Source organism: Flammeovirga sp. SubArs3 (assembly GCF_947387565.1).
Lineage (GTDB): Bacteria > Bacteroidota > Bacteroidia > Cytophagales > Flammeovirgaceae > Flammeovirga > Flammeovirga agarivorans.
In genome coordinates this window covers 57,672-115,342 of sequence record NZ_CANDOA010000011.1, presented here as the reverse complement: position 1 = coordinate 115,342, position 57,671 = coordinate 57,672, and the positions used below count along the sequence as shown (strand labels likewise).

Here is a 57,671-nt window from a genome sequence, read left to right as displayed (position 1 = left end):
GAATATTCTGCATATAGCCCTGCCTTTAATGTGATTTCATTGGTTAACTTTCTTGCAAAATCTGTTCTTGCCGAATATGTGTTTTCTTTTAGTTGTGAAGCATAACGAGAACCTGCATCTGCTTTCGATGAACGAGGAATTAATAAATAAAAATCTCCGGTAGTTCCCATTAATCGTTGTGCTCCAGATATTCGGTAATCTGGTTCATTTCTAGTGGTATGGGAATATCCTAAAGCCCATTTTACTGAGGTTTTTTCATCCACACCAAGTAAATGTTGACCATTGATTCTACCCATGTAAACGGAACTTGTAATATAATCTGTAGCATACATTAACCTTTCATATTGATCATCATATTCTAACCCATGTCTTAGAGAAAACATATTGTTTGCATGATGTAAAAAGTAATTGGATACAGAAATCGTTGATTTAGGGTTAAATTCAAAGTTCCAATTAGAAACCATGTTTAGTTGCGTATTCTGTTGATAAATATGGTCGTTATTATAATATTTTGTTCTACTTCCAACAACAGTACCTGATGCATCCGTTTCATAACCTGAATAACCATATCGATCGGAATAAGCCGTTTTAGATGATTTATCGAAGGAAAATCCATTGACTGTAGATACTTTCACTCTACTGCCTCCGAGATCTCTGCCCATATAATAGGACATTCCCATATTAGGCAATGCTGTTGTTTTGTTTATTCCCCAAACATTTTCCAATTGAGCAGCTTGAGCAGCAGATTCATTTCTACTCATATTTTGCAATTGATCTGGAGAGGCTATATCATTTGAAAAGTTTCTTTTGTCTACACCAAACCCAAAAAAATCCGCTGCACCTCCATAATTTATCGGTTGATAGAAATCTTGTCCCGTTGTTTGAGGTAGATACCCTAATTTTACTGAAAATATGTTGAAGTTTTTAGAGACTTTATTTTTTGAATGCATCGCTATTGCAGCTCCACCAAACTCTCCACTTATACCAGCTGCTCCAGTAGTATAAATATCCATTTCTGATATTGCAGAGGATGGAATCATTTTGAAAGAAAATGCTTTGGTACTTGTTTCAGTACTAGGTGCTAGGATTCCATCAAGATAGACCGCATTATACCCTGGAGATAGTCCCCTAAAAGAAAGTTGAGACTTACCATTTAATTGAGCTCCGGGAGTCATCACTAAAGCACCAACAGGACCTCCCAAAGTACCTAATTGTTGTTGATTTAGTTGGTATCCAACCACAATATTGGTAGGTTCTGTAGTTGAAACGGATGCTATTGAATCATTTATAGTTTGAGCAGATAATGGCCCCCCAAACAATATCATAAAGAACAATGAGCTATTATAAAAACTCTTCAAGTTCATATTTGTATGCAGTTCGTCGTTGTTATTTAATTATCACGACTCAAAAGTATACATTGTTATTTGTATGAATTTGAACTGTTTATTATCAATCATATATCTAATATTACCTTTGTGTTAACTTAAATAATTTTTAAAAATCAGTAAATTAATTTAACACTATTTTTTAGTAATATTATTTATCAATGGTATTAATTTATAGAATTAGTTAAGTATAGTTTTACTATTACAGCTGCTAAAAACAAGTAGGATTTCAATTAGGAACGAAAAAATATAGTTTCACATCAACCATAAAAAACCTCACCTCTCAAAAAAATAATTCTAAAAGAGATGAGGTTGCTTTATTTATTTCAATTCGACTTTCATAGTACCACCGATTCCGTTAAAAATCAGGTTACCTTCTTCATCGTATTGAATCAGTGCATATGCACCATTACCATAAGATGTTTTTCCAAAATTCACTTCATGAACTTGCATTCCTGTATTCCAATCAAAACCTAAAATCTCCCATCCTTTTTCTGGGTCATAAGTATTAACCAATACAATATTTGAAGTGGAACTTACTGATGGGACCATACTTGTTGATGCAATGGTAGCATTCGACCATTGACTTGTCCATTTGTTTTCTTTAGTATCCCACTCAAATTTCTCGATACCTTTACCCGCTTCTACAATCGGACCAACAGCCAGTACGTTAAAGATCAAATCATTTACTCTATTTATTGGATCAAAATCTCTTAATCCACCTGCATTAGGAGCAATGTTATTTACAACGAAAGCACCATACCCCAAAGTTGCTACAGACTGTTCCGACTGAATAAACTCAGGAGATGATTCTCCATAGCCACAATTCACTTCAATAGCATCTGCCAATTGTTTTCCATTGTCCTGGCGTTCTCTCCAAAAAGCAGTTAGATTCATTTTATTTGCTCCATCCGTAATTACAACCAGTTGATCTTCATCCTCACCAAATCCCATTAAAGTCGGTGTTGATCCAGTACCTGTTCCATATTTTATCGTCGGTGTCAACTCTCCTGTTTTATAAGGAACAGACCATGCTCCGTCTTCTGACCTAGTTGAGAATGAATCACCGTTCCAAATAATTTTGTTCATCATCACTCCACTTGCCAAGTAAATAGCATTTTCTTCATCCATAGCAAATGAGTTAGAGATAAACTCAGGACTTGTATTGCCTTTTGGAGGATAAGTACTATAAAAAGCCTCAATTGGTAAAGCTAAATTATCTTTTACTTCAGTAAGATTATTGTCTAGTGCAATTAAACCGAAAATAGTACCCACAATGACTGTTCCGTCATAAGCAATTTGGGCTCCGGTAATTCCACCTGGTACCAATTTCATATCTATATATTTTGCCAGTTCCTGAGGTATAGCCATTTGGTCTTTTACATTCATAACACTTACTTCATCTACTGTCTCTCCTGTAAATCTAAGTTTATGAATGTGCCCAGATGCTGTAAAATATAGGTTACCATCTTTGTCGACGAAGGCATAAATACTATTGCCCGTAAGCATTCTTAATGTTGGGTTCTGAAGCTTTGTTGGTGCCCAATTTTTATCATAGTCTTTCGCTAATGATGCACTATCAGAATATGATCTACCAATCACAGCTTCCAATTTTTCATCACTAATCTCAGGAACTTTTGGTAGTTGATATGCCGCTACTTTCTTCCAATCGCCCTTACGACCATCGATATAAATGATTTTATCAGTTGACAAAGCCCACCAAAAACCATCCTCTTTCGCCTTTAATGTGATAATATTCACAGGACCTGCTGTTATACTTTTTGCAGTTAAAGGATCCACTTTAAAAACGCCTTTTTTTATTGGTGCTTCAAAGTTGTCAGATTGTGCCATATCAAAATGAGTCGTAGCCATCTTATCTGATACTAACCATGGATTTATTTTGGGTTGAGAAACCTCTTTATTTTCGGAATAATGCCTGTCTATCTGTTTTTGTTTACTTGCATTTGTTGTTTTACATGCTGTAAAAGCAGCACATCCTAAAGCCGTAATTATAATTCGGTAGATCTTATATTTCATTTGTTGAATAGTCTGTTTTTCTATTGATATCAGAGAAAACGTTGAGGATGATCTACTGACTATCAAAATCCTGTAACAGTTTTTTAAATTCTGCTTATTGATGACATAAATGCATCTTAAGACAAATCGTGGTGTAATTCCTATCGAATTTATAGTTAAATGAAAATAAAAATCCATTTCACTTGCATTTTGCAAGCGTTGTTTATTACATTTGTTTACTTGCATTTTGCAAGTGTATGAAATTACTCTAAAATTTATAACTTATGGAAACTCTTCAAATCAACTTAGATCACTTAAAAAAAGAGCATTGGTCCAACAAAGAACTTGAGAATGCTACTATTGTCGTTGACTTTATTCAGAATATCATGAATAACCATGACTTTGACTATGTCAGAAAAACCTATGGAGGTAACCCGTATAAACAACACAACCAAAGTATGACAGATGGACTAGACGGTGTATTGGATGTTGTCTCAGATTTTGCTAAACAATATCCAGATTATCAATACGACGTTAAGCATATCTATGTAGATGGTGATCATGTTACGGTTCATTCTCATGCTACCAACAACAAAAAACATAGAGGAAACCCCAAGAAAGGGTTAAATATCATTGATGTGTGGAAAGTTCAAAATGGGAAAATTGTAGAACATTGGGATGCTGTTCAGCCCATCAACGGGTTCCTCCGTTTTCTCTTTTGGATGATTGGAGGAAAGTTCAGAAATGCCAATACTTATTTTTAAAGTAGGATACTTCTTACAAAGCTTTTAGATTGCAAGCATTAATTCATTTCAAAATAGAACAATATATGAGGTCTGAATGTCCTATAAGTTTTGCGTTAGATTTTTTTGGTGATAAATGGACTTTATTGATCATAAGAGATATGATTTTTGATCAAAAAAGATTCTATAAAGACTTTCAAAATTCAGGTGAGAAAATCGCTACCAATATTCTTTCTGATCGATTAAAGAAGTTGGAACAAAATGGTGTGATCCGCTCTGAAGTTTATGCACTGAAGAAAACCCAGAAAGAATATTTTCTAACGGAAAAAGGAAAAAGTCTGCTGCCCGTTCTATTAGATATGATGGTTTGGTCTTTTGACTACAATAATGAGTTAAATGTTACAGCAGAGTTTATTCAAAAAGTAAAAAATAGTCGCGAGGAAGTAATTCAATATTTTGAAGAAAAATTTAGTGAATAAATTCATTATTTATCCACTCAAATTTATTGAAGAAATAGGTTAAAAAGGTTATATTCAAAACATATTGATAACATCCAAAACTTAACTTATGACTATTCAAGAAATTGCTAACCGCTTGGTAGAACTTTGTAGAAAAGGCGACTTCGAAACGGCTCATGCTGAGCTATTTGCTGATGACTGTGTAAGCATTGAACCCGATGGTGCTCCCGTAAAAGAAGTAAGAGGAAAAGAAGGCCTCGCAGCAAAAGGAAAACAATTTATGGAGATGATGGAACCTCACAGTTATGAAATATCTGATCCAGTAGTTGCCGATGATTACTTCTCTTGTTCAGTAATGATGGATGCGACATTTAAGCCTACAGGTCAACGCTCTCAAAGTAGCGAAATCGCATTATATGAAGTAAAAAATGGAAAGATTGTCCGAGAGGAATTCTTCTATATCCCCAATCAAGGATAATATTATTTATCAATACGCTATACATTATACCTGTATAGCGTTTTCACTTTAACCAAAAACTAAGAATGAAAAAAGGAAGAATTGTCACAATAATACTAGCCATTACGGTTATCATCGGACAACTTACTGTTGTCGATTACTCCAATTTAAGTTGGGAAAATAATATGGGTAGCTTCCTAGGTATCCTTTCTATGATCCTCCTAATTTTAAGTACATTTTTTTCGATATACAAGACGCAAAACAAGCAAGAAACACTTAACTCTTAAATCAATTAAAAAATAATATGGACTCTGCACAACTTTTATTAGAAGAGATCATTAACTCAGATATATGTAAAGGTTGTTCCCCTCCAGATGCTAAACCTCTATTAAATTTTTCATCAAAGTCTAAGATATTAATTATTGGACAAGCTCCTGGAATTAAAGCCATAGAATCGGGTATTCCATGGAATGATGCAAGTGGAAGAAGACTTAGAGAATGGATGGAAATTTCTGATAAAGACTTTTATGATAAAGAGAAAGTGGCAATTGTTCCAATGGATTTTTGTTTTCCCGGAAAAGGAAAATCCGGTGATCTGCCCCCACGACCTATTTGTGCCAAACAATGGATGGGGAAGATCATGAAAGAATTACAAAATATTGAACTGACACTTTTAATTGGCCAATATGCACAAAAGTATTTCTTAGCTGAGCGAAGACAAGAAACCTTGACATCAACTGTCAAAAATTGGAAAAGTTACTATCCACATTATTTTGTTATGCCACACCCCTCGCCCAGAAATAATATATGGCTTAAGAAGAACGACTGGTTTGAAATAGAATTACTTCCTGTATTAAAAAGTGAAGTGAAAAGAATATGCAAGTGACGATTATTTATTGTAATACTTATATAAGTATATAGCATCAAACTCTTTTATTTAAATAAGAGTTTGAGTAATAACTAAAACTATAAATACATTTTTTTCATTTTATTGTTGAAATTTTTACTGACCATAACTTTTGCATAAATGCTGTATTGGTCAACATCAGTCTTTGATTCTCTTCTGTAATAATGGTGGTAAAGAATAATCCTATATCTGTTATTGCTCCTTGGATACCATTACCTTCGTAGATATGGATTTGATCACCTATCTTTAATGGGCTTGTTAAAAATATAATTATACATGCCGTTACATTGGATAGGTGCGACCATTGTGCAAAAAATGCAACCCCTATAATTGTAAAAATAGAGGTCAAATATATAGCCAAATCTTCAGAATTCACTTCCCATACTCCTAATATCATTAATATTGAAATTACGATGATTGCTACATTAATCACTTTAGAAATGACTACTTTTCTTCTTGTCTGAAAAGTAGAAGTCATTACTGTTTTATTTAATAATCTTCGAAACGAGAATTTTAAGGTTAGGGCAACACCTATAATCAAGAATGATGATAAGATATTGCCTATATTAATAGTGATATTTTCAAAAACATGTGTCATAAATCTCATTATTAGAAGGTGAAAATCAACCCCATTGTGTACGTTTTGATAGGGAGTAAACTATTCTCTGTACTAAAAACTGAATAGGTTCTTATTCCAGCATAAATATCAAAATTTAAAGGATTAATTTTTTGTTGAGTATATACTCCTAAGCTTTCTATTTTATCGTTACTATTACCAATTGAAAATCCTTCGGAATAATCTAAGACAAAAGATGTTGAACCATATTTCCACCAATTTCTCTCTATTCCTAACCTAACTATATATCCGTTAGAATTATTCATATCATCCATTTTACTTGCTGTTGAGAATAAAGATGAAATACTCAACCCCGTAGCATGGTGTTTTCCTGATATTCCCAATACCGTTCTTCCTGAAAAAGTAGGTGAAGGCTGATGTTCATAAGATATATAAGACCTGAAATCCCATTGTTCGTAGTTCTTAAAATAATTGATGGCTGCATCCCATTGAGCAGATGTACTTATACTTGCTTGTACTTCAAGACCATTAAAAAAGACGGGACTTCTATAACGTACTCTATCTGTAATCAGCATTCTTTCTGGAGTATAAAAATAATCTCTAATTTGAGTATCACTCAGTTCCTCTGTTTCTCGATCTCTAAAATACAACCCTTGTGAGGCCAATCCTAAAATCAAGATATTACCATTTGCTATACCACTTAAATCACTATGCAGAAACATTGTGGAAGAAGTTAAACCTATTCCTACATCTATAAAGCCAAACTTTTCATGCCCAAAAGTTAACTCACTTGCTAGCATTCGAATCACAGAACCAGGGTTTGCTTGCTCTTGTGTAATATGAGAGGGCCTTCTACTCTGCATAGCCACTTCTACATTAGCTCCAACATAAAAAGGCAATGATTTTTCACTTTGAACAACTAGTTTTAACCGTGAAGGTGCTTGGTCAGAGTCCATCACATAAGGCCCTACCAATGTACCACCTCCATCGTCCACCAACATTAATGATTTATGAATTCTACCTGCGAAATTATAAGTAAACATTGGCTTTGGAATACTATCATTGATGGTGTTAGCCTCTTTTTCTTCTAGTATTTCAGAGGCATATGATTGTAGATTTCCAAAAATAAAAGTGGATAGTAGAGCAAGGAGAACTTTAGTGAATTTTTTCATCTTCAATTTGTTGAAATAGTGTACTGAGGTATTTCTACCCCAGTACTTGCTTATGTTCATTGGAAAAGGTTATTTACTAGCCATCTTATTGTATTTCAATATTGGAGACTTAGCATCAAACCAATCAAATTGTTCTAATAACCAGTGTGCCTCTATTTTATTAGTACTTACAGACACATTACTATTAAATAATAATTTCTCTGCGTTAATTTTCCCTGTATAATAATTGGCAAATAATGCTCTAGGTACCTTAATGACTACATTTTGCATTTTGTAGTAGGTATCAGGATTTTCAATAAATTCAGCCACTCCTTTTCTGATATGTAATCCAAATTGAGGACTATTTTCCACATCCGTAAATTCAAAAACAATTACTTCATTTGTAGTCTTACTTTTTTCCGGATCAATTCTTACCCTCATCAAATTCACATACGTTCCTGGTTCTGAATCCATCACTTCATCTACTTCCGGTAACATCATATGAGGAATCATCACCTTGTTTTCTAATGCTCTTGCTTGTCCCAAATACCAAGATCTAGAAATAGAAGATTCTGTGGTTTGTCCCATCTTTCTTAAAGCATCTGCTTTTTGCTGACGAACATCTTGGTCATTAGGATATACTTTATATAAGTAATCTGATAACTGTGTAGCCCATGAATATTCTTTATTTTCCATGGCAGTAGCAATGTTTTCCATCATTTTGGTTTTTCCTCCAAAACCTTCCACCATTTTTTGAGCTTCTATACTTGGCTCAACCGTATTGATTTTAGTCGCATTACCATCGTACCACCCTAAGGCATTATTGTAAATATTTTGAGGATAATGACTCATTTCGCCATATGTTAACTGGTTGGTAGGCCATTCTGCAAGGTGCTTAGGTAACTGAATACTATGACGCATTTCTTCTGGAGTAGCTCCTAATAAAGTTTGTCTTAGCGTCTGATCGTATAAGAAGGCTAAACCATCATGGTAATTTGTAACTGCTTCAACCACTTTATTCTTTCCTGAAATGGCAAATGTATGCGTACTGATTAAGTATTCAGGATTCAAATCTCTAATCTTTCTAAGTCCTTCCATCCAAGGAAGGGGATTTCTATACATAGATCCTCTTAAAGTATATTGATTTGAATAAAATGGCCAATATAAATTATTTAAGACGACATCTTTTTCAGGGAAATACACCATCAAACAATCATCAGTATCACTACCGTAATTTGTGAAAAATTGCATTTTTACACCGTCTATCGTTAATTCTTCACCATCTTCAACAGGGGTAGTTACCGGCATAAAACCTTTTTCATTTTTACCAATTGGAGAAGAAAATAGTGGAGCATCATCCCCTTCGTTTGGCGTATAAATATCAAATTGTTCATATGCTCTTGCCGTTAATACTGGTGCCAACTCTGGAACAGATGAACCAAGACCTTTACTTTCTTTTATGTTTTTATTGAGGTTTGCATGACCAATAATATTATAGGTTTGTTGCCCTTCTAGTAAAGAAGTTGTTCCCCATACATAATGAGCGTGGCTATAAATAACTGTCTTAACAGGTTTATCACTTACCTTTTTTATTTCATCTAAAAACTTTTTTCCATCAATGACATCATTTCCTGTATCGTAAACGATCAAAGAATTTTCTCCTTCAATAACGCCACAGTTAACATGAGCAAAACCTTCAATACTCCAAACTCCATCTGCTAATTTTACAACATTGGGTTGATGAGGCATTGTTTTTATAATAGATTTAGGAGCTTCTTGATTGACAATTCCTCCATTTGGAAGAACAGTTGTTTCTACTTGACTTCCCATATATTTATCATCTTGTGCTTGTAGCGTACCACACATAACTAATGAAGTAACTGCTATTGATAATATCTTATTCATTGTAATTATTGATTTGAAGTGATTGATTATTTAGAGAAAACGAAGTTGGCCATTAGCCTAAATTCTTGTGTTGGTGCAGAGTCTGGTCTGACTACATACTTGTAATATTGAGCACCGATAGCAACAGGTAAATTTCCCATAAATACTACTTTACTAAGTCCTCCTCCAACAGGTACAGTCCATTGTTGACCTTGTGCATGATCCCAGTTTGCCATAATTGTGGGGAAAGTATTGATGATCCATCCATTACCTAAACTGTAGGCAATAAGTGGTTGTAATACCATTTGGTTTACTCCTGTTCTTGTGTTATCTCCAGCAAAAGACCATGTTTGTCTGATTACACCATCAAAAGTCCATTTTCCAGTTTGATAAACAAGTACTGCAGATAAACCGCCACTCCATTGTCCTGTTCCAAAGACATCACTTGTAGCCGTTGGTAGATTGATGGAAGGTCCTATACCCCAAGCTACTTTTTTGACTGTTTTAGGAGAGAACAAAAGAGAGTAGTTGATATCTGTTAACCCCCATTGTCCATCAATTTTTCCTATCTCAGCACCCCCATCCATTCCTGGCGTATAATTGACGCCAATAACTGCTCTGTGGATGAGGTTAAAGTTATCATAACTAGTTGCATGAATTGGTTGGAATGATAAACCATAACTCACAGAATTATCGGCATTGTAACCGATGTTATTTTGGATAGGTAGTGCTGATAATTTTGATAATGGATTCTGTAATTTCTGTGCTATCTCATCAGCCCTATTCTGACTATAAGCCAGTGAACTTGCTGAGAGTAGCAATAGTAGAATGAAGTATTTCAATGTTCTTTTCATGATTGAATGATTATGTTCTTTGATTAGATTACCTTACAAAAGTCTCATTCTATCAGCTCTTATGTTAGTTAAACACCGTATGTAACGGTAACATGGAAAATGTTACATGGGGATTGATTTTGTTTTTTATTGTTAACCCATAATTCTACAAATTTTCTACGATCTGCTTTCAAACTTCCTTCTTCTTCATTTTTGTCTTGAAACAAAAACGAAGCAAAAAATTCAAGGCTTAGAAGTCAAAAGCTAAATTCCATTACTCTCGCCTAAATGATTTTAAACTCGCTGCGCTCAAACAAGAAAATCATTTTTAACGGCTCATTCCATGAAATTCTTAACGCTTTTCCCTTCAAGGCCGAAGGAGAAGCGCTACTTACTTTTACATCAAAATATCTCTTTAAAAGGTTTTCATCTTCTAGTTTAATACTTGTGTGTATAAAAGGTTCTTTCATCTTCAAAAAAGAAAAACCACCCCATTTACGAAAAATGAAAGGTGGCACTCATTGGATTAGTTTAAAAACTAAGTTAGTTGACTATGAAAAAATTAATTGGTTTCTGTTTCTTAAGTTGTCTAGTTTCCACAGTTAAATGATCTTACATCTCGAGTATCACCTACTCCATCGTATTCAGCAGCTGTAGGGTAAGGACAAAGTAATCTCGAACCTGCAAGCTTCATATCTTCATCGATAAAATACACTGTGATTTGTTCGGGGTCTTTTTCATTGGCTACCCAATTGTCTATTTCATCTACCCAGTTTACATACCATGGACCATCACCACCAGCACAGTGTAATACACCCGGCATCATGAACAATTTCACATCCTCTTGTGCTGTTTCATCAAAGTCAATCACATCTTCATAATAACCAATGGTACCTAATGAAGTAATGGCAGGATCAGACCATCCAGAGTACATCATTAACTTTCCTCCGTTGGCTCTAAATTTTGATAAATCAGGGCTTGAAGCATTCAACGTTTGACCTATAAGTAAGGCATCATCTCTGAATGTATCATAATCATAGTCTGTGTACGTCCATGCTGAATCTTGGTAGATAAAGAACTTCATGATATGTGTACCAAAGCCATATTGATAGTTTGGAGGTATTGTAAATTTTTCTTCCGATGAATTATCAATTCCTTGATGAAACGTACTTCCATCATCTACATGATTCAATCCACCAGTAATCCATTTTGCCCATCCATCTTGATGTGTCTCTCCCCCGAAAGGAAAACCATAAAATATATCTCCATTTTTATCTTGTGGTCCTTCGTAAATCGCTTTTAAGGCATCAATTTGTTCTTGTGATAAACAGTCCTCTTTATTATCCCCTTCACACAACAATGTTTCTATATCAAAATGACAAGCTCTTGGATCATTTAAAATACCATCTTTGATACCGTCCAACTCATCACACATTTCTAAATAAGCATCCTCTACTAATTTTAAATCTGATATACTTAATAATGGCTCATCTAGGTTATTAGGATCTGGAAACATTTTGCTCACATTATGTGTCATTCCCATCGCTAAACCAGAAGTCCATTCATAGGCAGGTGCTCCAGCAACTATACCATCAAAATCATCGGGGTATCTTTGTGCTTCCATCATGGCTTGACCACCACCTCTAGAACAACCCACGAAATAGCTATATTCAATTTTATTGTTGTAAAAAGCTTCAATAATCGCCTTAGAAACTACTGTTGTTCTATGCACAGCCATATGTCCAAAGTTGACAATAGCTTCCATATCACCTTCTGCCCATCGACCATCAATTGGGTTGGCACCTTCATGACCAGTATCTGTACCTACAGTTGCATAGCCTTTTTCTAAAACATTATAACTTAATGCAAGGTTGATGACCGACCCTACAAAACCTGCACCTCCACCGAAGACAAATTTTCCATTCCAATCCTCTGGAAGCAACAACTCAAACTTAATATTCTCTCCAATAATGCCTGCTACCTTATAATGAGGAGCCATAGCCTCTTCCTTTGATATAGAAGTGATATTTACATCTGCTATTTCAGGAATATTATCAGGATTTCCACCTTTTTTATTTTTATCGTATTTAGTATTGTAAGTAAAACCAACGAGAGCGGATAATGAAAAGGCAAGTATAATCACCTTTATCAGATTCATTTTTCTTTTGTTCATTTTGATTGATTTTATTGATTTGAATATGATGTCTTTTAATGAAATAGATTAACTCTTTTCGAAGCTCTCTTAAAGTATATTGATACTCCTTTATTAAATCGCTTTTCGACTCTTTATCTAGTACCCTTATTTGATACTTGCATAAGAAGTAATCCTTGGAAATGTCCATTATCATTTCAAAAGAATTAAAGAGATGATCTATGGTCTCTTTATGTAATGGGAAATCCTTTTTAAGCTCATTTTTTAAAAGATCTTCAAAAACTTCCTTCATTGTTTTTTGTTTTTTCTTGATACAAATGTGGGTAGGATAAAGCTGTGATGTTAGTTATATACCGTATGTTACGGTTAAGTCTTTTTTCATTTTACATGTCGAAAAATACACTTGTTTACGATGTTATACTTCATCAAAAGAAGATATTTAATGAGGTAAGAGAAGAAAGTAGTTTGTTATTCAGGGTTACTTTTTTTTACGACCAAACAAAGGCCCGACTTTCAAAGGGTGTATCACATGATTTATTTTAACGCGGATCAAATTTGTTTCATTTATATGCTGTCTTTCGTTTCTTTTATATCCCCTTTCATTGATATACTCTAATGTGACAAAAATATTCTTATAGGCTCTCCTTATTATCCCTACATACGTTCGATTACTCGCTATTCTTAAGTCTTTTTCATTGAGAGATACAAAGGGTTCTATTCCAAAAGTCAAATAGCCAAAAGAGGAAGAATACTTAATAGAAGGATTATATCTCAACCTCACTTTGGTTTGAGCATTATCTCCAAAAAATTGTTCCTCAAAACGAACTCTTTGAGAAAGAGTGAAAGCATTAAATCTTGTTTTAATTACGAAATCTTGATACGGACGCAGTTCTTGACGAACCTGTGTTCCATCAACAAACATTACCCCTGCCCTTACATACATATTTTCAGTAATATCATACCTTAATCCACTCCTAATTTGTCCTCTATTTCCTTCTGAGAAATATTCCCGATATCCTATGTCTGAGTCAATGCTAAACTTATAAGATAGTTTATACTGATTAAAATAATGAAGCCATAGAATATCTTGTGTGAAAGAATTATGAGGTATTATTCCTAATAAAAACAGGAATAAAATCTTGATATATCTTATCATAATTTTTCAGTATTAAATCCCAAATTTCAAAAACTTGTTATCAGATTTCTCGTTATATTCAGTAACACGAAATATTAGAAAAAATATAGTTCTATATTAGTTATTAACTGTATGTTACAGTTAATCGTAAAGTCATAAAATCTTCTAGAAATGATCGATACTCAATTGCAGGAACAACTTCAAAAAATCACATTGAGTGATGAGTTTATCAACAAACCAAAAATGAGAAAACTCTTAGAATATATTGTGACTGAATATATTGAGGGAAGAGCGGATCAATTGAAAGGCTATAATATTGGAATAGATGTTTTTGAGCAGGGAGATAGTTTCGACCCTGATCAAAATGCTTTAGTTCGTATTAATGTTGGTCGACTAAGAAGATTATTGAAATTATATTATTTAGAAGAGGGGAAAAATGATCTTCTAAAAATTGATATCCCAAAAGGGAAATACATACCTCTAGTAACGCCTATTAAAAATAGTATTGATGAAGGTGATAATACATCAAATACGCCTAATTCAACGATACAATATACTCCCTTAGAAGAAAAGGCATGTGTCACTATTCTACCTTTCAAAAACCTATCTAGTAATAAAGATTTAGAATACTTTTGCTTTGGGTTTTCTCAAGATTTATCCATTCAGTTATCAAAATATGATGATATAAAAATCATAGGTTCTACGCTTAGTTCTGAGAGTATCAATTATGACAATAAGTTTATTGAAGGATTAAAAGCACAGAACATCCGTTTTGTTATTCAGGGTGATATGAAAATAATGGGAACGCAAGCGAAATTATCCATTCATATGACTGACCTTAGTGACAATTCACATACTTGGGGAGAGCATTATAAATTCAATCTTCAAGAAGACGATCTTTTTGATATTCAAGAAAATATTACAGCCCAAATTGCCACTCATGTAGGGTCGGAAACAGGGCATATCAATGAAAAAAGATACAAAGAATTATTAGTCAGTAGACCTACCACTTATAAAGAGGATCAAGCCTTACTGATGTGGTATTTTTATCTCTCTCGCTTTACAAAAGATTCCCATCATCAGTTTTTATCCACATTAAAAGATTCTTTAAAAGAAGACCCTGATTCTGCTATTTTAAATGCATTATTAGGGAACTTGCATGGTGCTGTTTATATCAATGCAATGGGGACTGAACAGGACAAAGAAGAGTGTGAAAGGTTAATCGAAAAAGCCTATACCTTAAATCCTAAAAGTCAGATTGTACAAGTAATGATCGCTTACAAGACTTTTGTTTTCGATGAAAGAGATCGCTTTTTTCATATTGTCAACAATAGCATAAAAACAGCATCAAACACTCCGCTTCGTTTAGGTATTTTTGCTAATTTCTTGTGCTTGTATGGAGAATGGGATAAAGGAATAGAATTGTTAGACAGGATTTACCAAAACAATATTGATTTCCCTGTCTGGCTTCGCGGTGTGCAATGTTTATCACATTATAGAAAACATGATTATGAGAATGCATTAGTTGAGGCCAATAGTTATCATGTTCCTTTAGTCATTTGGGGACCTCTTCTAAGAACCGCTTGTTATGCTCAGCTTGGTCAGATAGAAGAAGCTCAAAAGCATCTTCAAGAACTCTTAAAGCTAAGGCCTGATTTTGTTCAAAATAGTCATCTATTAATACGACGATTTATTAAAGAAGAATCACTTGCAAAGCATTTAGAAAAAGGCTTAGAAAAGGCAGGTTTTACAATAGAAGTTTAGAAAAAAAGAAAAGGTTGAAGAGTAGAAAATCTTCAACCTTTTTTGTTCAACTTATTTCTATAATTTATTCCTATTCTAAAAGATTCACTTTCTTCGCTAAAAATTCCATGCTAAATGGATGTATAATGAGCGATAGTAAAACAATGAAACTAGTAATATAAAATATCATATCAGCATTGTTTACTTCCGATAAGATAGGAATTAAAGCAAAAACAATAGGCGTTGCTCCTTTTAACCCACTCCATGATATAAATATCCTTTTATTTAATGGCTCTTTTAACGGCAGGTATGAAATAAATACACCCAAAGGCCTTGCAATAAAGAATAAGAAGATTGCTGGTAAAATGGCCAAAGGAAGTATATCCCATAGTCTATCTGGAAACATCTGTAAACCTAAAATCAAAAACATAATAGATTGTGCTAACCAAGAAAAACTATTGAAGAAATGAAGCGAATTGTCTTTATTTTGATAATCTAAAGTGTTCAATAAAACTCCAAAAATATAGGCTCCAATCAAGGCATTTCCTCCCATATATTCATTCACTTTTAAGAAGACAATCAATGAACTAAATAACAAAATAGGTACTAAACCTTCTTCTTGAAAGTGGAACTTCTTGAACAAGAATTTAACGACATGGAACAATGCAAATGACAGTCCTCCGCCAATAAATATTTGCTGTACAAAAAACTGAATATTCTCTAAATAATTAATTGGTGCATAAGGAGCATTTAAAATACCTACAAAAATTAAGGTCAGTATCATGGCCATTGGATCATTGGTAGCTGATTCAAATTCTAATACTTTATCTGAGGCATATTTCAACTTCATTTTTTTTGCTTCTAACACTCCAAATACAGCAGCTGCATCTGTAGACGAAACTATTGACCCTAGTAACAAACCCTCTAATAATGATAAAGGTGTAACTAAAGAAACAAATGCCCCTAATGCCAGTGAGGTAACTAATACACCTATATTGGAGACCAGTATACCTTCTTTTATTACCTTTTTAATATCTAAAATTTTGGTATGTAACCCTCCAACAAAGATGATAAGTACCAATGCCGTTTGACTTATAAATTCAGATAACTCAGGATTGTCATATACTTCAAAGGATGATTCTCCATTACCTAAAAACAAACCTACCCCTATAAATATAAACGCTGCAGGTATCCCTAAATTTTTTGTGGGATTATAAAGTAAAATACCAATGATAATTAAGACAGCAATTAGTAGTGTCATTTCACCTCCTAACATATTTTTTTTGTTTATTGTGATTGAATTACTTGAGAGTTTGAAGTAAATGTAAACCCATTATTACCATAATGGCCTATTGTAATCGATTCAATAATTGGTAAATCTCTTAACTCATTTTTTGCACCATAAGAAACTATGAAATTTGCACCAGATCCTCCTTTTTGATCTTTAAAATCTATAATAAATTCTCTTGTTTCTAGTGGCCTAACTTTATTAGTTTTCTTTATTAATGACTCTAACTTAACACCATAAGTATCATAATAATCAACATCTCTAAGATACAAGTCTTCAGTTAAACTTGTGTTTCGGATACTCAAAATTACTGTACAGAAAATATGTATTTCTGATGTTTTGTAGTACAGATTAGAATATGCTGAAATATATCTATGCTCCTCAAATTTAAAATTTGGAATATATTCATCATCTAGTTCAAGTTGATTTAATGACTTCTCTACCTCTTCATTTCCTAAATTTACAAGCTTATTACAAGAAAAAAGACAAAATAATAATATCAAGCAACCCCACATGATGAAGACCATTCTCTTATGTTTTGGTTCTAATTGTTTTTTCATTGTATCAAATTTTATTAGTTGGTGTATCGATATTTATTCTAGCTGAATAAGCACTAATGTACCTCTATGTAAATAGAATTATTCTTGACATAAACTGATACTGTTTGTGTAATTCCTATTTATTCTATCTATCAAAATTTCTTATTTCGATAATACAAATATCCTTTATTAACCTTGTTATAATATAGTTGATACCCTAATTCAAAATAAATTAGTGTTTTACATATTCCCTAGGTGAAACACGTATGAAAAACTAATATGGCTACATTTTCACTACATTTTTCTTGTATTGAATTTTTAGAATTGGGTTAGTCTTTTTACAAGCCTCATTATTTTTTTTGATTATAAAAAATTGAGTATATGCTTTGTACTTTGTATAAGCGAAAATACTTTGGAAGCTGTCATTCAGTACAATAATAGTTTAATGTATTACATAAATATATAATCCACTCTCATTATAGAAAGTATTATCAGGCTGTATGAACAGGAAGTGATTTGTAGTGATCGGTACTGGAACTTACGGAAGCTCTTTGTATAATCAGCAAAAAAATAAAAAAGGAATGCTTTTAAATAAGGGGGGAAATATAGTTAGATTAATTTCGATAGAGGACTTGTTAAAACTGATTTATATAATCATATAAGTTCGTCCCTTTTTCTAAGTTCATTTTCTTTCTTAACCTATACCTCTTCAAGTCAACACTTTTTGGGGTAATATTAAAAATAGGTGCAAGTTCTTTTGTTGAAAGATTGATTCTGATATAGGCACATAATTTCAGATCTTCCTTCGTAAGTGCAGGGTGCGTATTTTTTAAGTCAGAAAAGAAGTTTTGATGCATTTTTCTAAAAGTGGACTCGAAAGTAAGCCAGTCTTTTTTATCATCAAACTCAGTGGTAAGAATATGATCAAGTTTACGGATTACTTGACTCTTATTGACCGAGTCAAAATGTTTGGCGTTGTCTACTTGGTGCTTTAATTGTTGGATAACGTCTTTGTTTTTAGAGCTTTGAACAAGTAACTCTGATAAACTTTCATTCTTATCTTTCAGTTCCTTTTGAAGTTCATTGGCTTGAAGGATAGCGATTCTTTTTTCGTTGAGATCTCTTTGATAGTTAAGATCTTCTCTCTTTTTCAAAAGAAGAGCCATTTTCTCTTTTCTCAACATTAAACTATAATACTTATGGAGACTCCATACCGATAATAAAAATGCTAAAACATATACTACTAGCATTAAATTGGAAAAATAGAATGGTCTATCTATTTCGAACTTATAATGGGAGATTTTATTAGAAGCAGTGTCTTTTACTTCAAAGATGAACTTACCATAAGGAAGGTTTTGGTATGCGATTTCGTTCTTTTCTCCTATCTCCACCCAATTACTGTCATAGCCTATCAGACGAACGGCGTAATTCGATTCTTCATAGTAATTCTTGGAGCTAAATTGAAATTCAACTGAGTTGTAATCAAAAGGTATTTTATCTTCTATATTACTGAGTTGTTCTTGATTTCTATGGTACCAAAAGGTGACTTTTCTAATGTCAGGTTGATACTGTTTAAAATTATAGTTTTCGATGGCTGGCGTTGAGAATAAACCTGCCCCTTGTGTAAAAGTGATCAAGAAATTATCCTTGATATTAATGATATTTTCGTAATTGTAGATTTGATTATTACCTAGTTCTGCAATTGATTTTCGTACATGAATAAAATGTTCTTCTTTGGCATCATAAAGCATCAATTGCCCATCTATTTTCATTAAGGAAACATCATCAATAGGATGAGAAATGAAAGTCAAGCCTTTTAAATCTATATTGGCAGGTAAGTTATTTTTAAAAGTGACAACGGTGTCATTAGTAGTTAAGAGTTTATTATCTCCTAAATCAAAAAGCCTGTACTTATAACTATTAGCCAATGATTTTTGTGTAGAAAGGTTTTCAATAAATTTGAGCGAACTCAGGTCTTTTGATAGTTTTATTTTATAGATATTTTTCCAAGAGTCTGTCAGTAAGAGCGTACCATCATTGAGTTCAATAATATCTCTGGTCAATGAATTGATCTTTTTTATTGTATGACTGTATTCCCACTGATCATGTCTCTTTTTCCAGATATTCAAACCATAATACGAGGTTTGAAACATAATATCTTGATGTAATCGACTTTTCAAGAAGGTATAACCTCCTCCAGTATTATATACTTTTTTGAAGGTCTCTCCCACTTCAAAAATCCCTTCATTATGTCCACAAAACAATTGATTATCTGCAACAAACAAGTTCCAAACTTGCCCTTTTGAATAAGGAAAAAGTTGAAGTTTAAGAATGGGAGCATTAATAGAGTCTGAGCTAAAATAAAGTCCTTGGTTTGTGCCTATGTATAATGTTCCTTTATGAATTACCACATCATAAACCGGCCCTATTTCCGCTAAGGGATCATTAATAAAACGGACCGGATATTTTAAGTTTACATTGGTAATTCCTTCTTCACTACCCACCCAAAGTAATCCATCGTAATAATGCAATGCATGAACTCTGTTGCTAGGTAACCCATTCTTGGAATTGATATAATAATCTATCACTCCTGTATTGATATTTCCAATAATAATCCCCTTATCCAATGTTCCGAAAGCAACCCCTCCTTTATCATCAATAGGTAGAGCAACGTTTAATCTTGCTTCTTTTAGAAAGGTTGAAATCTTATTTTCGTAAGGGATAAAGTCTTTACCATCCCATAGAAATAAACCATTTTTAAACGTTCCAATTAATAGTCCTTTCTCTACTTCATGAATAAATTTCACCATCCAATGGTTAAGTGCTGGATGAGTTATATTATCCACTTCTATCAAATCCTTTGTAATATTAATATGATTATAAAGTACCTGATAATAGAACGTAGTTTCTGTTTTTGACTTGAAAGCAAAGGAAATATTACCTTCGGTAAGACTTTTACGGGTAAGATCTTTTGTGTCGAGGTTGTAGATATAGAATGTATTAAAGGATTGAAAAACAATCTTGTTACCGATCTGAATGGCTTTCCATATTTCATCATGAAAAGATTTTTCAGGCATTAAAGACTTGAATTTGAAAACTCCATTTTTCTTTTCAAATACACCTATAGTATTCATCCCTCCTGCAAAGATTTTATCTTCGTGAATCAATAAACACCTTAATGGTTCACTAGTAGGAAAAAGATTCCAACTTTCACCATCAAATTCTAATAAACCTAAAGTATTGGCAGTATAAATCAGACCATCATCAGATTGTGTAATATTCCAATTTTGGCTTTCAGCATTATAATCTGATTTGCTATAATTGGTGATTTTTGTTGATGTAAATAACTCTATGGTTTCTTGTGTAAAACCAAATTGAGATAGAAGTAAAAAAAAGGTGAGAAGTATTTTAAATCTTAGTAGCATCATTCATAAAAAAGTACAGTGAAGTTAAGATTTTTTTAATATCAAATCCACCTTATGTCACCTTATGTAATACACACTTATGAAAAAACACTTTATATCATACCACTTTTACACTTGATGCTTTAGACGGCATTTTTTAGAAGTATTTTTTGGAAGGAAAAGTAGTTCATGGTGTACGTGAGATGTAAACTATTGTATCTTAAGTACACCATAAAACCACTTTCTTTCTTGTCTAATTCACCGAAGAGAAGGACCAGTTTAAGGTTTCAATTCCTCTTTGTATATCTTTATCCATCATAAAATACTTCCAAAGGACACCTGATCGATAGTTTTCAATCATAGTGATGATAGGACCCTGATCAATAGCTAAGTAAGATTCTGCATACCAATCACCTTGCGAAAGATTATAAGCATCTTTGAATCCATATTCTCCCCATAATTTAGGTTGTTCCTCGTAGAAATAACGCATTGCCGCCAACGATTCTTCTGGTGTATAAACAATCGAAGATAGAGCGGCAGTAGGTGTAATAGTACCATTGTCTAAATTTTGTGATGGTTCATGTGCCATATATCCTTCAAATGGATCATCACTAGCTGTTAAGCCCCATGCGTTTTCTCCGTAATAAGGGAACTTCACTTGCTGTTCAATACACCAACGGCGGTTTTCTAAGGTACGTTCTTTGAATAATTCAAAGTAACTTTTGCTTGTCGTTCCATCTGTGAAATGAGGTTCTAAACCAATGTATGAATAATGTACCCAAAATAGTGGTTTTGCTGTATCTACCGTAAGACTTTGTTCGTATCTGTGCTCTCCATTTTTAAAACATGTTTCATACGTAGAAGCAGGAACTGGATACGTTGGAGAAGCGACTGCTAAAAGGTGTGTGATTTGGGTTTCCTCAAAACCATAAAGAGGCATATTCATCTGGAAATCATATTGTGGAGACCAGTGCCAATACAATTTATCTGTTCCGTTTCTATACCACTCCCAATCTACCCCTTCCCAGAGTGCTGTGGCTAATGTCCGTAGTTTTATTTCTGTTTCATTATCACCATCAAAGTAGTTTCTTGAAGTGATAATTCCCTCAATTAAGAAGGCAGTTTCTACCAAATCACCTCCATCATCTTTTTGAGAGAAAGGCTTTACTTTACCTGTTGAACCATGGTACCAGTGTGGAAATGCTCCGTGGAATCGATCTGCATTTTCCAAAAACTCATACATTTTCACTAAGCGTTGAGCGGCTTCTGCTTTTGTAATATAACCTCTTTCAACCCCCACAATGATAGCCATAATACCAAAACCTGTTCCTCCAGTTGTTACGATTTCATCATCACCATTACTTCTCTCTCTTGATAAAGCAGATACAGGGTGTCCATAATCCCAGAAATATTTAAAGGTTGTTTCCTGCACTTTATCCATTAACTCTTCATCAGTTAATGATACTTTTTCCTCTTCATCATCATAGATTGGTAATTCAGGAGAAATTTTTACAGTTTCTGAACAACACATCAATGAAAATAGTAATAATGTTAGAATGGTTTTAAAGTTAGTATACTGCATTATAAATAAGGATTATAGTTTGATTCGTAATTATAGAATGTCTTTACTTCTTCGTCTGTCATGGCTTCTTTGAAGATTCTGAAGTCATCAATTCCTCCATTAAACGACTCTTGTATATTGGTGTTATCGTTCTCTACTTGAGCACCGATGATGAGGTTTGAGCCAACTCCTGCATTAAAATGAACAGGACCTAACGCTTCAATCTCATCTACTTTTTCACCGTTATAGTATACCTTTCTCACTAAGCCATCTACGGTTATTGTGATGTTGGTCCATTGTTCAAATTCAATTTCATCTGTAAAGAAATCAACCGCACCCCAATTTGAAGTTTCATGGAAGTACATGTTTTTAATACGGCCATCACTCTCTCTTTTCATACTGAATCCTTCCCAACGCTGCATAGAGTAAATCCATCCTACATTAGATAAATCTGTTGGGCGTACCCAAACTGAAACCGTCATATTACCTGGATTGAGGTTTTCATGATAGGAAATAATCGCTGCCGTCCCTGTTTCTATTGCATCTGAGCCATTGAAAGCACTGTTTGTATTTCCAAATCTATCGTTTGTAAAACTTGTATTGTGGTCTTCTACTTCATACAAATTGTCATCTTCCTCCACAGAGTTATTAAAGGATAAGCCCATCACTTTTCTTTCAAAAACGGATTTTAATGAAACGCTAGAAGTGGTAAATACTGATGGATTTGAAATAAGATAATTGGCTTCATCATTTCCTTTCACCAACCAGCTGTATTCTATGTTTTCTTCTAAATCAGTGATCACAAAGAAAGCATCTTGAAGGCCACTCACTAATGGTTCTTCGGGCATTTCTTCAGAAGATTTCCATAAGAATACTTCATAAGTCAGGTCTATTTTCTCTGCAGTCCAAGTTAGCTGTACTTCTTTGTCAAACGTTAGATGTGCTTGTGCATTAGAAGGGGAAACTAATTGAATACCTTCAATAGGTTCAGGCTCCACATCAGTTGTATCTTCAACTTCATCTGTTGGAGGTAAAATAGGTTCTGACTCCACATTAATCGTATCTCTTGCATCATCTGTTGGAGGTGGAGTAAGTGTTTTTACTTGATCTGGATTTAATCCACAACCAGTAGCAAAGGCTATGATCAATAAAAATAAGAAGTGCTGTTTCATAATATTTCTTTTTTGGAGCGTACACCATGCTTTGAATCATGGGAAACCATTCAGTTTCCATATTAAACTGAGGTGTTATAATTGTCTACCCATCTTTTTAACAATGGTGTACGCTAGTTTAAATATCTTTATTAGTAATTCGGATTTTGCTTCAAAATGTCGCTTCCTACAGCATTAATTTCAGCTTGTGGAATGGGATAGACCTTATTTTTAGCAACATCAAAAACGTTATCACCATTCTCAACTAACTTGCTTTTGGCGTAACCTGGAGACACATCATCCATCCTCATCAAGTCAAAATACCTATGCTGTTCCATGGCTAATTCGACACGTCTTTCATTCCAAATAGCTTCTCTTAATTGTACTTGATCAGACACTGTTACATCCGGTAAAACATTTAAACCTGCACGGGCTCTAGCTCTAACACTGTTCAAATAACCTAAGGCCTTTGACGAATTACCTAAAGCATTAGATGCTTCTGCCGCTACAAGGATTATATCTGAATATCTCAACAATCTAATGTTCATTGGGCTATTGTTATTCCCTCCATTATGTGAAGGAGAATAAACCTTATAACTGTAGAATTCGTTAATGGGGTCTGAATTATCTCCGAATATTCCATCTTCTGGTCTTGGCATTACTTCACCGTCATACAATGTTTGACCTGCTGTGATGATTGTGGCATCATAACGAGGATCATTGGCTTCAAATGCATCTCTAAGCGATTTTGATGGAATATTAAAACCCCAACCCTTATTCAATACATTCGAACGGATACCTTGAATTTCAGTGAATTGGCTACTTCCTCCACCTTGTTGGAAATCATGCGTTTGCACTTCAAAAATAGACTCCGAGCAGTTTTCACCTTCCAATCTAAAGATCTCAGCAAAGTTCGGGTACAAGCTATACTCTCCTGACTGAATTAAAGCTTCCGCCGCGTTCAATGACTTTTGGTAATCTTCATTTGAACCTGTAAATGATGCTTGGAAAAGGTATACTTTTGCCAATAATGCTTGTGCTGTACCTTTAGTCACACGACCAAGTTCAGATAAATCATATTGTGATTTTGTGGGCAGAATTTCCACTGCTTCTTCCAAATCCTTGATGATAAAAGCATATGTTTCCTCTCTGGTCGAACGTGGTACTTTATACTCTTCTGGATTTAATAAACGATCCACAATAGGCATACCTCCATACGCTCTTACTAAGTTGAAGTAGAAAAATGCTCTAAGACATTTCGCTTCAGCAATATATCTTGCTTTCAAGTTTTCATCAAACTCACCCTCAGGAACATTAATAATTACTTGATTGGTACGGTTGATCGCTTGGTAATGCTCATTGTAATACCCTTGGATGGTACCGTTGTTGGGTAAATATGAAGCATTATTCAATTCAATCATATCATAACTGTCCGTTGATGTTGATCCTTTATCGGCATCATCAGAAGCAATATCTACTAACCCTATTGGGCCCCAAGCAGTTGTATTCCAACCTCTTAAACTTTCGTAAATCGCATTTGTAGCTTTTAAGGCTCCATCTTGAGTTTTAAAATAATCCGCAGATGTTTCCTGTCCTTGAGGTGTTTTTTCTAATAGGTTTGAACAAGAACCTAAAAGCAAAAGTGTAATGGTATATAAGAATAATTTTTTCATTTCAGTACAATTAGAAGTTCACGTTAATACCTAATGTGTAAGTAGCAGTCAATGGATAAGTATTGAAATCAATTCCTGCATTAAGCGGTGAATTTGAAATGATTTCTGAACTATACGACTGATAAGGTTGGTATAAATAAATATTGGATGCGGCTGCAAAAATTCTACATTTTTCAATGAATATTTTATTGGTCACATGCTCTGGCAAAGTATACCCTAAAGTGATATTTGCTAGTTTAAGGTAAGACCCGTCTTCAATAAAGCGATCTGATACTTCATAGTTTACACCTCCATTGGTTACTCTTGGCTCGCTGTTGCTTGTGCCTTCTCCTGTCCATCTTTCTAGAAAAGACTCTTCGAAGTTAGTCGTACCCCAACGTACTGCTTTTTTTGCATTGTAGATTTGATTGCCTGATTGTCCTTGGAATAAGGCTGACAAGTCAAAGTTTTTATAAGCAACCCCTAAGTTAATACCATAAATTAAGCTTGGAATTGGACTTCCGATAAACGTTTTATCATTCTCGTCAATCACACCATCACCGTTGATATCCTGATATATAATATCACCTGGCTGTGTTCCTGGCAATGACGGCATGTTATCAATCTGTTCTTGATTTTGGAATACACCATTTGTTTTATAGCCATAGAATGAACCAATTGCCTGACCTGGAGTAGTCAAAGAAACTTGCTGACCATTACCTAAATCACCTCCATAGATAAAAGGGTTGTTAGGGTCTAATGCGATTACCTCATTGTGAATTGTAGATACATTGGCTCCGATATTATATTGTACTTTTCCGATTTTATGATTCCATTGGATACTTAAATCAATACCTTTATTCAAGATTTCACCAATATTAGAAGGCACAGCACCTTTTGATCCTACTAAACCAGGAGGAGTAATATAAACCAACATGTCTTTGGTCATTTTGTGATAGTAATCTGCATCTATCGTTAATTTATCGCCCCAAAAACCTACTTCTATACCAATATCTAATTGTTCTACAGTTTCCCAACGAAGGTTAGCATTGGCCATATTGATTACAGTACCGCCCGGTTGGAATGTTTGATCAGAACCAAAAACGGGATTTAAGTTATTATTGATTAATGAATACTTACTGTAATCCCCAATCTTGTCATTTCCGATTCTACCCCAACTCGCTCTTAGTTTCATGTTATTGATCAAATCGCTAGATTTCAAGAAGTTTTCTTCCGAAATTCTCCAACCTAAAGCCAATGATGGGAAGACACCAAATTTATTGTCTTTACCGAAACGAGAAGAACCATCCGCTCTAAATGAGGCTGTTGCAAGGTACTTATTATCGAATGTATAATTCACTCTACCAAGGAAAGACAAATAGGAGTTCGAAGCACCTTCTTGAATAATATTTCTACTGTCTACCAATCCAGTACCCAAGTACCACATATTACTGTTATTAGGCACTCCATTTTCTGAACCTTCCCACTTTTGCATTGTATTATTTTGAGTGGTAATACCCGCTACAGCATTGATACTATGCTTACCGATCTGCTTCATAAAGCTCATCGTATTTTCCCAGAGTAATGCATTGTATACGTTTTCTTCTTGCGATAATCTACTTACATCATTGAATTGCTTACCACTTACGAAGAATACAGGAGTATATCTCGTTCCTTTGTTTGTCGCTCGATCTACACCTAAGCTTGTTTTGAAAATTAAGCCTTTGGTGATTTTATAATCTAAAAAGAAGTTACCTACCAAACGGTCTCCGCTACTGAAGTCGTTTTTGTAATAAGAAGAAGCGATAGGGTTACCTATATCATTATTATTAGAAGTACCAAAGTAACCATTCTGATCGTAGACCGGCATTGTTGGGTCTGCTTTATAGGCATCTCCTAAATCCACACCTTCATTCGTACTGTTGTAAGTAGAGTAAGCGATATTATGACCTACTTTAACTTTCTTCGCTAACTTGTACGTATTGTTGATTCTTAAGTTGAAACGGTCGTAACCTGATCCTTCTACAACACCTAACTGATTGAAATACCCTGCCGTGATATTATACATCATGTTATATGATCCACCTGAAACACCCACTTGGTAATTTTGGATTGGTGCGTTTCGTGTTGCTTCATCAATCCAATTTGTACCATTGTCCATGTTCCTGATTTGTTCTTGTGTATAAATCAAGTCTGAGCCTTGGTTGTTCATGATCTCGTTTTGAAGCATAGCATACTGTTGTGCGTTTACCATATTGGGGCGTGCCGCTACTTGTTGCATACCTACATAAGAGCCCAAAGTCACTTTTGCCTTTCCTTTCGAACCTTGTTTTGTTGAGATAATGACCACACCATTGGCACCTCTTGAGCCATAAATTGCCGTTGCTGAAGCATCTTTCAAGACTTCCATTGATTCGATATCGTTAGAACTCAAGAAGTTGATATCATCCAGAAGCATTCCATCCACAACATACAGCGGGCTCGAATTACCTGTGGTGCCGACCCCCCTGATCTGTACCTTCGGTGAACTACCAGGTGTGTTACCTGAAGTAATCTGAACACCTGATACTTTACCTTGTAAAGATTGTAAAGGGTTTGAAGCTGGAATTTTCTCCACATCTTCACTCTTCACACTCGATACGGCACCTGTCAGGTCACTCTTTTTCATGACACCATAACCGATAACCACCACTTCTTCAAGTTGTTCCATGTCTTCATTCAAGACCACTTGAATAGGTGAAAAACTAGAGATTACTCTTGTCTCCGTTACATAACCAATAGAGGAGACTTGAATGGAATCGTTGAGTTGAATTCCATCGATTTTAAAATTTCCTTCGAAGTCAGTAATTGACCCTTTTTGTGTTCCAATAATTTGGATTGTAGCTCCGATTACGCCATCTCCTGTACTATTTTTCACCTTTCCAGAAAGTGTATTTTGGGCGTACAGAGATATACAAGAAATACTAAAAAATAGTGTTAGTAATAACTTTTTCATAGTCATTTTATTAAGATAATAATAGTTATTGCAGTAACTTCATTCTTGAGTTCTAACTTTACATGCAACACTTTTATAGCATATTTTCGAGAGAGAAAATTGAATCAATATGCTGATAAGATGATTTAAAACTTTCCTTGGTCTATTATTAATTTTATCTTCGACAGTTCCCTTGTAATTTTATTAATAGATTAAATTCTTGGGAAAATATTGACGTAATAGACCATTTGTATTTTCATTTGTACCTATTTGCCAACTAAATATAGAGGTCAGCAAAATAAGTATTAATCGATAAGTGGACCGGTGAGCACTTATTAGCAATGATATTTCGTTTTGATAATCCTATACCAAGATATCCTTCAGTTTTACATCTTTGTTCCAGAGAGCGTAGTTTATTCATCACGATTAAATATTGATTTGGTCGGATTTCCAATGTACAATTCTCTCTTTTTTAATACTATTTATTGTTACATTTTAACTTAGAAAGTAAGATTTAGTGTTTGAATGAAAAAATAGCTTCATTCTGAACATTTGAAGAGTTAGGGGCAATCCAAACTTTGAACTTCCCTTCTTCAGTTACTATGTTTTTGTTGATATCAAGAATTGATAGCATATCAGGAGTGATATCGAATATTACTTTTTTCGATTCTCCTTTCTTGAGTTTAATTTTTTGAAAGCCTTTCAGTTGTTTTACTGGTTGAGCAACAGATGCAAAGATGTCTTGAGTATAAAGTTGAACTACTTCTTCTCCATCATATTTGCCAGTATTTTTCACTGTAACTGATGCCTGAATTGTACCTCCTTCCTTTAATTCATCAGTTGATAATTGCATATCAACATACTCAAATGAAGTATAACTTAATCCGTAACCAAATGGATAGAGAGGAGAGTTTTCTACATCTAAATAGAATGATTTATAATCCTGAGGGTTGTTTTGGTCGAATGGCCTACCCGTATTTAAAGCATTATAGTAGATAGGCACTTGTCCTACATTTCTTGGGAACGTCATGGTCAATTTTGCTGAGGGATTGTACTTTCCTGCCAATACATTCGCAATAGCATCACCAGTTTTAATCCCCAAGTACCACGCTTCAACAATCGCGTCCACATTTTGATCTTCCCATGATAAATCCAATGGCCTTCCATTCAATAAGATCAAAACAATAGGTTTTCCCGTTTTCTTTATCGCGTGCATCAGCTCTCGTTGGGCTTTTGGAATACGAATATCCGTTCTGCTTGCCGCTTCACCAGACCAATTGAAATCTTCGCCCAAAGCCAAGAAAACAATATCACTTTTTTGGGCTACTCTCACAGCCTTCTGAATTTCTTTGGCGTCACTTCCTCCCATCAAATCAGCACCTTTAGCATAGCTAAATTTAGCATTTGAAAAAAGGTTAGTGACGCCCTCATAAACAGTCACACTTTTAGAACGGTCACCTTGAATTGCCCATTCTCCATTTAGGCTTTTTCTATCTTTGATCATTGGACCGATCAAACCAACACGTTTATTTGTATTTTCAGCTAACGGTAATAGCTCTTTTTCATTTTTCAATAATACGATAGAACGTTCCGCTCCTTTCAATGCTTCTACCAAGAACTCTTCTTTCATCGTGTTTTCCGCTTCACGCTTGGTATTCATATATCTATAAGGATCTTCAAACAATCCTAATAAGAATTTCAATTCCAGAATTCTTGCAACCGCAACATCAATTTGACCTTCCGTTACAGCACCTTCATCCACTAATTTTTTTAGGTTTTGAATATAAGCAGCTCCATTCATGTCCATATCAATCACAGCATTTAAAGCTTTCTCTGCCGCTTGCTTAAGATCTTCTGCATAACCGTGAGGTATCATTTCATTGATGGCCGTATAGTCCGTTACCACCATACCTTTAAAATCCCATTCGCCTCTCAAAATATCTTTGAACAAGTATTTGTTACCAGTGGCAGGTACTCCGCTGACTGTATTAAAAGAGGTCATAAATGTGGCTACCTTATTCTCAACTGATGTTTTAAATGGAGGTAAATACGTTTCTCTTAATACTCTATCAGAAACATCTACCGCATTATAATCTCTTCCTGCTTCTGCTGCACCATACCCAATAAAATGCTTTGCACAAGCCAACATGGTATGCATTTCACTAAAGTCCTTATAACTTTTGATACCTTGAAAACCATTGACTCTTGCTTTTGCAATTTCTTTTCCTAAGAAAACATCTTCACCGGCACCTTCCATCACTCTTCCCCAACGCGGGTCTCTAGCAATATCAATCATGGGGGCAAACGTCCAGCTGATCCCCGCCGAAGTCGCTTCAATAGCAGCAATTCTAGCACTTTTCTCCATCAAGTCTAAATCCCAGCTACAAGACTCTGCCAATGGCATTGGAAACGTTGTCTTATATCCATGCACTACATCTGCTGCAAATAAAATTGGAATTTGAAGACGAGAATGCTTCATTGCCTGCTCCTGTAGTTTACGTAACCCTTCCGCTCCAAAAACATTGAACATACTTCCTACTTGTCCCTTCTCCAAGTACTCTTTAAAGTCGTCATTGATCTGCGGTCCAGTTAGTGTTCCATGTCCAGAGAACTGTGTCATTTGTCCTATCTTCTCTTCTAAAGTCATCAAAGATAACACTGAGTCCACCTTCCCTTCAATCAATGGGTCTTGACTGTAACTTTCCCAATCGAAGTCTTTTTTCTTCTGTTCACACGATAATAAAATGGAACAGCCTAAAAGTAATAATATTGTCTTATTAATAAATTTCATACAGATAAGAGAGTAAGTTGATTTCACCAATTCAGATGATTTGCTTAGTGAAAAATAGAGTTCAGTTTTACGATTGTTTTGTGATTACAAATATGGAGGGGATTCATTATGAAAGTGTAATTTTATATATCATCAAAAAGACATCATCATTCAATTAAATATATAACTTACTGTATATCTGCATCTTGAAAATGTTAATTACCTCATTTCACTACAATGATAAGATGGGTTGATGTGATAAAATCACATCATTGAAATGGGGATATTTCAATGAAAATTAGAAAGGAAAGGGAAATGTATATGGTTTGGCAAGAATTGGTTGTTTAAAATTGAAAATACCCTTCTATATTTTTTATAATAAATATTAGAAGGGTATAAATTTATTTAGATATAAAATATAGTAACACCAATAAGTAATTAGAAAAACAAAGAATATAGTAACCTGTTTTTTATTTGTGTTACTAACTAGAAAGTTTATTGTTCGCAAATATCACTAGGAGTTTTGATCGTGAACTCCGTTTGTTCAGGCTTGAATTCAACGATAATATGATCTCCTGTATCAATCTTCAATCTATCATCAGAAATAGTCGCTTGCCTTCTCACCTCATCAATAGGAGGATTATACCTATAATATTGTTCGTCTTGTATTTGGTAATAACTTTCAGTTCTTGCATAAAAGATATGATTCAAAGAAGACGAGAAGAATATAACCAAAAATCCATTTTCAATTTCATCTTTTAATTAACTTTTTAACTTCTCCATTTTCTAAAACAAGATAATACAATCCAGCCTGTTGGCCCGAAAGATCTAGGCGATCTGAATAAGCACTTTTTATCAATATTCCTAAAGAATTATAGACATGATATTTTGCAATCAAACCATCTCCATCGATAATAAAAGTGCCGGTAGAAGGATTGGGGTATACAGTGAAATATTGTTGACTTCTGATATTATCTTTAATATTATCATCAATTGAACTAATTATCCCCTCTTTCCCAATATTTATTTCTAATGTAGTAAATACCGTTTCATCATCATATAACTTAGCTATCACATTTACTTTTCCTCTTGACTTTCCAATAATAAAACCTGTTGCTTTATTGATCACAGCAACGGATTCATCGTCTACAGACCAGATAACTCGTTGATTTAAAGAAGGAGATAATGAATAGTGCAATTGATAACCATACTCTACCTCTAATGAATCTGTTAATGCATCAATAGATAACGTAAAATCCGGATGATCATCCCAAATTGTAACCAACAAACTATCATAAACATCTTCATACCCTGTCATACTCGCTTTTACTAAACAAGTTCCTGATACAGTAGGAGTTATCATCCCTTCATTACTGATCATTGCCTCACCAGAAATATGATCTACAGACCATGATATTGCTTGATCATTAGGTGTTGCAACTGCTTCAAATTTATATGTCTCACCCACTACGAGAAGATCTTTATCTACTGTGTAATTGTACAGCATATCAACTTCCGCTTTGGTTACTTTAACGTCATCAACATCTAATGTCGCGAAGTTTTGAGTACTGATATAAGGTGTTAAAGCTAAACCTTTATTCCATTTTTCAGCATCAGGTCTCAAAGAAAGAGAGAAACTTTCCCAGCCTTCAGGAGTAAGAGAAACACTAGTATTTATTTCCGAATCAAAAGCACCATAATTTACAGTCTCTTGACACCTTAACTTTCCTTCCCAAAAATATAATTGTCCGGGTACTAAATCCTTTACTTTCATTCTAAAATTAACTTGTTCCCCTTGAGAAATACATCTAGCAAATTTGTTATTGCCTTCCTGTATTACTTCCATTTTAGTTGAAGGATCTTTTTGAGAATACCCTGACTTAGTGAGATCATAATCTAAATCGTATGCTTCAAAAAGATCATAAAAAGAATAAGGAATGTAATTAGTATTGATAAAATTGGCATGAGGAATCATTTCTTGAAGCTGTATTCGGAAACCTTGAATTTCTTCGGTATACAAAGGGTTCTCTATTTCATTCCTCCACTCATTTGGATCTTTAGTGTGGTTATAAAACTCTTCTTTACCTGATCCATAACGAATATAACGATACTTTTCACTTCTTAAAGCATAGTTTTGTTGACCTATATCGTCTGAATGTGGATTATGTACTGATTCTAAAGCAGCATTTGGCCCTTCCCAATCCATCGTATTTGGGTTTTCTAAAAATGCCCTCAAACTATGACCATCTAATTCTGCCCCACTCTCACTTTTCTTCGTATCTCCATCCATTCCTAATAAATCTTTGAAAGTAGGATAAATATCAATCAAGCTTACAGGATGCGTAACCTCTTTTCCCTTAGAAACTTCATACCCCGGCACTTTCATAATCATAGGAATACGTGTACTTTCTTCCCAAAGTGTATTTTTAGCTAAATAAAATTTCTCTCCTACATGAAAACCATGATCTGAAACCAAAACAATCATTGTATTATCTGCAAAAGAGCTATTTTCTATTTTGTTTACAACAACTCCAATTAAACTATCTGCAAACGCGGTACAGGCTAATTTACTTTGAAGATATCTTTTGATCCCCTCTTCTTCTGTGGCATATGAAGCTAAAAGTGCTTCATATTTATCAAAAGAACTATTATTGTAATGTTCCCGATATGTATCCTTTAGATCATCTTCCAAAATCTCTGGCAACATTAAAGTTTCTAATGGGAATTTATCGAAAAAGGACTGTGGGGCAACATGTGGTGTATGTGGTTTCATTCCTCCATAAAACATAAAAAAAGGTTGATCATTTCCTTCTTCTTTCATGGCTTCATGTCGGTCGATCATTTCTACAATATAATCGGCATTATTTTCATCCGCCATTTTATCTCTATCCATATCACTGATATATCTAAAAGCCGTTTTTGCATCATAATTATTTCTCCATCCTCCTTCAGGGATATCAGATAACGGAGCAAAAGTTGCATCTAACACTCCTCCAGAACTACGAAAAGGTTCAGGAATTGAAGGATGAACCATTGTATTAGTTCCATCCCACGCATGAGGTCCTTGATCCGGCTTAAACCCTGTTGTACCTATTGGATTGTCTTTAGATTTATGAAAAATTTTACCTGTTGTATACGTTTGAAATCCATTTTCAACAGCATATTCCATAAGGTACTTCGTATTATTCAATATTGGATTTTGTGAAATATCATCAAAAGCAAAGTTGCCTGTTGTTGAGGGATACAACCCAGATAAGAAACTAGCTCTCGAAGGTGCACAAATTGGAGCATTAGAATGAGCGTTAGAAAAATATACTCCTTGACTTGCCAACCGATCAATATTAGGCGTTTTTGATTGCGGATGTCCTCCCATAACACCTATATAGTCATTCAAATCATCTATGATGATAAATACTGCATTCTTATGTTGTGAATAAAGTGAAGAAGAACTAAGAAAAAGTAATAAACTAAAGAGTAAACTTCGAAAGTTTGTCATTATCATTTCGCTGCTGTTGAGTTCATTGCAATAGAAATCTACTGCCATATCATTGAAAAAGTAATATAGAACTTCAACAGCCTATTATGGATAATAAAACAGATTAATACTAACACAAAAGTAACATGGTTAAAATGGATAGATATAGCAACTTACCTTATCAAGCTTTCTATATTTAAAATTCCCATAAATACTGTTTTTTATAAATTTTGTGCAGTTTTGTTAGTGTAGTACCATCTTATAGATTCTTCTTTGAGTTTTAATAGCTCATAATGGCGAAACAAACAGCGTTTCAATGCCGACTAGCGGAATATTATTGCCAACTTCATAAATACTTTATTGCGATTTTTTATAAATGAGTTTTACTTAAAACCTCTGTTTGATTTAGATTGCTACTCTTCCACTAAATATTTATTACTAATATCAAGCATTAAATTAAATTGCCTTGATTTATAATCTTGTGTAGACACCATCACAGTATACTTAGATTCTTTTACTACACAGCAATAAAAACCATTTTCTTCATGTTTATTAAATTCAAACTTGATGTTATTGTTTGTTTCAACACTTTTTACAAAACCTGCAAATTCACAATTACTGATACTTTGTTTCTCTCCTTTAGCATTATATAGTGTAAACATTATCCTTTCTACTGTACCACCACTTAGTTTATAGGGAACTAAAAATAACTTCGAAGCCTACTACTTTTGTAAATTTCCTTGTTTTAGAGCTTACTAATGTTTTATCTCCAATAGTGACTCCTTTAAGGTTTTGACTTAACCCTATTGTTACTGATAACAAAAAAAGAGTATAAATGTAATCCGTATAAAACATATGTTTTTTTACTTTCAATAATTTTGTGATTTTTTCTTGAAACTGATTTGTACAAAATTCATATAGTATGTTATTGTGTTAACCTTTATACCCTTATGTAAAATTATTTTTTAAAACATCCTTTAAAAGCATAACCTGCTTTATGTTCTCCTGTATTTTTATCTGTATATGCTATAAAATAATAACCATGTGTCTCAGATAAAATATAAACCTCTTGTCCTCTTTTTACTAATCCTATTCTATTACTCAACTTGCTTGGAGTATGCCTTAAAACAACGTTCTTCAATACAATATGGGTAATATTTTCTTGAAAATTATTTTCAATAATAGTAATCTGATTGTATTCATTTTTTTGTTTAAAATTAGTTACAGCTTGGTTATTTGAATACATAAAAGGAAGTACAAAAGTAAGTATCCCCCAAGGACTAATTCCTAAATATTGTAATATTTGAATATATGGTTGTTGGAAAAATTTCTGAAAATCACTTATAATTTCATCTATATTTTGAGTGTCATTTTTATGGTCATTATTTAAAGGATTTAATGCCACCGAATCTAATACAGATTGGGTTATAGAAAGAGCATCGTATGAAGAAGTATCTATTCTTAAATCTGACAAAACATTAATACCCCTCATTGGTTCTGAATGTAACGTCGCAATACTCTTTGAAAATACTGATTGAGATTTCTCAATATTCTCAATAATACCCCTTATTGGTTCTGAATGTAACGTCACAATACTCTTTGAAAATACTGATTGAGATTTCTCAATATTCTCAATAATACCCCTCATTGGTTCTGAATGTAACGTCACAATACTCTTTGAAAATACTGATTGTAATTCTTTTATTTTTTCTTTATTGTTATTCATATAAAACAGTTTTAAATTATTACTTTCAATAAAGATCAATAAAAAATCTAAATGACACAATAATAAACATTGTTAATTTATTAAACATAATGAAAGTTGTATATGTATATGATCAATTAAGCAGATTATTGAAGTAAACACCTTATTTAGTTGTTAATTCAGTATACATTCTTATTAAGAAATGTTTATTATAAGTGAAAAGCATTAATGAATTTACTCTACTAATACTTTTCAATTTCTTCCAATTTAAGCCTCTTTCTAAGACCCATTAACCATTTATGGCCATTCCTTCATCCATTGATCAACTATATGCAAAGAGTGTTTCTAGTGCAGTAAGGCACCGTATGACAGTTCCTTTTCTTTCATGATTAAGATGAAAAAATGAATTCTCAATAAAAATTAAACATATTCACTCAACTACACAGAGATCATTAATCTTTTTCCTGATCAAACTTTGAATGAATGCTTTCTTCTTTATAAGATTTAAGCCAACAAACCTCTGTAGTTAATTTTATTGTTTTCATTAAGGCGGAACCCTTCCTACAGTCTTCTAGTTTAAATTATGCTCTACCTTCTGAGTATCTTTCCCCCACTTCTAAGAATAATTTCTCAACAAAATAAGAGGTAAACTGTTTATCTGTGTAGGATCATTTGTTTGATCAACTCTTAAGCATTGAATTGATTAATATACGATAGGAAATTAATGGAAGATAAGGTTTACATCATCGGAGCGGGGGTTAGTGGTCTAATTGCAGCATATGAACTAGAACAATATGGCTACCACCCCATAGTTATTGAAAAATCCTCTGAAGTTGGAGGAAGAGTGAAAACTCTCCAGGAAAATGGTTTTGCGTTAGACGTCGGTTTTCAGGTATTACTTAGTGCCTATCCTCTCGCACAGAAGTATTTGGATATGGAAAAACTGAACTTAAGAAAACTAGCATCTGGAGCTCTGATATATTCCAATGGTCAAGCTTATCGTATTGGTGATCCACTAAGAAATTGGAATATACTTTTCCCTACCTTATTGTCTGATATTGGATCTATTTATGACAAACTGAAAATTCTACAACTCAACATAAGCTTAAAGAATAAATCATTGAAAGATATCTTTAACTCTACTGAAAAGACAACTTATGATTACCTTGTTGATTTTGGCTTTTCTACAAAAATTATCAATCGATTCTTTAAACCTTTCTTTAGCGGAATATTTTTAGAGCCTGATTTAAATACCTCAAGTAGAATGTTTGAGTTTGTATACAAAATGTTTGGAGAAGGTCATGCAACTATACCTCAACTAGGTATTGGAGAGATAAGTAAACAACTGAAAGGTAAATTGAAACATACCGAGTTCATTTATAATACGGAAGTGACTGAAATGACAAATGATTTTATTACACTTGGATCTGGTGAGAAGAAATCACATCAAGGTGTAATTATTGCCAGCAACACTCCTTCTTTGATCAATCAAGAAGAAGTAAAGTGGAAATCTTGTATGTGCATATACTTTGAAGTAGATCAAACTAATATCCCTCAGGAAACCATTGCTTTAATTGCCGACACTGAAAAATTTGCCAATAATTTATATGCCTACCGAGATCATAGTACAAATAAGACTATTCTTTCCGTTACTTCATTAGAAATTAAGAATCACACAGATCAAGAAATTATTGATCATGTAACAAAAGAAGTGAAACATTATACTGGAGCATCTACTATAAAATATATAAAGCATTACAGAATAAATAAAGCTCTTCCAAATCGTAAAAACTTAAAAATGACAGTCACTGAAAAAGAAAACAGGTTATCTGAGAATATATTTATTGCAGGTGATTCTCTATTGAACGGTTCATTAAATGCTGCCATGGAATCGGGTAGAAATGCAGCTATACAGCTTATTAATTACAAGAAAAAGTCATTAGAGATAAGTCAATAATTTGTGAAGCATTTTTAGATTCATCATTTGTGTTAGTATTTCAGTGTAGTAATTTTAAATATATCGAAAGATCCATTTTAAAATTATTACCTTAGACTTTATAGTTTCTCTGCTACCATAACACAAATAGACTTCATCTGAAATGCAAAAGAAAAAAGCAAAACAGCTCTTTAGAATCATACTACTTGTTAGTACTGCAATCTCATTATTCTATGTCCCTTGGATTTTAGTTAGGGCTTGGATTGTACCACTTCCAAATACGATTCAAGAACAAGTAAATGAAGCAATAAGTTACGGGTTCGATGGTATGATTGTTTATGTTGATGAGGCGGGTCACCCTCCTGCGTTTTATACTGGTGGGTGGAAAAATAGAGAAAATAAAATCCCTGCTGATACTAACTCATTGTTCAAAATTGCAAGTATCAGTAAATTATATGTTGCTGTTGCTATCACCAAGATGGTTAAAGAAAATCGCCTATCGTTGGATGAAACATTAGCAGATAACTTCCCAGAACTTGTTGGTAGAATCGAAAATGCTGAACAGATTACTTTAAAGATGATGATCCAGCACCGTTCAGGAATTCCCAATTTTACAGATAACCCTGCCTATTGGGAAGATGAACAAGAAAATGGAAAAAGAGCTCTCGATTTTGCCCTTGATTTACCCGCTAGTTTTGCTCCAGATCAAGGTTATGAGTATTCCAATACAAACTATTTATTGTTACGCCAATTGATGGATAAAAAATTGGGATATAGTCATCAACAATACATTAAAGAGAAGATATTATTACCACTAGGTTTAAAGGATACTTATTTCTCCATTCACGAGGTAGATTTAGAAGATGTGATGAGCGGTTATTATGTCGGATACGAGGAGGACTTTAAAGCCAATGACTATGGTATGCTAGCTACAGCCAAAGACGTAGGTACTTTTTTAAGAGCATTGAATGATGGCTCTGTTTTCAAAGAAGGTGAGCAAGAAATTTACCCATATGAATATAATCATGGCGGGTTAGTCATTGGCTATCAAAGTTTAGCTGAATACCATAAAGATATTGATGCTGTTGTGATACAGTTTATCAATACAACAGATTTTAATGGTTATGAATGGAATCTATCCGAGATCATTATTAACCGCATTGTCAAAATATTAAAAAAGCAGAACGAAAATTAAAGTGCTATGGTCATTTTATAAACTCAACAATTTCTTTCGTTGAAAAATCAATGACGTTAGTTGAAAAAATTTTGATGAGAGTGATAGATTTCAGACTTTTCAATGATTAAAATTTGAAATGAAATATCATAAGTGTGAAACATCTAACAATTATCAGTTCTGTTATTCTTCTGTTGGCTACTTCCTTAATTTCTAATGCTCAACAAAGTAAACCGGTACCTCAATTACAAAACATCAAGTACGGAGAACATGAAAGAAATGTAATCGACATTTGGTTTGCTGAAACCAACAAAAAAACACCATTAGTTTTATATATACACGGCGGAGGTTTTACCTCAGGTAGTAAAGAAAAGTTGAGTGCAAAAACTTTAAATTCCTTGCTAAATGCAGGTATTTCAGTAGCAGCAATTAATTATAGGTTAATTACCGATGCCCCACTTCCAGCAGCCCACAATGATGCCAAAAAGGCACTTCAATTTATTCGATTAAATGCTGATCAATGGAAAATTGACAAGTCAAGAATTGGCCTTCATGGAGGTTCTGCGGGTGCTCAAATCTGTATGTGGTTAGCATTTAGTGATGAAATGGCAAATACTGAAAGTGACAACCCTATAGAGAGAGAATCTACTCGAGTAAGTTGTGTAGCCCCTTTTTCTGGACAAACAACTATGAATTTAGAGTTTTGGGAATCACTTTTCAAAAAGCATCTAAATGAAGGTGCTAATACTCAAGGTGCTTTAGATAATAACTCAAAGTTAGTAAAGAAGCGAAAAAGAATGTACGGAGGTAAAACAATGGAAGAAACTAATTCAATCGCGAATAGTTTATCTGCCATAACTTTAGCTTCTTCAGATGATCCTGCCGTTTATATGAGTTATAATATGTCTCCTAAGTCAAAAGCACCTAAGAACCCTAAAAAAATGAAATCTTGGATCATACATCATGTAGATTTTGGTATTGCATTACAACAAAAATTAGATCAACTCGGTGTAGAGAGTGATTTAAAATATCCAGGTGCTAGGACTAAATATGTTTCTGTTGTAGAGTTTTTTAATGAACATTTACAGAAAGAGAATTACTAAAATGAAATCATTATATACAATACCTCTTTTTATTTTATTATTTACACAATGTACTACCTCAACAGACGAAGGTGTTACACCGAATGATACCATTGTTGAAGATGTTGTTATTGAAGAAGAGACAATACTTGAAATTCAGACAGGAAAATCCATTGATACAGTAGAGGTCAATGGTACGAAAAGAGAATATACTATTTATATACCATCTACTTATGATGGTACTTCACCCCTTCCTGTACTTTTATCATTTCATGGACTAACCAGTAATATGGAGTTCAATTATGGCTACACAAAATTTCATGAACTGGCGGAAGAGGAAAATTTCATTGTGATCCATCCGAATGGAATTTCAAATAAATGGGTACTTACTAATAACAATAATATAGATGTTGATTTTGTCCAAATCTTATTAGATCATATTGAAAACAACATGAATGTCGATATGAATCGAATCTATTCTACAGGAATGTCTATGGGAGGCTTCTTTAGTTTTCACCTTGCCTGTCACCTGACAGATCGAATTGCTGCCATTGCTTCAGTTACAGGTTCAATGTATCAACCAACGATAAATACTTGTACTCCTTCCCGTTCTATTTCTGTTCTACAAATACATGGAACGGAGGATAAAATCGTACCCTATTCTAGTATTGAAGGCCTACTTACATTTTGGACCAATCATAATCAAACAGATCTTTCTCCTGAAATTGAAAGTGTTCCTGATATAAACACCGAAGACGGAAGCACTGTAGAAAGGTACACCTATTCGAATGGAGAGCAAGGATCAGAAGTACTTCACCTAAAGATCACAGGCGGTGAACATGATTGGCCTGGCTTTAAAGGAAATATGGATATTAATGCTTCATTAGAAGTGTGGAATTTCTTGAAGAACTATGATCTGAATGGCACCACTAATTTCTAATAAAAAGCTTAGAGAAAAGATATTATATACCTATGCTGAATAGTATTTTCCTAACAATATTTGATTGACTTTTAAAGGGAGGATTAACAAAGTATAGACAAAAGAAAAGGGGGACAAATTTGTCCCCCTCAAACAAAAGAATTCCAAAGCAAAACTCGGAATTCTAAATTGTGTTGCCCCCACCGAAGAGGGGGCACACTGCTTAACGATTCATATGATAAAGATGTACTGTTTTTTTTGTTTTTGCAACATTTTACAGAATTATTTTAAAATATTTTATAACAATTTCTAGTTCGATATGACTATTGAAAAATAGAATATTACAATTCCATCATTTAAAACATAACCTTATACGCAATGTTTGGTAAGATTAGTACATCTTTTTTATCAGTAATTTCTCCCGTCTTTTGGTCCATTTGGTAACCATAATATTCTGGAGCGCCCAGTGCATTTATAATTTGTAATGTCCACTGTGATGTATATTTAGGCCTAATAGTTTTATACAATGCACTTACACTTAATATCTGACTTGACGGATATTGTTGAGAATATGCCGCATCATAATTATAGACAACATCTCCAGTTTCTTCTGTTTTTTGCTCATCTAATGGATGCCTTCTATCCCCACCCATAAATGTGAATTTTCCGTTAAGAGAGAACACTTTATTTTTTTCTGCTCCTATGTACCATTCTTTGCCTCCTAACACATTAATCACATAGTTTTTATTGAATTGAGAATTTCGTTCTACACCATCTCCTCCTGTATACTTAGAATCAAAAATTGATGAGGTTAAAGTATAATAAAATCCATTCTTCAGAAATTGTTCAAATGTGAGATCTATACCAACATTTCTACCTGTTCCTTCATTCACAAGGGCACCATCAACATAAAATTCATGCGTTAGGTTTAACATAGAAAAGTAACTACCCTCGATAACAGGAATATTGTATAAATCCTGATAGAAAATTTCTGATTTAAATCGTAATGAATTATTGATATTCCAATTGTATCCTAAGACATAATGGTGTGCTTTTGAGAAGTCAAGGTTCTTATTGGGGTAAGTCAATTGATCACCATTCTGTTGAGGCAATAGGTAATAATGAAGTGCTTCAGTTTGACTATGTAAACCATAGCTAAAAGATAAAGAATGCCAAGGGTTCAACTGATACTTCACAGAAGCTCTCGGTTCTATAGAATACTGTTCATTCCCTTCAAAATATTGTGCATATACACCAAGGTTCATTGACCAATTACGTGATAATTGAAACTTCGATTGTGAAAAAGCCTGTAAGAACATTGCATTCCCATTTCCAACAGCAAAAGTTTGCATCGGATCACCTGCACCTTCTGCCTCTTTCATATTGATATCATAATGTTTTTGGGAAATTGTGATTCCAGATCTATGCGTATGCTTTGGACCAAATTTGTAATGAACGTACGACTTATATGTAAGGTCATACTGCACATTTTTATAATCATTTAATGGGTTTTCTACTAAAGATGAATTTAACTCTGAAGACTCCCAATAAGTGGCATTCCCTGACATTCCCACAATATTTTTCCAATATCCATTTTTATTGATGGGTAATTGATAGGAGATACCTGAACCGCCAAATAAAATATTTGTAGAAAAGCTCTGATTCGCATCATCAAAAGTCCACTCTGTCGAATCCATAGACGCATTTCTATATTGTCGATCAGCACCACCTACAGCCCATACATTCCATTCTCCACCATTTTTAGTAGGAACTACAACTTTAAATGATAAATCTTGATACCCTAAGAATCCCATTTCTTCTGGTAAAATTGGTGCTAATACAGCAAACGTCGAATACCTATAGTTAAATAAGTAAGTCGCGTTTCCTCCTTTTTTAAAGGGACCTTCAGCACCAAAATCGATACCATTTACACCTAACTGAGCTTGAAAAGAACGCTTCTCCGCATTACCTTCTCTTAAGGAAAGATCAAATACCCCTGCCATTGCATTACCATAATCTGATGTAAAAGCACCAGTATAGAAATCTGAATTATCTAAAACATAGGTACTAAGAGCAGTGACACTACCTCCTCCAAATGCAACAATATTCGATAAGTGATTAGGATCTGGTATAGGCATATCCTCTACTTGCCATAAGACTCCTTTAGGAGCATTACCTCGAATAACCATACCATTACTACCCGTTGACCCAGCGACACCCGCAAACGAGGTTGCCATTCTTGCAGGATCATCAAAACCACCTGCATACCTACTCGTCTCTTCTACCGTAAATTGTCTACCCGAAGCGATGGCCATCGTATTTTGTGGTTCATCTTTGGATGAGGTATACACCACTTCAACCTCACTCAATACGGTTTCATCTTCTTGTAACGAAATATTTAATTGATCATTACTTCCGTTGGGAACAGCTAATTCTTCAAAAATAAATGACTGATAACCCAACATTTTAAATTTGACATTGTACCTCCCAGCTTTTAAAGAAAAAGAAAACTTACCATCATAATCTGTGGTCGTAGATATGGTAGAATCTCCTAATTCAGTAAAAACTAAAACCCCTACTATTGGCTGCTGATTATCTTTATCGATGACTTTACCATTAACCGTATGGAATATACTTTGGGCATTTAGATGCGTACAGGATAAAAACAAGATTAGCGAGATAATTATTTGTCTGATATTTTCTCTCATTATTATTTAGTAGATAAAAATTGATTGAATATGTCAGTAGCTTATAACACACAAAAAACTGATAAACTGAAAGTTATTTAATTGAAGTATTATCTATTTTGTATGATTTGTTTTGTTTTACAATACTACTTTACAATGTCAAACTTACGCTGTGGTTGGGTTTTTCTCACTAGCATAACGGGTGGGGCGTTATATATATCTACTGAGTTGTAGAATAAATTATCTGAATCGTTATCGATGAAAAACTAGCCAAAAGGCAAGCATTTTAGTCTGTAATAATTTCTTAACCTACTAAAAATTGAAATTATATTCTCTAACTGGAATGAGTAGATAGCAATATCACAAGATGGGTTACATCTCTATTTTATTAAAAAATCACTTAAAACTTACAATACTCTATCAATAAAGTGCAATTTCTAATTCGATATAGTCATGAAAAATATGTATATTGATTGTGAATCCTGTAACCATTATATATTTTTTTGAAGTGTCTAATGTGACACTCCTATAACTAAGATTCAATAAACAACGTACACTTCATTATTGATTATTCATTTAATGTTATCTGTGAGTTCACTTTTAGTCAACTCCTACCTATTACTTTTGTAGTATTAATAATGCTGTGCCCATTTCAATAGTACTATCATGAAATTTAATGACCATATATCACATTTCGACAACAAATATACCACTAGTGGTATTGAATGTTATGTAAAAACTGAAGAGCAAAAACTAGTAATTGAAGTTCACCCCTCAAAGAGTATTTTCCCATTATTTGTTACTCGATTAAAGTACCAAAAAAGTGATGGCTTCCATAAAGGGTATCTTAAGTCATTTAATGCGATAAAAGCTCAATTTGATGTGGATTTCCAATATAAAATATCTCAATATAATGACATTCAGATCACTGGTTTTAGTGTAGGCGGAGCCATCTCTCAGATTTTTGCACTATACTTATACAACGAGTTTAATATAAAATCAACGGTCATTACTTACGATAGCCCTACCCCCTTCAACACAAAAAGAAGAAATGAATTTGATGCAGCGGTTCTTCACCAAGAGCACTATGTATTTGGTATTGATATCTTTGGAGACTTCCCTCTGAAATTATTTGGCTATGAATTCCCGAAAAATCAGAAGGACTATAAATTTGTTTAGCATACGAAACTACAGTTAGGTCTAAACTATATCAAAAAATTAATTGTCTCTATATTCTTTTGGCGTTTGTCCGGTCTTATTTTTAAACAAACGACTAAAGTACTGCGGATATTCAAAACCAAGGTCAAATGCAATTTCTGAAACTGATTTGTTTGAATTGACTAAGTTGTTTTTTGCTCGTTCTATAACAAAGAAATGGATAAGGTCCTGTGTGTTTTTACCTGTTTCCTTTTTTAATAAATCACTCAGATAGCTATCGGAAAGATGTAACTGTTCTGCGAAGTAATGAACTTTTGGTAATCCATTAACAACAGATTTTCCTTCTTCAAAATAGTCTTTCAGTAATTTATTAAAAGAGCTTACTATACTAGTATTTTGCTTTTTCCTAGTGATAAACTGTCTACTGTAAAACCTTCTGATATAGTTGAATAACAACTCAATATTGGATACTAAAACGTCTTGGCTAAATTCATCCAAATTAGACTCATATTCTTCCTTAATCTTAAAAACAATATCATTGAGTGTTTTCTTTTCTTTTTCAGACATATGTAAAGCTTCGTTCACTTCATATGAGAAGAAGCCATACTCTGATATTTTTTCTAAGATATTATATCCTCTAATTAAATCAGGATGAAAAAATAATGACCAACCTTCTAGGTCGCCTATTTCAGAAGTTTCATCGATCTCAAAAATTTGGTTAGGAGAAAGACCAATCAAAAACCCTTCACTAAAATCAAAATACCCTCTTCCATATCGAAAGGGATGAGCTGTTTTCGACTTAAAGGTGATGTTATAAAAAGGTGTTCCTACTTTAAAATTCAGAACTTCATGTGGAATCGCTATGTCAGATAAATTAATCACTGAAATTAACGGATGACTAGGCTTATCACAACGAAAAGCATCATGAAGCTCTGAAATTGAATTTATTTTTAAGAATTGACTCATACTATTAGCTCAATTGGAACGAAGAGTTTGTTAATTGCTCTGAGATCTCCCAAAGTTTTCTTCTTTCATTCAAATCTAATGCTTTTTTTGATGGTTTGTTTACGACAGGATATCCTCTCCAGTTTCTCATATTGGCAGGACCATAATATTCACCTCCTTTGACACTTGGGTCCGTTGCCGCTCTCAACGAAGGTAGAATTCCCATCTCTACTTTTTGAGCCAAAAAGAAATTTAAAATCATCCCTTGTAACCCCATGTGTTGCTGTAAGTTTGTAGCCGTATACCCAGGATGTGCAAGGACAGAAATTGTTTTACTACCATTTTCTCTTAACATCTTATCCAACTCCAAACCAAACATCATATTGGCTAATTTACTTTGGGAATATGATTTCATTTTATGATAATCTCTCTCAAACTGAAGGTTATCCCAATAAATATCTGCATCTCCCATTTTAGCCACTAAACTGCTTAGTGTTACTATTCTTGCCCCTGGTGTATTATCTAAAAGATCAATCAGCTCTCTTGTTAGTACAAAGTGCCCTAGATGATTAGTGCCAAATTGTCCTTCAAACCCTTGTTTCGTTTCAAGGCGTTCTTGTGGCATCATTACTCCAGCATTATTGATTAAAGTATGCAATTGCGAATACTTTGCCTTCAGCTCAATGGCAAATTGTTTGATTGTATTTATATCGGATAAATCCAATTGCATGAGATCTAGACTTGCATTCGGTGTTTCTTTTAAGATCTCGTTGATGGCTGCTTGCCCTTTCTTTAAATTTCTAGCAGCTAGAATAACATGTGCCTCTTTTTTTGCCAAAACTTTTGCAGTTCCTAGTCCTAAACCACTGTTTGCTCCAGTGATTAGAATTGTTTTGCCTTTCTGAGAAGGAATGTGCTGAGTATTCCACTTTTTAGTCATCATTGTTCTATCTGTTTTATTAATGTTTTGATAGTACAAATGTAGAGACGGCACTCCCTTGAATTTGTATACAAAATCTGACTACTTGTATACTTTTTGAGAATTTTGACACCAAGCGGTGATTCATCTCAAATATTCCGCACCATTCTATGATATTTTTAGAAATAAAAAGAGAATTTATTAAAACTTATCTTCTGATTTTGAGTTCCATTACTAGTATTTTTATTAAATTTAATTGAGTGAAAAAGTAGTGTTACTTCATTTACTCACTCAACCCAAAACACTGTCTCAATTCAATTGATAACCATAAAATATTTTACTATCCCTAATTAAAAGTCTGAGAACCATTATGGACAAATCAAACCCTAGCAAATGCCCATTTAATCATGGAGCAAACACAGAGCAACAAAAAAATGTAATGGAATGGTGGCCAAAATCCCTTAATCTGGATATACTCCATCAACATGACACAAAAACAAATCCTTTTCATGGATTCAACTATGCAGAGGCTTTTAGCAAATTAGACCTTGAAGCTGTAAAAAATGATTTAAAAAATCTAATGACGGATAGTCAAGATTGGTGGCCTGCAGATTGGGGACACTACGGTGGTCTGATGATTCGTATGGCTTGGCATGCTGCCGGAACTTACCGTACAGCAGATGGCAGAGGAGGAAGTAATACAGGAAACCAACGTTTTGCTCCTCTAAATAGCTGGCCTGATAATGCCAATCTCGATAAAGCCCGACGTTTACTTTGGCCGATCAAAAAGAAATATGGTAACCAACTCTCTTGGGGTGACCTTATAATATTAGCAGGTAATATGGCTTACGAATCTATGGGTTTCAAAACCTTTGGTTTTGCTGGCGGAAGAGAAGATATATGGCACCCAGAAAAAGATATTTATTGGGGAGATGAACAAGAATGGTTAGGAAAGGATAGATATAATAACAGTGATAGCGAATCATTAGAGAATCCTTTGGCTGCAGTACAAATGGGATTGATTTATGTGAATCCTGAAGGAGTTGATGGAAAACCTGACCCGTTAAAAACAGCACATGATGTTCGTACTACTTTTGGTCGAATGGCAATGAACGACGAAGAAACATGTGCACTAACCGCTGGAGGGCATACAGTTGGTAAAGCTCATGGTAACGGAGATGCCTCGAAATTGGGTGCAGAGCCTGAAGGTGCAGACATCCAAGAACAAGGGTTAGGCTGGATCAATCCAAAGGGAAATGGTAACGCTGGAGATACTGTTACTTCAGGATTGGAAGGTGCATGGACCACTACCCCCGACAGATGGAATCATACTTACTTCCACTTACTTTTAAACCATGAGTGGGAATTAAAGAAGAGTCCAGCAGGAGCCTGGCAATGGGAACCCATTGATATGAAAGACGAGGACAAACCTGTAGACGCCCATGACCCAACTGTAAAACGCAATCCTATTATGACGGATGCAGATATGGCCATGAAAATGGATCCTGCATACCGTAAAATATCAGAAAAATTTTATAACGATCCAGAATATTTTAAAGATGTTTTTGCCAGAGCTTGGTTTAAACTTACGCATAGAGACTTGGGTCCAAAATCACGCTACCTAGGAGCAGATGTACCTCAGGAAGATCTTATTTGGCAAGACCCTATTCCAAAGGTAGACTACTCATTAACGGATGACGAAATCAATCAGTTAAAGAAAACCATTTTAGAAAGTGGTCTATCAGACAATGATTTAATCTCGACAGCATGGGATAGTGCTAGAACATATAGAGGTTCGGATTATAGAGGTGGAGCCAATGGCGGGCGTATTCGTTTTTCTCCTCAAAAAGATTGGGAAGGAAACGAACCAGAGCGCCTACAAAAGGTCATCTCTAAACTGACAGAAATTCAGAACAGTTTAGGAAAAAAAGTAAGTCTAGCCGACTTAATTGTATTAGGTGGTACAGCAGCGGTTGAAAAAGCAGCACAAGCTATTGATACTTCTATACAGGTTTCATTCTCAAGTGGACGAGGTGATGCATCCGAAGAGATGACCGATAAAGACTCATTCGATGTTCTGGAACCTGTAAGTGATGGTTTTAGAAACTGGATGAAAAAAGAATATGCTGTCAACCCCGAAGAACTTTTACTCGACAGAAGTCAGCTTTTAGGATTAACTGCTCCTGAAATGACAGTATTAATTGGTGGCATGAGAGTATTGGGCACCAATTACGGAGGAACAAAACATGGGGTATTTACTGACAATGTTGGTCAGCTCAGTAATGATTTCTTTGTTGAGTTAACGGATATGAGTTATTCTTGGAAACCTGCAGGTGCAAATCTCTATAATATAGTTGATCGTAAAACTGGAGAGACAAAATGGACTGCAACAAGGGTTGATATTATCTTTGGATCTAATTCAATTTTGAGATCTTACAGCGAGTTTTATGCTCAAGATGACAACAAAGTGAAGTTTGCTCAAGATTTTGTAAATGCTTGGACTAAGGTAATGAATGCTGATCGGTTTGATCTAAAATAATTCATTGATATATATAAAAACAGGCGACCTCTTTAATTACTGAAGTCGCCTGTTTTTTTATTCGTTATAATCAACACTTTGGATATCTCCACCAATTATCTGAATAGAAAAAGGAGGAGTAACATTCAATAAGTTAAATGAGCCTTTCTTCTGAAGAAGTTCCAAACGATAAAGATCTCTTAACCTAGATAATAACTTCCCTGCCAAGTTCATTCCTCTCAACATACCATTAGGTTCGACCTTTGTTCCCCAAAAAGTATCTGGTTGTCGTTGATCTAAGGACATTTCTACAATTGGCGACTGTTTCACAGCCCCATTTTTTAATAATACTTTACCAAACTCTTTACGGTTATTCCCTAGTTTCATTAATAAAGCATACCAAAGGGCATTGACCATTTCTGTTACAGCCTCCCAATGTTTCTCCTTGTATTGATCTGTTGGTAAATCTCTCATTTCCCAATCTTTCATCACCCAAGAAGAACGCCAAAACATACGCATATCATCCTTCCTATCACCCATTAACTTTGCTCCCTCACCAGAAGTTTGATCGATAATCAATAATTGCTTCTCAATGATTTCATCCCCCTTAGCCTGATCTAACTTAATGCATTGGAATAGATGTTCAGCCGTCCTAAAATGTGGGAATTTGGGAATTTTAATTGGAAACCCTTCAGAAGTATTCGCTAATAAATTGGCTTCTTTTGATAAAAAATGAAGTCTAGAAGTATTCTTTCTTACAAAACCATTAATCGATTCATTTCTAATTCGTCCTTCCTTTGCCATATCAAACAGCACCTGAACATTATAAGGAAATACCTCCTTTTGATCTAAGATATATTCTTTAAAATGGTAGGTACTATTGTAGCACATCTCTTTTACTTCTTGAACCGATAGGTAATGCATTTTGTATTCAATTTAGTTTTGTGATACAAACATATCAGATCGATTGGAAAATAAAAAGCAGGAGTTTATTCGGTTACTTTTTAAGATTATTTTTGTGATTGAATTCTTTCTATTAATTTCGCGACATCATTCTGTTTCAATCCAATTAATTAAACTATTAAATGTTCGCTAATACTCCTACCCCACCTTATTATGCTGTTATATTTACTTCCACTTTAACATCCGAAACCGAAGGCTATGAAGATATGGCAAATCTTATGATTGACCTTGCAAGCCAACAAGATGGGTTTCTTGGTGTTGAAGGTGCAAGAGAAGAAGTAGGAATCACAGTTTCATATTGGAAAGACCTAGCATCTATTAAAGAATGGAAATCCAATACAGAGCATCAGGTGGCACAAAAGTTTGGTAAAGAGAAATGGTATGATCATTTTATTACTAGAATTGCCAAGGTAGAAAGAGAATATTCTAAATAAGCCAACAACTAAATACAATAATTTCCGTATTTCATTATTAATATATTACTTAAATTTCACAACTCATGAGAACTATTTTTAAACTGACAACTCTGCTTCTATTTATAGTCGGTATTAATGTCCATGCCCAAAAAAAAGCGTCATTAGGTCTAAATTTAGAGACAGGTAAAACCTATTACCAAAGCTCTGTTTCTAATATCGAAATGAAACAAAATATAAATGGTCAAGAAGTGAATATCACGATGGACACTGATACGAAAACCGCTTTTCAAATCTTAAATGAAAAAGAAGGGGTGTATCAAATCAAAGTTACTTATCCATTTTTAGAAGTAGGGATGTATGTAGGTCCTAACCTTCAATCTTTTTCATCAGCTCAAAATGAAGATCCTTTCTCAAAAATTTTATCCGCAATGTCACATTATTCTTTTGAATTAAGTTTATCAAAGAAAGGTAAGATTACGGATATCAGAGGACTTGATGACTATTGGAAGAAGATCGATGAAGAGACAAAAGATATTCCAGCAATGCAAAAGTCTCAAATTCTAAATCAGATCAAACAATCTTATGGAGAAAAACAGCTGAAAACCAATATGGAAATGCTGACGAATATTTTCCCAGAAGAAGCCGTAAAAAAAGGAAGTACTTGGAGTAAGTCTTCACAATATACGATTTCGTTTACAGCCAATATCAAACGTACTTTTACTGTTGATAGACTGTCTAAAACTGAAATCATAATAAATGAAGTAAACCATATTGCTACTGACAATACTAAAGAAGAATATCAAGAAATTAATGGTATGCAAATGCGCTATGAAATGGAAGGTGATAATGAAGCTACCTATACAATTGATAGAACCACAGGGTGGATTAAGAATGTAAATTCCACAATGAAATTAGATGGTTTTACCCATATTAATGCAGGTGGTCAAGTGATGAAAGTACCTTTAGAATTTACTACCATCACTTCTACCAATGACAATGGTTTAGTGAAATAAATAAGAAAGTCTCTCATTAATGGGAGACTTTTTTACTTTTAACCTATGAAGAAATATGTATATTTGATGGAATAATACCAATCAAATTACTTCTATGAGACATATTACTATACTATTTACGACTTTACTTTTAACGATCATGGGTTGTCAAAAACCAGTTCAAAATGAAGTTACTTTTTATGGTGAAGAGTTTAAAAGTGAAGAGCCTGTAGCAAGCAAAGAACTAATTCATTCTATTACTTCAGACGAAGTACAATCTATCCAAGTCACTGGGGAAATCACTGGTGTTTGTCAGAAAAAAGGATGTTGGTTGAAATTACCTATCGAAAACGATCAAGAGCTTTTTGTGAAGTTTAAGGATTACGCCTTTTTTGTTCCTATGGATGCTGAAGGAAAAGAAGCTACCATCAATGGAACATTAAAGAAAGAAACAATAGATGTTGCCACTCTAAGACATTATGCTGAAGATGCAGGTGACAGTCCTGAGCAAATCGCTTTAATTACCGAGCCTGAAGTTAAATACACTTTTATGGCCAGTGGTGTTAGCATTACTGATTAATAAAAATCCCATCAATACTTTTACCTATTGATGGGATTTTTTTATACTCGAAGAGTTGAATCTCTTTCTATCACTTTAGTCGGCAGCACTTTATTAATGACCCCCAGAGTTTCTCTGTCTTCAGACTCCGCCTCCATGATCACTCTCCTACAAGCTTGAACACCAATTTCAAAAGCAGGTTGTTCTACAGTTGTAATTGTAGGATCCATAAGATCAGTAATTGGGTCACCGGCGAAACCTGCTAATGCAATATCTTCTGGAACACGAATCCCTTTATCTTTTAACACTTTCAATACCTGTATCGCGATATAGTCACTCATACAAAATACCGCATCTGGTCTTTTCTTTAATGATAATAGTCTTTCCGTGGCGTCTTTTGCATCCAAACTTAAATTATCACATTGGTATACATGGGCATTGGAGGCACTTAAACCCGCATCTTTCAATGCATCTATAAAACCATTGTATCTTTTTTGACTTATAGAAAGTGACATTGGTCCACAAAGATGTGCAGGATTGGTATATCCTTGATGGATAAGATGCTTAGTAACATCATACGCCCCTTTATAATCATCTACCGTTACCTGTGATAATTCCATTTCGTCTGCACCTCTATCAAATAAAACGACAGGGATATTTCTATCTATGGCAAATTGTAGGTGTTCATAGCTGTCCGTTTCTTTAGATAAAGAAATCAAAATTCCTGCTACTCTACTATTCACCAAAGCATTTACTTGATTAATTTCTTCTTGTAATTCCTCGTTGGATTGACAAACCATTACAATATACCCTTTCTCTTTTGCTACCTTTTGAATTCCGCTTAGAGCTTGAGCAAAAAAATGCTGGCGAGCAATCTCTGGAATCACTACACCAATTAGGTTCGTATTTTTTGAGGCAAGATTGGAGGCTAAAATATTTTTCTGATAGTTCAGTTTTTTCGCCATCTCAAAGACCAACTCTTTCGTTTCTTTACTTACATCTGGATGATTTCGTAAAGCTCTTGAAACGGTAGATTTTGAGATATCTAGACGAATTGCAATATCATGAATAGTGTATACCTTGCCCATATTTTATTAGCTGCTATTTTCAAGAATAAATATAAAGATATTTTATTGCATTTTTCTAACACAGATCATACCTATTGGAATTTTCTATTTCCCATCGATATTTATAAATAACAGTTTCTTCCTTAAATAGCTTCCAAACTCCCTGAATAACAAGGCAAACACTAGACTTCTTTCCTCTATTTCATATTCATCAGAATAGAATGTATGTTTTAACGTACAGAACTAATATTTTATTTGTAAAAAGTTGGTAACAACGTATCCAATTAAAAAAGGTTTCAAAAACGCTCTTTAAAAAGTGTCAATAAAATACTTAATAACAACTTGTTTTTGTTATTTCTGTTAAGGAGATTAAATAAAAGAGACGAATATGATACAATGTTTCAAATTTCGTGTTAAGTATTCATAAATGGGTTAAACAAAGGTAAATTGTAACATTCCGTTAATATTGAATGTATTTTTTTGCAGCAGATTTAAAAATAAACCTAATCAATCAAATCTAATTCTATTAAGAATGTTTACTAAAAAAATGTCTTTCATTGTAGCTTTGATGACGTTGTTATCGAGCTCAGCATTTGCTCAAACCATCATCAAGGGTAATCTTTTTGATGCTACAACAGACGAACCTATTATTGGTGCCAATGTTTCAGTGGCGGGTACAACTACTGGTGCCATCTCTGATTTCAATGGTAATTTTTCATTTCAATCAAAAGTATCTGGTGAACAAAAAGTGATCATCTCTTTTGTTGGTATGAAACCTGTAGAACAACAGGTAACACTTAATGGTGGAACTGTCGACTTAGGACAGATTTCTTTAGAAACTGATGCAATTGGTTTGCAAGAAGTTGAAGTAATGGCTTCTGTAGCAGTTGACCGTAAAACTCCTGTAGCAGCAGCTACGGTATCTGCTGAAGAAATTGAAGCTAAAATGGGTAACCAAGAATTCCCTCAAGTATTAAAATCTACTCCAGGTGTATATGTATCTGGTGCCGGAGGTGGATACGGTGACTCAAGAATTGCTCTAAGAGGATTCTCTTCAGAGAACGTTGCGGTTACTATTAACGGTGTTCCAGTAAACGACATGGAAAATGGTAGCGTATACTGGTCAAACTGGGCTGGTCTAGGCGATGTAACTAGAACAATGCAAGTACAAAGAGGTTTAGGTGCTTCTAAATTAGCCCTTCCTTCTGTAGGCGGTACAATCAACATCTTAACTAAAACTACTGACGTTGAAAAAGGTGGTAGCGTTTATATGGGTGTAGGTAATGATGGTTACTTCAAGCAAGGTGTGTCACTTTCATCTGGTTTAATGGATAACGGATGGGCAGTTTCAGGTTCATTCTCACACACTGCTGGTAACGGTTATGTAGATGGTACATCATTCGAAGGATATTCTTATTTCTTCAACGTTTCAAAACAAATTAACGAAAACCATACCTTATCATTCACTACTTTTGGTGCTCCTCAAGAACATGGTCAAAGAAGAACTTACCTTCATGAAGAGGATTATGACAAGTATGGTAAAAGATATAATGCTGACTGGGGTTACAAAAATGGAGAAGAGTTTAGCCAAAGAACTAACTTCTACCACAAACCTCAAATGTCATTAAACTGGTACTGGACAATCAGTGATAAAACTGAATTAGCAACTACTGCTTACGTGTCTATCGGTAAAGGTGGCGGTACTGGTCTTACATCAAACGCTTCTTACAACGACCGTTTAAATGTAAATGACTTCAGAACAGATGCAGGTATTATTGATTGGGATGCATTTACAGTAGCTAACCAACAACAGTTTGCTGAAACTGGTAACGGTTCTGTACTTTATGCTTCTAACAACAACCACTTCTGGACTGGTGGTGTATCTACTTTAACACACAAATTCAATGACAACTGGACATTAACTTCAGGTCTTGATTTAAGATACTACAAAGGTGAGCACTACCAAACTGTAGAAGATTTAATGGGTAACCCTTACTACACAGATTACAACAATAAGTCTGCTGGACCAAGAGATCTTCAACAAGGTGATATTATGGGCTACCACAACGATGGTTTAGTTCAATGGCAAGGTGTATTCTCTCAAATTGAATACTCTCAAAATGATTTAACGTACTTCTTATCAGCTGCAGGTTCACACCAAGGATACAAACGTATCGATTACTTTAGCTATGACCACGGCGTAGATGAAACAGATTGGGTAAGCTTCTTTGGTGGTTCAGTAAAAACAGGTGCGAACTACAATATCAACGATCATCATAACGTATTTGCTAACGTAGGTTACATTTCTCGTCAACCTTATATGAGAGCTGTATTCTTAAACTACAAAAACGATGTTAACGATCAAGCAGTAAACGAAAAGATCTTATCTGGTGAAGTGGGTTACGGTTACCGTACTAAAGGTTTCAAGGTAAACGTGAATGCTTACTACACTTATTGGCAAGACAAAGCATTTACAAAAACTGTGTATGATGATGCTGGACAATCTTACTCTGCCAACTTGTTAGGTGTAGATGCCCTTCATAAAGGTATTGAGTTAGACATGACTTACCAACCGCTTAGAAACTTAGTATTCAATGCAATGGTTTCAGTGGGTGACTGGAGATGGATGAACAACCTTGAGAATGTAATCATCTATGATGATCAACAAAGACCTGTAGACGAAGTAAACGTTTACATGAAAGATGCTCAAGTAGGTAACTCAGCACAAACTACAGCTGCTATTAATGCGACATACGAAGTAATTCCTCGTCTAAGAATTATGGCTGATTGGAACTACTACGGTAGATTATATGCTAACTACGATGTTACGAAGTTAGATGATCCAAGATATAATGAAACAGATATGTATGAGCTTCCAGCTTATAACTTATTCGATATTGGAGCTTCATACAGCTTTGAAATTTGGAAACTTGATGCCTTAGTAAATGCTAAAGTAAACAACGTATTCGATACAGATTATGCTGTTGAAGGTCAACAAGGAAGTTTAGATGCTAACGGTAACCCAACATTAAATGGTTACTATATGGGTGTAGGTAGAACTTACTCAGTAGGGTTAAAACTAAACTTCTAATCTTAGATTAGATTTTGATGAATGGAAGGGTTACTTATTCGCTTAAGTAACCCTTCTATATTTTACAACATTTTTTAACGTCTTGAATTAATCCAATTAATCTATTGTATTTTAGGAAGATAAAAATTAATAAATCTTTATAAGGTTACATTCCCTTTGATTTGTATCGTAAAATAAATATGTTGCAGAATATTAACGACAACAGATTCATCTAATATATAATTGTTACCCAACCGTATGAAGAAGATATTAACTCCATTAGTACTATTTATTTTTACTTCGCTATCTATATTAACCATGAGTTTTCATTTCATAGCAGAAGTTGAAGCAGAACCAGCAAATAGTACAGAACCGAATCAAGAAGTTGTAAAAGCAAAAGAGGTAGTTGAGCAACTAAATCAGCGTTTACAGGACAATCAGCAAGAAAATATCAAATGTGTTTTCAAAGATGGAGACATCATGTTTGAAACAGCAACTGAGATCTTGTGTACTTTTCCTTATGACCAAGGAAACAAATACGTCACTGGTTTCGACAAACATCGTAAATTGAAATATTTATATGTTGTGAAAAATGATGGTTCTCAAAAAATCATAGATTTCCATAAATTTATGTAATAAAAACTACACCCTTTGACTACTAAACTTGAAGTAAGTTTTTACTTTGAGTTAAAGAAATTATCTATAAAAAGAGAGATATCACCCGATGGTATTTCTCTTTTTTATTTTATAACCAAAATGCAAATCATTAGATAAATCAAAAAAAGAGATATACCGCAAAACGATATATCTCTTAATAAATTTCTTGTATTCCTTTTTGTCGAATACAATAATATTTGAGTAGAACGTAATCTACGTACGTTCAAAATTTATTTTCAGTTTTATTGAATCTTAGCAACACCAATGTAAAAGTTCTGGTCTATTTCTACTGAAGATACTTTTTGTTTTGTTTCAATAGTCGACCATTGATTGGTTACTGTAACTCTATTGTTTTCATTATTAATAATAAGATCTACGGGCATCTCAAATTCATCAATGCATGATGTAAATCTCACCATCACCTGATTGTCTATCACTTTGTATTCAAGAATTGGAATATATTTCTCTCTAAGGTATTGATCAAAAACCTTTGACAAATCAACTTTTAGATCCTTAGACATAAAGTCTTCAATCTGTTTAGTGGTTACTGTCTGATGATAAAATGTTTTATTCATTCCCCTTAACATTCCTAACCACATCTCATCATTATTCACTATCTGACGAATTGTGTTTAGCATGTTAGAACCTT

Annotated in this window: 45 protein-coding genes (2 of these 45 cut by a window edge); 17 read left to right on the top strand and 28 right to left on the bottom strand. The window is 34.1% G+C overall.

Annotation, left to right across the window (positions count from 1 at the left end):
• Together QL232_RS23450 and QL232_RS23445 are read right to left on the bottom strand one after the other, a co-directional pair.
• Positions 1 to 1,364 carry the 5' portion of a TonB-dependent receptor plug domain-containing protein gene (locus QL232_RS23450; RefSeq protein WP_281616000.1) on the bottom strand. It extends 1,150 nt beyond the left edge of the window, so only the first 1,364 of its 2,514 coding nucleotides appear in the window; it begins with the start codon at positions 1,362 to 1,364; its stop codon lies beyond the left edge, outside the window.
• A 342-nt stretch (positions 1,365 to 1,706) separates the two neighbouring features.
• Positions 1,707 to 3,422 carry a hypothetical protein gene (locus tag QL232_RS23445; RefSeq protein WP_281615999.1) on the bottom strand — a complete coding sequence of 572 codons (1,716 nt, stop codon included), beginning with the start codon at positions 3,420 to 3,422 and terminating at the stop codon, positions 1,707 to 1,709.
• A 263-nt stretch (positions 3,423 to 3,685) separates the two neighbouring features.
• On the opposite strand from QL232_RS23445, the gene QL232_RS23440 reads away from it, so the two are divergent.
• From QL232_RS23440 to QL232_RS23420, 5 genes are all read left to right on the top strand, one after another.
• Entirely contained in the window at positions 3,686 to 4,165 is a 480-nt protein-coding gene (locus QL232_RS23440; RefSeq protein WP_281615998.1) for an ester cyclase, read from the top strand.
• A gap of 65 nt (positions 4,166 to 4,230) precedes the next feature.
• Positions 4,231 to 4,623 (top strand): helix-turn-helix domain-containing protein, encoded by a 393-nt coding sequence (locus QL232_RS23435; RefSeq protein WP_281615997.1) that lies wholly within the window; start codon positions 4,231 to 4,233, stop codon positions 4,621 to 4,623.
• An 88-nt stretch (positions 4,624 to 4,711) separates the two neighbouring features.
• The gene (locus QL232_RS23430) at positions 4,712 to 5,080 is read left to right on the top strand and encodes a nuclear transport factor 2 family protein (protein ID WP_168884777.1); all 369 of its coding nucleotides are present in this window, start codon (positions 4,712 to 4,714) and stop codon (positions 5,078 to 5,080) included.
• Between the two features lie 65 nt (positions 5,081 to 5,145).
• Entirely contained in the window at positions 5,146 to 5,346 is a 201-nt protein-coding gene (locus tag QL232_RS23425) for a hypothetical protein (protein WP_281615996.1), read from the top strand.
• A gap of 17 nt (positions 5,347 to 5,363) precedes the next feature.
• Complete coding sequence (locus tag QL232_RS23420; protein ID WP_281615995.1) at positions 5,364 to 5,945, top strand: uracil-DNA glycosylase family protein; 582 nt, start codon at positions 5,364 to 5,366, stop codon at positions 5,943 to 5,945.
• Between the two features lie 97 nt (positions 5,946 to 6,042).
• On the opposite strand, the gene QL232_RS23415 is transcribed toward QL232_RS23420, so the two are convergent.
• From QL232_RS23415 to QL232_RS23380, 8 genes are all read right to left on the bottom strand, one after another.
• The gene (locus tag QL232_RS23415; RefSeq protein WP_281615994.1) at positions 6,043 to 6,444 is read right to left on the bottom strand and encodes a mechanosensitive ion channel domain-containing protein; all 402 of its coding nucleotides are present in this window, start codon (positions 6,442 to 6,444) and stop codon (positions 6,043 to 6,045) included.
• A gap of 131 nt (positions 6,445 to 6,575) precedes the next feature.
• On the bottom strand, positions 6,576 to 7,715 hold the full coding sequence (locus QL232_RS23410) for a hypothetical protein (protein WP_281615993.1): 1,140 nt from the start codon (positions 7,713 to 7,715) through the stop codon (positions 6,576 to 6,578).
• Positions 7,716 to 7,784: 69 nt separating this feature from the next.
• Positions 7,785 to 9,599, bottom strand: coding sequence for an alkyl sulfatase dimerization domain-containing protein (locus QL232_RS23405; RefSeq protein ID WP_281615992.1), 1,815 nt, complete (start codon positions 9,597 to 9,599; stop codon positions 7,785 to 7,787).
• A gap of 26 nt (positions 9,600 to 9,625) precedes the next feature.
• Positions 9,626 to 10,432 carry a hypothetical protein gene (locus QL232_RS23400; RefSeq protein ID WP_281615991.1) on the bottom strand — a complete coding sequence of 269 codons (807 nt, stop codon included), beginning with the start codon at positions 10,430 to 10,432 and terminating at the stop codon, positions 9,626 to 9,628.
• 263 nt (positions 10,433 to 10,695) lie between these two features.
• The gene (locus QL232_RS23395; RefSeq protein ID WP_281615990.1) at positions 10,696 to 10,881 is read right to left on the bottom strand and encodes a hypothetical protein; all 186 of its coding nucleotides are present in this window, start codon (positions 10,879 to 10,881) and stop codon (positions 10,696 to 10,698) included.
• Between the two features lie 119 nt (positions 10,882 to 11,000).
• On the bottom strand, positions 11,001 to 12,584 hold the full coding sequence (locus QL232_RS23390; protein ID WP_281615989.1) for a tannase/feruloyl esterase family alpha/beta hydrolase: 1,584 nt from the start codon (positions 12,582 to 12,584) through the stop codon (positions 11,001 to 11,003).
• On the bottom strand, positions 12,499 to 12,855 hold the full coding sequence (locus QL232_RS23385) for a hypothetical protein (RefSeq protein ID WP_281615988.1): 357 nt from the start codon (positions 12,853 to 12,855) through the stop codon (positions 12,499 to 12,501). The genes QL232_RS23390 and QL232_RS23385 overlap by 86 nt, the downstream gene beginning before the upstream one ends.
• Before the next feature lie 186 nt (positions 12,856 to 13,041).
• On the bottom strand, positions 13,042 to 13,719 hold the full coding sequence (locus QL232_RS23380; protein ID WP_281615987.1) for a DUF2490 domain-containing protein: 678 nt from the start codon (positions 13,717 to 13,719) through the stop codon (positions 13,042 to 13,044).
• Positions 13,720 to 13,869: 150 nt separating this feature from the next.
• Between QL232_RS23380 and QL232_RS23375 the strand changes: the two genes are divergently transcribed.
• The gene (locus QL232_RS23375) at positions 13,870 to 15,462 is read left to right on the top strand and encodes a hypothetical protein (protein ID WP_281615986.1); all 1,593 of its coding nucleotides are present in this window, start codon (positions 13,870 to 13,872) and stop codon (positions 15,460 to 15,462) included.
• Positions 15,463 to 15,532: 70 nt separating this feature from the next.
• Here the strand turns inward: QL232_RS23375 and QL232_RS23370 are convergent, their stop codons facing one another.
• The 12 genes from QL232_RS23370 to QL232_RS23315 form a co-directional block, all read right to left on the bottom strand.
• On the bottom strand, positions 15,533 to 16,717 hold the full coding sequence (locus tag QL232_RS23370) for a cation:proton antiporter (protein ID WP_281615985.1): 1,185 nt from the start codon (positions 16,715 to 16,717) through the stop codon (positions 15,533 to 15,535).
• Positions 16,718 to 16,728: 11 nt separating this feature from the next.
• Positions 16,729 to 17,289 carry a DUF3124 domain-containing protein gene (locus QL232_RS23365; protein WP_281615984.1) on the bottom strand — a complete coding sequence of 187 codons (561 nt, stop codon included), beginning with the start codon at positions 17,287 to 17,289 and terminating at the stop codon, positions 16,729 to 16,731.
• Between the two features lie 614 nt (positions 17,290 to 17,903).
• Positions 17,904 to 20,696 carry a triple tyrosine motif-containing protein gene (locus QL232_RS23360; RefSeq protein ID WP_281615983.1) on the bottom strand — a complete coding sequence of 931 codons (2,793 nt, stop codon included), beginning with the start codon at positions 20,694 to 20,696 and terminating at the stop codon, positions 17,904 to 17,906.
• Positions 20,697 to 20,925: 229 nt separating this feature from the next.
• Complete coding sequence (locus tag QL232_RS23355; protein ID WP_281615982.1) at positions 20,926 to 22,254, bottom strand: glucoamylase family protein; 1,329 nt, start codon at positions 22,252 to 22,254, stop codon at positions 20,926 to 20,928.
• A complete protein-coding gene (locus tag QL232_RS23350) occupies positions 22,254 to 23,405 on the bottom strand; it encodes a LamG domain-containing protein (RefSeq protein WP_281615981.1) in 1,152 nt (383 codons plus the stop codon). Before QL232_RS23350 ends, QL232_RS23355 begins: the two co-directional genes overlap by 1 nt.
• Positions 23,406 to 23,536: 131 nt before the next feature.
• A complete protein-coding gene (locus tag QL232_RS23345; RefSeq protein WP_281615980.1) occupies positions 23,537 to 25,057 on the bottom strand; it encodes a RagB/SusD family nutrient uptake outer membrane protein in 1,521 nt (506 codons plus the stop codon).
• Positions 25,058 to 25,067: 10 nt separating this feature from the next.
• Positions 25,068 to 28,031, bottom strand: coding sequence for a TonB-dependent receptor (locus tag QL232_RS23340; protein WP_281615979.1), 2,964 nt, complete (start codon positions 28,029 to 28,031; stop codon positions 25,068 to 25,070).
• A 493-nt stretch (positions 28,032 to 28,524) separates the two neighbouring features.
• A complete protein-coding gene (gene bglX / locus QL232_RS23335; RefSeq protein WP_281615978.1) occupies positions 28,525 to 30,801 on the bottom strand; it encodes a beta-glucosidase BglX in 2,277 nt (758 codons plus the stop codon).
• A gap of 474 nt (positions 30,802 to 31,275) precedes the next feature.
• Positions 31,276 to 31,491: a hypothetical protein gene (locus QL232_RS23330; RefSeq protein ID WP_281615977.1), complete on the bottom strand. Its 216-nt coding sequence runs from the start codon at positions 31,489 to 31,491 to the stop codon at positions 31,276 to 31,278.
• Positions 31,492 to 31,531: 40 nt separating this feature from the next.
• On the bottom strand, positions 31,532 to 34,276 hold the full coding sequence (locus QL232_RS23325; protein WP_281615976.1) for a sulfatase-like hydrolase/transferase: 2,745 nt from the start codon (positions 34,274 to 34,276) through the stop codon (positions 31,532 to 31,534).
• Between the two features lie 392 nt (positions 34,277 to 34,668).
• On the bottom strand, positions 34,669 to 34,917 hold the full coding sequence (locus tag QL232_RS23320; protein ID WP_281615975.1) for a hypothetical protein: 249 nt from the start codon (positions 34,915 to 34,917) through the stop codon (positions 34,669 to 34,671).
• A gap of 296 nt (positions 34,918 to 35,213) precedes the next feature.
• Positions 35,214 to 35,981, bottom strand: coding sequence for a hypothetical protein (locus tag QL232_RS23315; RefSeq protein ID WP_281615974.1), 768 nt, complete (start codon positions 35,979 to 35,981; stop codon positions 35,214 to 35,216).
• A gap of 703 nt (positions 35,982 to 36,684) precedes the next feature.
• Between QL232_RS23315 and QL232_RS23310 the strand changes: the two genes are divergently transcribed.
• The 4 genes from QL232_RS23310 (at position 36,685) to QL232_RS23295 (ending at position 41,092) form a co-directional block, all read left to right on the top strand.
• Positions 36,685 to 37,917: an FAD-dependent oxidoreductase gene (locus QL232_RS23310; RefSeq protein ID WP_281615973.1), complete on the top strand. Its 1,233-nt coding sequence runs from the start codon at positions 36,685 to 36,687 to the stop codon at positions 37,915 to 37,917.
• Positions 37,918 to 38,059: 142 nt separating this feature from the next.
• Positions 38,060 to 39,091, top strand: a complete 1,032-nt coding sequence (locus QL232_RS23305; protein WP_281615972.1) for a serine hydrolase domain-containing protein — start codon at positions 38,060 to 38,062, stop codon at positions 39,089 to 39,091.
• Positions 39,092 to 39,225: 134 nt separating this feature from the next.
• Positions 39,226 to 40,173, top strand: a complete 948-nt coding sequence (locus tag QL232_RS23300) for an alpha/beta hydrolase (protein WP_281615971.1) — start codon at positions 39,226 to 39,228, stop codon at positions 40,171 to 40,173.
• Position 40,174: 1 nt separating this feature from the next.
• Positions 40,175 to 41,092 (top strand): dienelactone hydrolase family protein, encoded by a 918-nt coding sequence (locus tag QL232_RS23295; RefSeq protein WP_281615970.1) that lies wholly within the window; start codon positions 40,175 to 40,177, stop codon positions 41,090 to 41,092.
• A gap of 335 nt (positions 41,093 to 41,427) precedes the next feature.
• On the opposite strand, the gene QL232_RS23290 is transcribed toward QL232_RS23295, so the two are convergent.
• Positions 41,428 to 43,779, bottom strand: coding sequence for a TonB-dependent receptor (locus QL232_RS23290; protein ID WP_281615969.1), 2,352 nt, complete (start codon positions 43,777 to 43,779; stop codon positions 41,428 to 41,430).
• A gap of 645 nt (positions 43,780 to 44,424) precedes the next feature.
• Between QL232_RS23290 and QL232_RS23285 the strand changes: the two genes are divergently transcribed.
• Positions 44,425 to 44,937 carry a lipase family protein gene (locus QL232_RS23285; RefSeq protein WP_281615968.1) on the top strand — a complete coding sequence of 171 codons (513 nt, stop codon included), beginning with the start codon at positions 44,425 to 44,427 and terminating at the stop codon, positions 44,935 to 44,937.
• 39 nt (positions 44,938 to 44,976) lie between these two features.
• On the opposite strand, the gene QL232_RS23280 is transcribed toward QL232_RS23285, so the two are convergent.
• The gene (locus QL232_RS23280) at positions 44,977 to 45,882 is read right to left on the bottom strand and encodes a helix-turn-helix transcriptional regulator (RefSeq protein WP_281615967.1); all 906 of its coding nucleotides are present in this window, start codon (positions 45,880 to 45,882) and stop codon (positions 44,977 to 44,979) included.
• A 4-nt stretch (positions 45,883 to 45,886) separates the two neighbouring features.
• Positions 45,887 to 46,804 carry an oxidoreductase gene (locus QL232_RS23275; RefSeq protein WP_281615966.1) on the bottom strand — a complete coding sequence of 306 codons (918 nt, stop codon included), beginning with the start codon at positions 46,802 to 46,804 and terminating at the stop codon, positions 45,887 to 45,889.
• Positions 46,805 to 47,150: 346 nt separating this feature from the next.
• On the opposite strand from QL232_RS23275, the gene katG reads away from it, so the two are divergent.
• Entirely contained in the window at positions 47,151 to 49,319 is a 2,169-nt protein-coding gene (katG, locus tag QL232_RS23270) for a catalase/peroxidase HPI (RefSeq protein ID WP_281615965.1), read from the top strand.
• A 57-nt stretch (positions 49,320 to 49,376) separates the two neighbouring features.
• On the opposite strand, the gene QL232_RS23265 is transcribed toward katG, so the two are convergent.
• Positions 49,377 to 50,222, bottom strand: coding sequence for an NADAR family protein (locus QL232_RS23265; RefSeq protein WP_281615964.1), 846 nt, complete (start codon positions 50,220 to 50,222; stop codon positions 49,377 to 49,379).
• A gap of 161 nt (positions 50,223 to 50,383) precedes the next feature.
• On the opposite strand from QL232_RS23265, the gene QL232_RS23260 reads away from it, so the two are divergent.
• From QL232_RS23260 to QL232_RS23250, 3 genes are all read left to right on the top strand, one after another.
• Complete coding sequence (locus tag QL232_RS23260) at positions 50,384 to 50,695, top strand: antibiotic biosynthesis monooxygenase (protein WP_281615963.1); 312 nt, start codon at positions 50,384 to 50,386, stop codon at positions 50,693 to 50,695.
• 65 nt (positions 50,696 to 50,760) lie between these two features.
• Positions 50,761 to 51,690: a DUF6263 family protein gene (locus QL232_RS23255; RefSeq protein ID WP_281615962.1), complete on the top strand. Its 930-nt coding sequence runs from the start codon at positions 50,761 to 50,763 to the stop codon at positions 51,688 to 51,690.
• 94 nt (positions 51,691 to 51,784) lie between these two features.
• Complete coding sequence (locus QL232_RS23250; protein WP_168884739.1) at positions 51,785 to 52,249, top strand: DUF4920 domain-containing protein; 465 nt, start codon at positions 51,785 to 51,787, stop codon at positions 52,247 to 52,249.
• A 41-nt stretch (positions 52,250 to 52,290) separates the two neighbouring features.
• Here the strand turns inward: QL232_RS23250 and QL232_RS23245 are convergent, their stop codons facing one another.
• Positions 52,291 to 53,316, bottom strand: coding sequence for a LacI family DNA-binding transcriptional regulator (locus tag QL232_RS23245; protein WP_168884738.1), 1,026 nt, complete (start codon positions 53,314 to 53,316; stop codon positions 52,291 to 52,293).
• A 511-nt stretch (positions 53,317 to 53,827) separates the two neighbouring features.
• On the opposite strand from QL232_RS23245, the gene QL232_RS23240 reads away from it, so the two are divergent.
• Positions 53,828 to 56,386, top strand: a complete 2,559-nt coding sequence (locus QL232_RS23240; protein WP_281615961.1) for a TonB-dependent receptor — start codon at positions 53,828 to 53,830, stop codon at positions 56,384 to 56,386.
• A gap of 297 nt (positions 56,387 to 56,683) precedes the next feature.
• Positions 56,684 to 57,001, top strand: coding sequence for a hypothetical protein (locus tag QL232_RS23235; protein ID WP_281615960.1), 318 nt, complete (start codon positions 56,684 to 56,686; stop codon positions 56,999 to 57,001).
• A gap of 263 nt (positions 57,002 to 57,264) precedes the next feature.
• Here QL232_RS23235 and QL232_RS23230 read toward each other — a convergent pair whose 3' ends face one another.
• Positions 57,265 to 57,671, bottom strand: the final stretch of a protein-coding gene (locus QL232_RS23230) for a M1 family metallopeptidase (RefSeq protein ID WP_281615959.1). Its footprint extends 1,243 nt past the window's final position; 407 of the gene's 1,650 nt are visible here — the last part of the coding sequence; its start codon lies off the right edge, out of view; its stop codon occupies positions 57,265 to 57,267.

Bases quoted from the DNA above. Each gene is read 5' to 3' on its own strand.
- QL232_RS23310 (WP_281615973.1), top strand. From the start codon at position 36,685: ATGGAAGATAAGGTTTACATCATCGGAGCGGGGGTTAGTGGTCTAATT.
- QL232_RS23250 (WP_168884739.1), top strand. From the start codon at position 51,785: ATGAGACATATTACTATACTATTTACGACTTTACTTTTAACGATCATG.
- QL232_RS23365 (WP_281615984.1), bottom strand. From the start codon at position 17,289: ATGAAAAAACAATTAGAACCAAAACATAAGAGAATGGTCTTCATCATG.
- QL232_RS23320 (WP_281615975.1), bottom strand. From the start codon at position 34,917: ATGTTTACACTATATAATGCTAAAGGAGAGAAACAAAGTATCAGTAAT.
- QL232_RS23315 (WP_281615974.1), bottom strand. From the start codon at position 35,981: ATGAATAACAATAAAGAAAAAATAAAAGAATTACAATCAGTATTTTCA.
- QL232_RS23245 (WP_168884738.1), bottom strand. From the start codon at position 53,316: ATGGGCAAGGTATACACTATTCATGATATTGCAATTCGTCTAGATATC.
- QL232_RS23410 (WP_281615993.1), bottom strand. From the start codon at position 7,715: ATGAAAAAATTCACTAAAGTTCTCCTTGCTCTACTATCCACTTTTATT.
- QL232_RS23370 (WP_281615985.1), bottom strand. From the start codon at position 16,717: ATGTTAGGAGGTGAAATGACACTACTAATTGCTGTCTTAATTATCATT.
- QL232_RS23395 (WP_281615990.1), bottom strand. From the start codon at position 10,881: ATGAAAGAACCTTTTATACACACAAGTATTAAACTAGAAGATGAAAAC.
- katG (WP_281615965.1), top strand. From the start codon at position 47,151: ATGGACAAATCAAACCCTAGCAAATGCCCATTTAATCATGGAGCAAAC.
- QL232_RS23375 (WP_281615986.1), top strand. From the start codon at position 13,870: ATGATCGATACTCAATTGCAGGAACAACTTCAAAAAATCACATTGAGT.
- QL232_RS23350 (WP_281615981.1), bottom strand. From the start codon at position 23,405: ATGAAACAGCACTTCTTATTTTTATTGATCATAGCCTTTGCTACTGGT.
- QL232_RS23390 (WP_281615989.1), bottom strand. From the start codon at position 12,584: ATGAACAAAAGAAAAATGAATCTGATAAAGGTGATTATACTTGCCTTT.
- QL232_RS23355 (WP_281615982.1), bottom strand. From the start codon at position 22,254: ATGCAGTATACTAACTTTAAAACCATTCTAACATTATTACTATTTTCA.
- QL232_RS23295 (WP_281615970.1), top strand. From the start codon at position 40,175: ATGAAATCATTATATACAATACCTCTTTTTATTTTATTATTTACACAA.
- QL232_RS23425 (WP_281615996.1), top strand. From the start codon at position 5,146: ATGAAAAAAGGAAGAATTGTCACAATAATACTAGCCATTACGGTTATC.
- bglX (WP_281615978.1), bottom strand. From the start codon at position 30,801: ATGAAATTTATTAATAAGACAATATTATTACTTTTAGGCTGTTCCATT.
- QL232_RS23265 (WP_281615964.1), bottom strand. From the start codon at position 50,222: ATGCATTACCTATCGGTTCAAGAAGTAAAAGAGATGTGCTACAATAGT.
- QL232_RS23445 (WP_281615999.1), bottom strand. From the start codon at position 3,422: ATGAAATATAAGATCTACCGAATTATAATTACGGCTTTAGGATGTGCT.
- QL232_RS23260 (WP_281615963.1), top strand. From the start codon at position 50,384: ATGTTCGCTAATACTCCTACCCCACCTTATTATGCTGTTATATTTACT.
- QL232_RS23420 (WP_281615995.1), top strand. From the start codon at position 5,364: ATGGACTCTGCACAACTTTTATTAGAAGAGATCATTAACTCAGATATA.
- QL232_RS23360 (WP_281615983.1), bottom strand. From the start codon at position 20,696: ATGATGCTACTAAGATTTAAAATACTTCTCACCTTTTTTTTACTTCTA.
- QL232_RS23275 (WP_281615966.1), bottom strand. From the start codon at position 46,804: ATGATGACTAAAAAGTGGAATACTCAGCACATTCCTTCTCAGAAAGGC.
- QL232_RS23385 (WP_281615988.1), bottom strand. From the start codon at position 12,855: ATGAAGGAAGTTTTTGAAGATCTTTTAAAAAATGAGCTTAAAAAGGAT.
- QL232_RS23340 (WP_281615979.1), bottom strand. From the start codon at position 28,031: ATGAAAAAGTTATTACTAACACTATTTTTTAGTATTTCTTGTATATCT.
- QL232_RS23305 (WP_281615972.1), top strand. From the start codon at position 38,060: ATGCAAAAGAAAAAAGCAAAACAGCTCTTTAGAATCATACTACTTGTT.
- QL232_RS23235 (WP_281615960.1), top strand. From the start codon at position 56,684: ATGAGTTTTCATTTCATAGCAGAAGTTGAAGCAGAACCAGCAAATAGT.
- QL232_RS23325 (WP_281615976.1), bottom strand. From the start codon at position 34,276: ATGACAAACTTTCGAAGTTTACTCTTTAGTTTATTACTTTTTCTTAGT.
- QL232_RS23280 (WP_281615967.1), bottom strand. From the start codon at position 45,882: ATGAGTCAATTCTTAAAAATAAATTCAATTTCAGAGCTTCATGATGCT.
- QL232_RS23240 (WP_281615961.1), top strand. From the start codon at position 53,828: ATGTTTACTAAAAAAATGTCTTTCATTGTAGCTTTGATGACGTTGTTA.
- QL232_RS23400 (WP_281615991.1), bottom strand. From the start codon at position 10,432: ATGAAAAGAACATTGAAATACTTCATTCTACTATTGCTACTCTCAGCA.
- QL232_RS23255 (WP_281615962.1), top strand. From the start codon at position 50,761: ATGAGAACTATTTTTAAACTGACAACTCTGCTTCTATTTATAGTCGGT.
- QL232_RS23415 (WP_281615994.1), bottom strand. From the start codon at position 6,444: ATGACTTCTACTTTTCAGACAAGAAGAAAAGTAGTCATTTCTAAAGTG.
- QL232_RS23435 (WP_281615997.1), top strand. From the start codon at position 4,231: ATGAGGTCTGAATGTCCTATAAGTTTTGCGTTAGATTTTTTTGGTGAT.
- QL232_RS23440 (WP_281615998.1), top strand. From the start codon at position 3,686: ATGGAAACTCTTCAAATCAACTTAGATCACTTAAAAAAAGAGCATTGG.
- QL232_RS23345 (WP_281615980.1), bottom strand. From the start codon at position 25,057: ATGAAAAAATTATTCTTATATACCATTACACTTTTGCTTTTAGGTTCT.
- QL232_RS23430 (WP_168884777.1), top strand. From the start codon at position 4,712: ATGACTATTCAAGAAATTGCTAACCGCTTGGTAGAACTTTGTAGAAAA.
- QL232_RS23290 (WP_281615969.1), bottom strand. From the start codon at position 43,779: ATGAGAGAAAATATCAGACAAATAATTATCTCGCTAATCTTGTTTTTA.
- QL232_RS23405 (WP_281615992.1), bottom strand. From the start codon at position 9,599: ATGAATAAGATATTATCAATAGCAGTTACTTCATTAGTTATGTGTGGT.
- QL232_RS23285 (WP_281615968.1), top strand. From the start codon at position 44,425: ATGAAATTTAATGACCATATATCACATTTCGACAACAAATATACCACT.
- QL232_RS23380 (WP_281615987.1), bottom strand. From the start codon at position 13,719: ATGATAAGATATATCAAGATTTTATTCCTGTTTTTATTAGGAATAATA.